The organism is Streptomyces sp. NPDC000410 (assembly GCF_040300305.1).
In the GTDB taxonomy this organism is placed as follows: domain Bacteria; phylum Actinomycetota; class Actinomycetes; order Streptomycetales; family Streptomycetaceae; genus Streptomyces.
Genome location: NZ_JBEPDM010000013.1, coordinates 56,404 through 114,074, shown reverse-complemented (window position 1 = coordinate 114,074; position 57,671 = coordinate 56,404). Strand labels below are relative to the sequence as shown.

General features: G+C 71.9%; 44 protein-coding genes (2 of these 44 only partly in view). 33 read left to right on the top strand and 11 right to left on the bottom strand.

Annotated elements, in window-relative coordinates:
- The 4 genes from ABT342_RS16730 to der form a co-directional block, all read left to right on the top strand.
- A protein-coding gene (locus tag ABT342_RS16730) for a prephenate dehydrogenase (RefSeq protein WP_351573453.1) crosses the window boundary here: on the top strand, nucleotides 1-327 show its 3' end. It extends 759 nt beyond the left edge of the window; 327 of the gene's 1,086 nt are visible here — the last part of the coding sequence; its start codon lies beyond the left edge, outside the window; its stop codon occupies nucleotides 325-327.
- 307 nt (nucleotides 328-634) lie between these two features.
- A complete protein-coding gene (gene cmk / locus ABT342_RS16725) occupies nucleotides 635-1,318 on the top strand; it encodes a (d)CMP kinase (protein ID WP_351573450.1) in 684 nt (227 codons plus the stop codon).
- Nucleotides 1,315-1,968 (top strand): lysophospholipid acyltransferase family protein, encoded by a 654-nt coding sequence (locus ABT342_RS16720; RefSeq protein ID WP_351573447.1) that lies wholly within the window; start codon nucleotides 1,315-1,317, stop codon nucleotides 1,966-1,968. Before cmk ends, ABT342_RS16720 begins: the two co-directional genes overlap by 4 nt.
- A 79-nt stretch (nucleotides 1,969-2,047) precedes the next feature.
- Nucleotides 2,048-3,496, top strand: coding sequence for a ribosome biogenesis GTPase Der (der, locus tag ABT342_RS16715; RefSeq protein WP_351573444.1), 1,449 nt, complete (start codon nucleotides 2,048-2,050; stop codon nucleotides 3,494-3,496).
- An 88-nt stretch (nucleotides 3,497-3,584) separates the two neighbouring features.
- Here the strand turns inward: der and ABT342_RS16710 are convergent, their stop codons facing one another.
- Together ABT342_RS16710 and ABT342_RS16705 are read right to left on the bottom strand one after the other, a co-directional pair.
- The gene (locus ABT342_RS16710) at nucleotides 3,585-3,917 is read right to left on the bottom strand and encodes a hypothetical protein (RefSeq protein ID WP_351573441.1); all 333 of its coding nucleotides are present in this window, start codon (nucleotides 3,915-3,917) and stop codon (nucleotides 3,585-3,587) included.
- 80 nt (nucleotides 3,918-3,997) lie between these two features.
- A complete protein-coding gene (locus tag ABT342_RS16705; RefSeq protein WP_351573438.1) occupies nucleotides 3,998-4,816 on the bottom strand; it encodes a DUF8842 C-terminal domain-containing protein in 819 nt (272 codons plus the stop codon).
- A gap of 230 nt (nucleotides 4,817-5,046) precedes the next feature.
- Between ABT342_RS16705 and ABT342_RS16700 the strand changes: the two genes are divergently transcribed.
- From ABT342_RS16700 to ABT342_RS16690, 3 genes are all read left to right on the top strand, one after another.
- Entirely contained in the window at nucleotides 5,047-6,330 is a 1,284-nt protein-coding gene (locus ABT342_RS16700) for a glycosyltransferase (protein ID WP_351573435.1), read from the top strand.
- Complete coding sequence (locus ABT342_RS16695) at nucleotides 6,327-7,124, top strand: hypothetical protein (RefSeq protein WP_351573432.1); 798 nt, start codon at nucleotides 6,327-6,329, stop codon at nucleotides 7,122-7,124. The genes ABT342_RS16700 and ABT342_RS16695 overlap by 4 nt, the downstream gene beginning before the upstream one ends.
- Before the next feature lie 84 nt (nucleotides 7,125-7,208).
- Nucleotides 7,209-8,168, top strand: a complete 960-nt coding sequence (locus ABT342_RS16690) for a helix-turn-helix transcriptional regulator (protein WP_351573429.1) — start codon at nucleotides 7,209-7,211, stop codon at nucleotides 8,166-8,168.
- On the opposite strand, the gene ctaD is transcribed toward ABT342_RS16690, so the two are convergent.
- Entirely contained in the window at nucleotides 8,125-9,852 is a 1,728-nt protein-coding gene (gene ctaD, locus ABT342_RS16685) for an aa3-type cytochrome oxidase subunit I (protein WP_351573426.1), read from the bottom strand. The genes ABT342_RS16690 and ctaD overlap by 44 nt on opposite strands.
- Nucleotides 9,853-10,293: 441 nt before the next feature.
- Between ctaD and ABT342_RS16680 the strand changes: the two genes are divergently transcribed.
- Nucleotides 10,294-10,509 (top strand): I78 family peptidase inhibitor, encoded by a 216-nt coding sequence (locus ABT342_RS16680; RefSeq protein WP_351573423.1) that lies wholly within the window; start codon nucleotides 10,294-10,296, stop codon nucleotides 10,507-10,509.
- Between the two features lie 76 nt (nucleotides 10,510-10,585).
- Here the strand turns inward: ABT342_RS16680 and ABT342_RS16675 are convergent, their stop codons facing one another.
- Nucleotides 10,586-11,629, bottom strand: a complete 1,044-nt coding sequence (locus ABT342_RS16675) for a phosphatase PAP2 family protein (protein WP_351573420.1) — start codon at nucleotides 11,627-11,629, stop codon at nucleotides 10,586-10,588.
- A gap of 545 nt (nucleotides 11,630-12,174) precedes the next feature.
- Between ABT342_RS16675 and ABT342_RS16670 the strand changes: the two genes are divergently transcribed.
- Both ABT342_RS16670 and ABT342_RS16665 read left to right on the top strand, forming a co-directional pair.
- Complete coding sequence (locus ABT342_RS16670; RefSeq protein ID WP_351573417.1) at nucleotides 12,175-13,878, top strand: MFS transporter; 1,704 nt, start codon at nucleotides 12,175-12,177, stop codon at nucleotides 13,876-13,878.
- Nucleotides 13,879-13,953: 75 nt separating this feature from the next.
- Nucleotides 13,954-15,144 (top strand): acyl-CoA dehydrogenase family protein, encoded by a 1,191-nt coding sequence (locus tag ABT342_RS16665; RefSeq protein ID WP_351573414.1) that lies wholly within the window; start codon nucleotides 13,954-13,956, stop codon nucleotides 15,142-15,144.
- Nucleotides 15,145-15,198: 54 nt separating this feature from the next.
- Here the strand turns inward: ABT342_RS16665 and ABT342_RS16660 are convergent, their stop codons facing one another.
- Complete coding sequence (locus tag ABT342_RS16660; protein WP_351573411.1) at nucleotides 15,199-15,633, bottom strand: cell division protein SepF; 435 nt, start codon at nucleotides 15,631-15,633, stop codon at nucleotides 15,199-15,201.
- Nucleotides 15,634-15,892: 259 nt separating this feature from the next.
- Here ABT342_RS16660 and ABT342_RS16655 point away from each other — a divergent pair, with 259 nt between their 5' ends.
- From ABT342_RS16655 to ABT342_RS16625, 7 genes are all read left to right on the top strand, one after another.
- Nucleotides 15,893-17,143, top strand: a complete 1,251-nt coding sequence (locus ABT342_RS16655) for a DUF5685 family protein (protein ID WP_351573408.1) — start codon at nucleotides 15,893-15,895, stop codon at nucleotides 17,141-17,143.
- Nucleotides 17,144-17,403: 260 nt separating this feature from the next.
- The gene (locus ABT342_RS16650; RefSeq protein WP_351573405.1) at nucleotides 17,404-17,925 is read left to right on the top strand and encodes a CAP domain-containing protein; all 522 of its coding nucleotides are present in this window, start codon (nucleotides 17,404-17,406) and stop codon (nucleotides 17,923-17,925) included.
- Between the two features lie 479 nt (nucleotides 17,926-18,404).
- On the top strand, nucleotides 18,405-19,469 hold the full coding sequence (locus tag ABT342_RS16645; RefSeq protein WP_351573403.1) for an LLM class flavin-dependent oxidoreductase: 1,065 nt from the start codon (nucleotides 18,405-18,407) through the stop codon (nucleotides 19,467-19,469).
- Nucleotides 19,466-20,770 (top strand): NtaA/DmoA family FMN-dependent monooxygenase, encoded by a 1,305-nt coding sequence (locus ABT342_RS16640; protein ID WP_351573400.1) that lies wholly within the window; start codon nucleotides 19,466-19,468, stop codon nucleotides 20,768-20,770. The genes ABT342_RS16645 and ABT342_RS16640 overlap by 4 nt, the downstream gene beginning before the upstream one ends.
- Before the next feature lie 4 nt (nucleotides 20,771-20,774).
- The gene (locus tag ABT342_RS16635) at nucleotides 20,775-21,572 is read left to right on the top strand and encodes a DUF1684 domain-containing protein (protein WP_351573397.1); all 798 of its coding nucleotides are present in this window, start codon (nucleotides 20,775-20,777) and stop codon (nucleotides 21,570-21,572) included.
- A 240-nt stretch (nucleotides 21,573-21,812) separates the two neighbouring features.
- Nucleotides 21,813-22,721 (top strand): S1 family peptidase, encoded by a 909-nt coding sequence (locus tag ABT342_RS16630; RefSeq protein WP_351573394.1) that lies wholly within the window; start codon nucleotides 21,813-21,815, stop codon nucleotides 22,719-22,721.
- A gap of 131 nt (nucleotides 22,722-22,852) precedes the next feature.
- Nucleotides 22,853-23,332: a hypothetical protein gene (locus ABT342_RS16625; RefSeq protein ID WP_351573391.1), complete on the top strand. Its 480-nt coding sequence runs from the start codon at nucleotides 22,853-22,855 to the stop codon at nucleotides 23,330-23,332.
- Between the two features lie 244 nt (nucleotides 23,333-23,576).
- On the opposite strand, the gene ABT342_RS16620 is transcribed toward ABT342_RS16625, so the two are convergent.
- Nucleotides 23,577-24,479: a DUF4231 domain-containing protein gene (locus tag ABT342_RS16620; RefSeq protein ID WP_351573557.1), complete on the bottom strand. Its 903-nt coding sequence runs from the start codon at nucleotides 24,477-24,479 to the stop codon at nucleotides 23,577-23,579.
- Nucleotides 24,480-24,710: 231 nt separating this feature from the next.
- On the opposite strand from ABT342_RS16620, the gene ABT342_RS16615 reads away from it, so the two are divergent.
- From ABT342_RS16615 to fxsT, 5 genes are all read left to right on the top strand, one after another.
- Nucleotides 24,711-24,875: an FxSxx-COOH-like cyclophane-containing RiPP peptide gene (locus ABT342_RS16615; protein ID WP_351573388.1), complete on the top strand. Its 165-nt coding sequence runs from the start codon at nucleotides 24,711-24,713 to the stop codon at nucleotides 24,873-24,875.
- 63 nt (nucleotides 24,876-24,938) lie between these two features.
- Nucleotides 24,939-27,188: a radical SAM/SPASM protein FxsBH, inactivated beta-hydroxylase extension form gene (fxsBH, locus tag ABT342_RS16610; protein WP_351573385.1), complete on the top strand. Its 2,250-nt coding sequence runs from the start codon at nucleotides 24,939-24,941 to the stop codon at nucleotides 27,186-27,188.
- Nucleotides 27,178-27,978 (top strand): AAC(3) family N-acetyltransferase, encoded by an 801-nt coding sequence (locus ABT342_RS16605; RefSeq protein ID WP_351573382.1) that lies wholly within the window; start codon nucleotides 27,178-27,180, stop codon nucleotides 27,976-27,978. The genes fxsBH and ABT342_RS16605 overlap by 11 nt, the downstream gene beginning before the upstream one ends.
- Nucleotides 27,979-28,073: 95 nt before the next feature.
- Nucleotides 28,074-29,426, top strand: a complete 1,353-nt coding sequence (gene fsxC / locus ABT342_RS16600) for an FxsC protein (protein WP_351573379.1) — start codon at nucleotides 28,074-28,076, stop codon at nucleotides 29,424-29,426.
- Complete coding sequence (fxsT, locus tag ABT342_RS16595; RefSeq protein ID WP_351573376.1) at nucleotides 29,410-33,339, top strand: FxSxx-COOH system tetratricopeptide repeat protein; 3,930 nt, start codon at nucleotides 29,410-29,412, stop codon at nucleotides 33,337-33,339. Before fsxC ends, fxsT begins: the two co-directional genes overlap by 17 nt.
- A 200-nt stretch (nucleotides 33,340-33,539) precedes the next feature.
- On the opposite strand, the gene ABT342_RS16590 is transcribed toward fxsT, so the two are convergent.
- Complete coding sequence (locus ABT342_RS16590; protein WP_502965555.1) at nucleotides 33,540-34,415, bottom strand: alpha/beta fold hydrolase; 876 nt, start codon at nucleotides 34,413-34,415, stop codon at nucleotides 33,540-33,542.
- Nucleotides 34,416-34,790: 375 nt separating this feature from the next.
- Here ABT342_RS16590 and ABT342_RS16585 point away from each other — a divergent pair, with 375 nt between their 5' ends.
- Nucleotides 34,791-35,876: a S1 family peptidase gene (locus tag ABT342_RS16585; protein ID WP_351573555.1), complete on the top strand. Its 1,086-nt coding sequence runs from the start codon at nucleotides 34,791-34,793 to the stop codon at nucleotides 35,874-35,876.
- Between the two features lie 67 nt (nucleotides 35,877-35,943).
- Here the strand turns inward: ABT342_RS16585 and ABT342_RS16580 are convergent, their stop codons facing one another.
- Together ABT342_RS16580 and ABT342_RS16575 are read right to left on the bottom strand one after the other, a co-directional pair.
- Complete coding sequence (locus ABT342_RS16580) at nucleotides 35,944-37,059, bottom strand: AI-2E family transporter (protein WP_351573370.1); 1,116 nt, start codon at nucleotides 37,057-37,059, stop codon at nucleotides 35,944-35,946.
- 131 nt (nucleotides 37,060-37,190) lie between these two features.
- Nucleotides 37,191-37,751 (bottom strand): TetR family transcriptional regulator C-terminal domain-containing protein, encoded by a 561-nt coding sequence (locus ABT342_RS16575; protein WP_351573552.1) that lies wholly within the window; start codon nucleotides 37,749-37,751, stop codon nucleotides 37,191-37,193.
- Between the two features lie 143 nt (nucleotides 37,752-37,894).
- Between ABT342_RS16575 and ABT342_RS16570 the strand changes: the two genes are divergently transcribed.
- Both ABT342_RS16570 and ABT342_RS16565 read left to right on the top strand, forming a co-directional pair.
- A complete protein-coding gene (locus ABT342_RS16570) occupies nucleotides 37,895-39,322 on the top strand; it encodes a purine-cytosine permease family protein (RefSeq protein WP_351573367.1) in 1,428 nt (475 codons plus the stop codon).
- Nucleotides 39,323-39,459: 137 nt separating this feature from the next.
- Entirely contained in the window at nucleotides 39,460-41,112 is a 1,653-nt protein-coding gene (locus tag ABT342_RS16565; RefSeq protein ID WP_351573364.1) for an amidohydrolase, read from the top strand.
- A gap of 42 nt (nucleotides 41,113-41,154) precedes the next feature.
- Here ABT342_RS16565 and ABT342_RS16560 read toward each other — a convergent pair whose 3' ends face one another.
- On the bottom strand, nucleotides 41,155-42,048 hold the full coding sequence (locus tag ABT342_RS16560) for a DUF1963 domain-containing protein (RefSeq protein ID WP_351573361.1): 894 nt from the start codon (nucleotides 42,046-42,048) through the stop codon (nucleotides 41,155-41,157).
- An 82-nt stretch (nucleotides 42,049-42,130) separates the two neighbouring features.
- Between ABT342_RS16560 and ABT342_RS16555 the strand changes: the two genes are divergently transcribed.
- The 8 genes from ABT342_RS16555 (at nucleotide 42,131) to ABT342_RS16520 (ending at nucleotide 57,381) form a co-directional block, all read left to right on the top strand.
- Nucleotides 42,131-45,613, top strand: coding sequence for a DNA polymerase III subunit alpha (locus tag ABT342_RS16555; protein WP_351573358.1), 3,483 nt, complete (start codon nucleotides 42,131-42,133; stop codon nucleotides 45,611-45,613).
- A gap of 602 nt (nucleotides 45,614-46,215) precedes the next feature.
- Nucleotides 46,216-47,172: a DNA polymerase Y family protein gene (locus ABT342_RS16550; protein ID WP_351573549.1), complete on the top strand. Its 957-nt coding sequence runs from the start codon at nucleotides 46,216-46,218 to the stop codon at nucleotides 47,170-47,172.
- Nucleotides 47,173-47,289: 117 nt separating this feature from the next.
- Complete coding sequence (locus ABT342_RS16545) at nucleotides 47,290-48,912, top strand: FAD-dependent monooxygenase (RefSeq protein WP_351573355.1); 1,623 nt, start codon at nucleotides 47,290-47,292, stop codon at nucleotides 48,910-48,912.
- A 47-nt stretch (nucleotides 48,913-48,959) separates the two neighbouring features.
- Nucleotides 48,960-50,459 carry a flavin monoamine oxidase family protein gene (locus ABT342_RS16540; RefSeq protein WP_351573352.1) on the top strand — a complete coding sequence of 500 codons (1,500 nt, stop codon included), beginning with the start codon at nucleotides 48,960-48,962 and terminating at the stop codon, nucleotides 50,457-50,459.
- On the top strand, nucleotides 50,456-53,494 hold the full coding sequence (locus ABT342_RS16535) for a ferritin-like domain-containing protein (protein WP_351573349.1): 3,039 nt from the start codon (nucleotides 50,456-50,458) through the stop codon (nucleotides 53,492-53,494). Before ABT342_RS16540 ends, ABT342_RS16535 begins: the two co-directional genes overlap by 4 nt.
- Nucleotides 53,495-53,499: 5 nt before the next feature.
- Entirely contained in the window at nucleotides 53,500-55,110 is a 1,611-nt protein-coding gene (locus ABT342_RS16530) for an FAD-dependent monooxygenase (RefSeq protein ID WP_351573346.1), read from the top strand.
- An 8-nt stretch (nucleotides 55,111-55,118) separates the two neighbouring features.
- Nucleotides 55,119-56,330, top strand: a complete 1,212-nt coding sequence (locus ABT342_RS16525) for a cytochrome P450 (protein ID WP_351573343.1) — start codon at nucleotides 55,119-55,121, stop codon at nucleotides 56,328-56,330.
- Nucleotides 56,331-56,502: 172 nt separating this feature from the next.
- Nucleotides 56,503-57,381 (top strand): esterase/lipase family protein, encoded by an 879-nt coding sequence (locus tag ABT342_RS16520; RefSeq protein ID WP_351573340.1) that lies wholly within the window; start codon nucleotides 56,503-56,505, stop codon nucleotides 57,379-57,381.
- A gap of 62 nt (nucleotides 57,382-57,443) precedes the next feature.
- On the opposite strand, the gene ABT342_RS16515 is transcribed toward ABT342_RS16520, so the two are convergent.
- Nucleotides 57,444-57,671, bottom strand: partial view of a lytic polysaccharide monooxygenase gene (locus ABT342_RS16515; RefSeq protein WP_351573337.1) — the 3' portion only. It continues 771 nt past the right edge of the window; only the last 228 of its 999 coding nucleotides appear in the window; its start codon lies off the right edge, out of view; the stop codon is at nucleotides 57,444-57,446.

Here is a 57,671-nt window from a genome sequence, read left to right as displayed (position 1 = left end):
TCCTCCGACGACGACAAGCGCCGCGAGGGCACCGAGGGCGTGGAGGACGTCCTGCGCCGGGGTAACGCCGGGCGCGAACGCGTGCCCGGCAAGCACGGCGCGGCGCCGACGGCGTACGAGATCGTCGCCGTCCTGATCAGCGACCAGCCCGGCGAGCTCGCCCGGATCTTCGCGGACGCGGGCCGGGCCGGTGTGAACATCGAGGACGTCCGCATCGAGCACGCGACGGGCCAGCAGGCGGGCCTGGTCCAGCTGATGGTGGTCCCCCAGGCGGCGCCCGCCCTCGCGGCATCCCTGCGGGAGCGTGGCTGGGCGCTGCGCCAGTAGTAGCCAGTAGTAAGTGGGGGCCTGCGGGGCTCCAAAGGAGCCCGTCCGGGGGTCCCCCTACGCCCGCCAGGGCGTAGGGGGAGATTGAGGACACGGCCGGAGGCCGTACCGGGGGCTGGGGGCGCAGCCCCCAGTCTTCGGGAAGGGGCGGGTAGAGGAAAAGGGCCCGCCGCAGGCGCCCCACCGCCCCCGCCCCGTGCTGTCCGCGCACGGGTGCGTGGGCTCGACCCCGCACTCGGTAACCTTGTGCGGGGCACCTTGGCATTCCGGCCTGCCCTCACCGCGTACCAGGAAGGTCTCCGACACCGTGGAATCCGTGATCGTCGCCATCGACGGCCCCTCCGGCACGGGCAAGTCGAGCACCTCCAAGGCGGTCGCCGCAGAGCTGGGTCTGAGCTACTTGGACACCGGCGCGCAGTACCGGGCGATCACCTGGTGGATGATCAGCAACGGCATCGACGTCAGCGACGCCGCCGCGATCGCGACCGCCTCCGGCAAGCCGTTCATCGAGTCCGGCACGGACCCCGCCGCCCCGACGATCACCGTCGACGGCGTGGACGCCGCGGGCCCGATCCGCACGCAGGAGGTCACGTCCAAGGTCAGCGCCGTCAGCGCCGTCCCCGAGGTGCGTGCCCGGATCACCGAGCTGCAGCGCTCGATCGCCGCGGCCGCCGAGAAGGGCATCGTCGTCGAGGGCCGGGACATCGGCACCACGGTCCTGCCCGACGCCGACCTGAAGATCTTCCTCACCGCCTCCCCGGAGGCCCGCGCGGCCCGTCGCAGCGGTGAGCTGAAGGGCAAGGAGGCCAGCGATCTGGCCACCACCCGCGAGGCGCTGATCAAGCGGGACCACGCGGACTCGAACAGGAAGACCTCTCCGCTCGCCAAGGCGGACGACGCGGTCGAGGTCGACACCACCGACCTGACCCTCGCCCAGGTCATCGAGTGCGTCGTCACCCTCGTCGAGGAGAAGCGGACGGGCGGGAAGTGACCGACCCCGCCGTTCCGTCCGAGAAGGGCGCCGCCGTCGGCCGGAGGATCGGCATAGGCCTGATGTACGGGTTCTGGCGGCCGCGGGTCCTCGGCGCCTGGCGGGTGCCGACCGCCGGACCGGTCATCCTCGCCGTCAACCACGCGCACAACATCGACGGACCCATGCTCATGGGCACGGCGCCCCGGCCCGTGCACTTCCTGATCAAGAAGGAAGCGTTCATCGGCCCCCTCGACCCGTTCCTCACCGGAATCGGTCAGCTGAAGGTGGACCGGGCGAGCGCCGACCGCACCGCGATCACCCGGGCGCTCTCGGTGCTGGAGCACGGCGGCGTGCTCGGGATCTTCCCCGAGGGCACCCGCGGCGAGGGCGACTTCGCCTCACTGCGCGCCGGGCTCGCCTACTTCGCCGTACGCTCCGGTGCGCCGATCGTCCCGGTCGCCGTACTGGGAAGCAGCGACCGCCCCGGACGGTTGATACGGGCACTGCCCCCGCTGCGCAGCCGGGTCGACGTCGTCTTCGGGGACGCCTTCGAAGCCGGGGACGGCAGCGGGCGGCGCACGCGCAAGGCGCTCGACGAGGCGACCGTGCGCATTCAGGAGCGGTTGACCGCCCACCTGGAAAACGCCAGGCGCCTCACCGGGCGCTGAGCGAGACTCTGAGTAGTGAGTCCGGGGCGTCCTGTCCCGTGCTCACCGATCACCACGAAAGAACAGGGAAACGGACTTCATGAACGACCAGCACGAACACGGGGCACTTGGCGACGCCGAGTACGCGGAGTTCATGGAGCTCGCCGCGGGGGAGGGCTTCGACCTCGAAGACGTCGAGGGCGCGATCGAGGAGGCCGGTCACGGCCCGCTCCCGGTCCTCGCCGTCGTCGGCCGCCCGAACGTCGGCAAGTCGACCCTGGTGAACCGCATCATCGGCCGCCGTGAGGCCGTCGTCGAGGACAAGCCCGGCGTGACCCGCGACCGCGTGACGTACGAGGCCGAATGGGCGGGCCGCCGCTTCAAGGTCGTCGACACCGGCGGCTGGGAGCAGGACGTCCTCGGCATCGACGCCTCCGTCGCCGCCCAGGCCGAGTTCGCGATCGAGGCCGCCGACGCGGTCGTCTTCGTCGTGGACGCCACCGTCGGCGCCACCGACACCGACGAGGCCGTCGTGAAGCTGCTGCGCCGGGCCGGAAAGCCCGTCGTGCTCGCGGCCAACAAGGTCGACGGCCCGTCCGGCGAGGCCGACGCGGCCATGCTGTGGTCGCTCGGGCTCGGCGAGCCGTTCCCGGTCTCCGCGCTGCACGGGCGTGGCACCGGCGACCTGCTCGACGAGGTCCTCAAGGCGCTCCCCGAGGCCCCCGCCCAGACTTTCGGCACCGCCGTAGGCGGCCCGCGCCGTATCGCGCTCATCGGCCGCCCGAACGTCGGCAAGTCGTCCCTGCTGAACAAGGTCGCGGGCGAGGAACGGGTCGTCGTCAACGAGATGGCCGGCACCACCCGCGACCCGGTCGACGAGCTCATCGAACTCGGCGGCAAGACCTGGAAGTTCGTGGACACCGCGGGCATCCGCAAGAAGGTCCACCTCCAGGAGGGCGCGGACTACTACGCCTCGCTGCGCACCGCTGCCGCCGTCGAGAAGGCCGAGGTCGCCGTCGTACTGATCGACACGAGCGAGTCGATCTCCGTCCAGGACCAGCGGATCCTCACGATGGCCGTCGAGGCGGGCCGCGCGCTCGTCATCGCGTACAACAAGTGGGACACCCTCGACGAGGAGCGCCGCTACTACCTGGAGCGCGAGATCGAGACCGAGATGCAGCAGGTCTCCTGGGCGCCCCGGGTGAACGTGTCGGCCACCACCGGCCGGCACATGGACAAGCTGGTCCCGGCGATCGAGACGGCGCTCGCGAGCTGGGAGACCCGCGTCCCGACCGGCCGCCTCAACGCCTTCCTCGGTGAGCTCGTGGCCGCCCACCCGCACCCGGTCCGGGGCGGAAAGCAGCCGCGCATCCTGTTCGGCACGCAGGCGGGCACCAAGCCGCCGCGCTTCGTCCTCTTCTCCTCGGGCTTCCTGGAGCACGGCTACCGGCGCTTCGTCGAGCGTCGGCTGCGCGAGGAGTTCGGCTTCGAGGGCACCCCGATCCACATCTCGGTGCGGGTGCGCGAGAAGCGCGGCAAGAAGAAGTAGTACGGCGACACGGCAGGAAGAAGCAACACGACGAAGCGGCCGGGGCGGTGAACGCCCCGGCCGCTTCGCCGTCGGATCCCGGACCGGATCACAGCCCCCTGCGGGGCGAGGGTGGCAGCGCCGCGGGTACGTGGTACACCCCGGTGTGCTGCCGGACGCCCGCCTGCCAGGCGCTCAGGTGCCCCGCGTGGCCCGCGCGGCCGGTGTGCGGGCCGGAGCCGAAGGCCGTGAAGCCGAGGTGCTCCTCGCCGCTCCGGTCCCCGGGCAGGGCCCGGAAGGACCTGCGGTACTCGGAGTACAGCGCGTCGTAGATCGGGGTGGCCGAGTGGCCCGCCGACGCGTCGTGTGCGTACGAGTGGCGCAGGGAGGGGATGTGGCTCTGACTCGGGGACGGCTGGCGGGTGGGGTCGTATGTGTGCACGTATGAGCCAACGACCTGCACGCCCGTCGGATGCGGGCCCGGCCGGGAGAACGCGGCCGGCGGGCGTGCGTGGGGCCGGCTCAGGTCCCGGCCAGCGGCATCGCCGCGGCCACCAGCCGGCCGTTGGCGGCGGCCTTCTCCAGCGCGTCACGCAGCAGATCCTCGCGCGGCTGCTGGCCGATGGAGCCGACCGGGGCGGCGTAGACCAGAACCGTGCGCGTCTTGTTGACGGCCGTCCGCCAGCCCTCGGTGACCTGGAGCGGCTGGTGGGCCTGCCACCAGGCGACCGGGCGCGCGCCGCCCGTACCCGGCTGCAGCACGGCGTGCAGCTGGCCCATGGCGAGCAGCACGGACCAGCCGGGCAGCGGCGGGGGAACCTGGTCCACCAGGGAGACCGGCCGGAAGCCCTGCTCGATCAGCAGCGGCAGGAAGTCGTCGCCGCCGTCGCCGGTCGTGCCCGGGCGGGCGATGGGGGCGGTCGGCTCGACGACGAGCGCGGGGTGCAGTTCGTCGCGGATCAGGATGAGACCGCTGGTGACGCCCAGCACGGCCTGTCCGGGCGCCGCGTCGGCCGCGGCGGGGTCGAGCGGGGCGCCCGCGGCGGTGGGGGCGACGGCGGGGGTCTCGCCGGTGATCGACCGGACGGCGCCCTTCAGCTGCTCCTCGGAGACCTGGACGACCTGGGAGGGGATACAGCTGGCGTGGGCGAAGGCGAGGACGGCGGTCTCGTCGCCGACGAACAGCACGGTGCTGGTGCGTTCCTGCTCGGAGTCGCCCGGGGTGCGGCAGGAAGTGCAGTCGTAACTGCCCGGGGCGTTCTCGCCCGTGAGCAGCCGGTCGGCTTCTTCGTCGCCGATCTCGGCGCGTACGTCCTCGCTGACATCGAGCATGCGCGGCACGGGTGGCTCCTCGGACTCGGTGCGTGGTGGGGTGCCGGGCGGCGCCCGGCTCGTAACGAACACAACGGGCGAGCCGGGGGAGGGGTCACGCGCGAGTGAGCAGTGAGCGACAGATCGTCAAGTCGACAGATCGATGCGCGACGCTTCCGGCGCCCCTGGACGGCACGTACGCCGGACGGCAAGTACAGTCCCATCCTGACGACCAAGAACCCCGGGGGATGCGGCGGCGCATGCATATCTCTTTCCTGCTCCACAACGCGTACGGAATCGGCGGCACGATCCGGACGACGTTCAACCTCGCCCAGGTCCTGGCCGAGCGGCACGACGTCGAGATCGTCTCCGTCTTCCGGCACCGCGAGGAGCCGATGCTGGGCGCGCCCGCCGGTGTCCTTATGCGCCACCTCGTCGATCTGCGCAAGGACAGCCCGGACTACGACGGCAAGCACCCCGACTACACCCGCCCCGCGAAGGTGTTCCCGCGCGGCGACGGCCGCTGGAAGCAGTACAGCCGCCTCACCGACGCCCGTATCGCCGCCCATCTGAAGTCCCTCCGGGCCGACGTCGTCGTCGGCACCCGCCCCGGACTGAACATCCACATCGCCCGCCAGGCGCCGCGCGGCCTCGTCCGCGTCGGCCAGGAGCACCTGACCCTGGACGGGCACGGGTACCGGCTGCGCCGCGAGATCGGCCACCGGTACGCCCTGCTGGACGCCGTCACCACGGTCACCGAGGCCGACGCGCAGTCCTACCGGACCCGCGTGAAGCTGCCCGGCGTACGGATCGAGTCCGTGCCCAACAGCGTGCCCGCGCCGAGCGTCGCCCCCGCCGATCCCGCCGCCAAGTGGGTGATCGCGGCCGGCCGGCTGACCAAGGTCAAGCGGTACGACCTGCTGGTCAAGGCCTTCTCGAAGGTGGTCGCCGCCCGCCCCGACTGGCGGCTGCGGATCTACGGCACCGGCGACGCGACCGGCAACGAGAAGAACGCCCTGCGGGCCCTGATCGAACAGCGTGGGCTGCACAACCACGTCTTCCTGATGGGGCCCGCGAACCCGCTGGAGCCGGAGTGGGTCAAGGGCTCGATCGCCGCGGTCACCTCCAGCCTCGAGTCCTTCGGGATGACCATCGTGGAGGCGATGCGCTGCGGAGTGCCGGTCGTGTCCACCGACTGCCCGCACGGTCCCGGCGAGATCATCGAGGACGGGGTCGACGGACGGCTCGTGCCCGTCGGCGACGCGGACGCGATCGCCGACGCGCTGCTCGCGCTGATCAGCGACGACGACCTGCGCCGAAGGACCGGACAGGCGGCTCTCCAGGCCGCCGAGCGCTTCGACCCGGCCCGGATCGCGGAGCGCCACGAGGCGCTCTTCACCGAGCTGGTCGCCCGGGGCGCGGGCGGCCGCTCCCGAGGCGCGCTGCGCGACACCATGCACCGCGCGCGCGGGACGGTGCTCGACGGGGCCTACGCGCTGCGTTACAAGGCCGCCGATGTGATCAGAAAGGGCAAGACGGCATGAGCACGTCCACCGAGCGGCGGACGCCGCGTGCCGACTGCATCGCCGACTCCGCTGGCGGCGTCACGTTCGACATAGCGGGAGTCGCGGCCCCGGACGCCGCGCTGGTGCTGCGCCGGCGCGGCGGTACGGCGCCCGAGGACACCGTGCGGCTGCCGCTCACCCCGGCCGGCGCCGGCCACTCGCGTGCCGTGCTGCCCAGCACGGTCGAGCTGGCCGAGGGCCGCTGGGACGCGTACACGGACGACGACGTGCCCATCGAGCCGGGCATCCGCGATCTGCGGGCGCTCGTCGACCGGATCCCGGAAGGCGGCCGGGTCGCGGTGCGTGTGCCGTACCCGACGGTGGAGGGGCGGCTCGCGGTGCGCTCCTGGGTGCGCGAACCGCACGCCGAGGCCGGGGACATCGGCTGTGCGTCGGGCTCCTGCACGGTCGAGGGCGCGCTGTACGGAGCGGAGCTGGGCGAGGGCGCGGTGGCCGAGGCGCGGCTCGGGGACCGGGTCCACGAGGTGCCGGTGAGCGGCGAGGGAAGCACCTTCACCTTCACCCTCCCGTACGCGACGCTCGCCCCGGAACCGGGCGCCGCGCCCGTCGAGGGGCAGCAGCTGTGGACGCTGTGGCTGCGGCTCGCCGCGGACGCGCGGCCGGTACGGATCTCCCGCATCCTCGACGACGTATGGGACCGGAGGAACGTCTTCCTGTACCCGGCCCACCAGGGCGACGGCTACCAGGCCACCCCGCTCTACACGACCGACAACGATCTCTGTGTCCGTCTGACTCCGAAGGACGACGGGTGACCCCTTAGGACGGCGGGGCACCCCGTAGGACCGCGTGGCGATCGAGGACCGTAGCTGTCCTCGATCGCTGGCAGACTCGGCCCCATGCTGGAGACATCGGCACGACTGCTGCGTCTGCTTTCCCTGTTGCAGGCCCACCGCGAATGGTCAGGACCCGAGCTCGCGGAACGCCTAGGCGTCACCCCGCGCACGGTGCGCCGGGACGTCGACCGGCTGCGCGAGCTCGGCTACCCGGTCAACGCCAGCCCCGGCACGGGCGGCGGCTATCAGCTCGGCGCGGGCGCCGAACTGCCGCCGCTGCTGCTCGACGACGACGAGGCCGTCGCGGTCGCGGTCGGTCTGCGCACCGCCGCAGGAAACGGCATCGAGGGCATCGGCGAGACCTCCGTGCGCGCCCTGGCGAAGCTGGAGCAGGTGCTGCCGCACCGGCTGCGCCGCAGGGTAGGCGCCCTCAACGCCTTCACCGTGCCCATGCTGCGCCCGCCCCGCGCCCAGGTCGATCCCTCGGTCCTCACCGAGCTGGCGAACGCCTGCCGGGACAGCGAGCGGCTGCGTTTCGCGTACGAGGACCACGACGGCAGGGCGACCCGGCGCACCGTGGAGCCGCACCGCCTCGTCTGCACCGAACGCCGCTGGTATCTCGTCGCGTGGGACGTGGACCGGGCCGACTGGCGTACGTTCCGGGTCGACCGGATCACGCCCAGGCCGCCGCACGGCCCGCGCTTCGCCCCGCGCACCCCGCCCGCCGAGGATCTCGCCGCCTATGTCTCCAAGGGTGTGTCGACGGGGGTGTACTCCGCGCAGGCGGTGATCAGGCTGCGCGTGCCGCTGGAGCGGGCGGCGCGGGAGGTGTCACCGTCGGCGGGGGTGCTGGAGGCCGAGGGGCCGGACAGCTGTCTGCTGCGCACGGGCGCCGGTAGCCTCGATGTGATGGTCGTTCACGTGGTCCTCATGGGCTTCGACTTCGAGGTCGTCGAGCCCGCCGAACTGACCGGGCACATCAGGACGGTCCGGGACCGGCTGTCCCGGGCTCTGGGGGAATGACCGGCCGCTCGCCGGGCGGCAGTCCGCCGGGCATCGCCGCGAACTCGGGGTGGTGCAGGTCGAAGGCGGGCGACTCGGAGCGGATGCGCGGAATGGCCTTGAAGTTGTGGCGGGGCGGCGGGCAGGAGGTCGCCCACTCCAGGGACCGGCCGAACCCCCAGGGGTCGTCGACCTCCACCTTCTTCGCGTACTTGGCGGTCTTCCAGACGTTGTAGAGGAACGGCAGCGTGGAGATGCCGAGCAGGAAGGAGCCGATGGTGGAGACCGTGTTGAGCACGGTGAAGCCGTCGGCCGCCAGATAGTCCGCGTAGCGCCTGGGCATGCCCTCCGCGCCGAGCCAGTGCTGCACCAGGAAGGTCGTCTGGAAGCCGACGAAGAGCGACCAGAAGTGGATCTTGCCGATCCGCTCGTCCAGCAGCTTGCCGGTGAACTTGGGCCACCAGAAGTAGAAGCCGGCGAACATCGCGAAGACGACCGTGCCGAAGACCGTGTAGTGGAAGTGGGCCACCACGAAGTACGAGTCCGTCACATGGAAGTCCATCGGCGGGGAGGCGAGGATGACGCCGGTCAGGCCGCCCAGGAGGAACGTCACGAGGAAGCCGACCGCCCACAGCATCGGGGTCTCGAAGGACAGCGACCCCTTCAGCATCGTCCCGGTCCAGTTGAAGAACTTCACCCCGGTCGGCACGGCGATCAGGAAGGACAGCAGCGAGAAGAACGGCAGCAGCACCGCACCGGTGACGAACATGTGGTGCGCCCACACCACCACCGACAGCCCGGTGATCGCCATCGTGGCGCCGACGAGCGTGACGTAGCCGAAGATCGGCTTCCGGGAGAAGACCGGCAGGATCTCCGTGATGATGCCGAAGAACGGCAGGGCGATGATGTAGACCTCGGGATGGCCGAAGAACCAGAAGAGGTGCTGCCACAGCAGCGCGCCCCCGTTCTCGGCGTTGAAGACCACCGAGCCGAACTGCCGGTCGGCCTCCAGCACCAGCAGCGCCGCCGCCAGCACGGGGAACGCGGCCAGCACGAGGATCGTGGTGAACAGGACGTTCCATGTGAAGATCGGCATCCGGAACATCGTCATGCCCGGCGCCCGCATGGCGATGATCGTCGCCAGGAAGTTCACCGAGGTCAGAATCGTGCCGAAGCCGGAGAGCGCGAGCCCCATGATCCATAGGTCGATGCCGACGCCGGGGGACCGCTCCAGGCTGTTGAGCGGGGCGTACGCGGTCCAGCCGAAGGCGGCGGGGCCGGTCGGCACCAGCAGCGAGCCGAGCACCATCAGGCCGCCGAAGAGGAACAGCCAGTACGAGAACATGTTGAGCCGGGGGAAGGCCACGTCCGGCGCGCCGATCTGGAGCGGTACGAGCTCGTTGGCGAACCCGGCGAAGGTCGGGGTGGCGAAGAGCAGCAGCATGATCGTGCCGTGCAGCGTGAACGCCTGGTTGAACGACTGGTTCGTCATCAGCTGGAGCCCGGGGCGGGCCAGCTCCGCGCGCATCATGAGCGCCATCAGCCCGGCGGCCAGGAAGAAGCCGAACGAGGTGATCAGGTAGAGATGCCCGATCTTCTTGTGGTCCGTGGTGGTCAGCCAGTCGATGACCGCCCGCCCCCGCCCCCGGCCCCGCCGCCGGACTGCTGCCCCGCTGGTATCGGCCTGGGCGGTGTCCGTCCCCATCGTTGCCCCCCTCGGGGTCCGCGGTCTCGGGCTGGAGCCATGATGCTAGGCACGGGAACCACCCGACAGGGTGCGGACACGAATCCGGACACGACCCGGTACGCGTACGGGTGAGCGGCCGGTTCGTCCTGAAGTAGGGAATGCGTAAGGAACGTTGAATTCCGGACCTCGGCCGGGCGTCGGGGCGCCCTCCGATAATCCCGCGACAGGAGGAATTCCAGGACGGAATGGTGTGGTGCGGCGAAGTTCCGGGAAATCCGTGGATTTTCTGTGCGGGTAACTCCGTTTGTGCGTACGGATGGACGGATCCGCGCCGGACATCCGTCGTGATCTTGTGACACAAGTGTGACCGGTGAGGTACACGGGGATGGTGATAGGCGCATGGATGCCTTACCCCAACAGGCCTTCCGTCACCGTCCGCTGCCGCCTACGGTGAGTCCCATGGCACCTATACCGACCCCCTCCGTACAGCCGGACGACGCCCCCGAGGCATACGTCGGCCTCGACGCCGAGGGCGCCGAGCGCCTCGCCCGCCGCCGGGGCTGGAGCACCGTCAGAGAGGTCCCCCCGGGCTCGTTCATCACCATGGAGTACCTGGAGGGCCGGCTGAACTTCGAGGTCGACGACGGCACCGTCGTCCGCTGCTGGAAGGGCTGAAAAGGGTGAGGGCCCCGGCCGCGTCCTTACGAACGCGGCCGGGGCCCTCACCATGTCTGCCGTCAGCCGTCAGCCGTCAGCCGCCCGCCACCGGCCGCGAACGCGGCGGTCGGCGGCCGTGAACCGGGGTCACGGGGGGATGGCCGTGGGCCGGGGCCACCGGCGGATGGCTGTGACCCGGCGCCACCGGTGGGTGCCCCGAGCGCACCACGGCGTGATGGCGCGCCGGTGTGAGCTGGGCGGTCGCCGTGGAGCCCGCCGCGGTGCCTCGGGCGGCCACCGGCCGGACTGCGGGCTCGCCGCCCTCACCCGACAGCCGCTGCGGGTATATCGCGGGCGTGGTTCGCGGCCCGCCCGCCGCGACCGGCAGCGAGGGCACCGGCAGCCGGCGGCGCGTACGGATCCGGTCGCGCACCGAGAGGATGAAGGCCTCGACCCGGCCGATCAGCGGCTCGCACCAGGGCAGCGCCAGCAGGATCAGCAGGCCCGCCGCCCAGCCGAGCAGGACGTCGCTCAGCCAGTGCGTACCGAGATAGACCGTGGTCAGTCCGACGCCCAGGGAGACCACGGCCGACAGCGCCGACAGATAGCGCCGGGCCCGCGGAGTGGTGGCCAGATAGGCGAGGATTCCCCAGGTCACGACGCCGTTGGCGGTGTGTCCCGAAGGAAATATATCGCCGCCGGCGAAGAGCTCGGCGGAGCCGATCTGGGTCGCGTAGTGCGGCCCGAGCCGGCCGAGGCCCAGCTTGACCGAGCCCACCGTCGCGTTCAGGAGCAGCAGCGCGGCACCCAGCGCCAGCAGCGGCCGCAGGGTGTGCTGCCGCCAGGAGCGCCAGCCCAGCCAGGCCGCGACCATCACCGCGGTGGGGCCGCGCTGGCCGAGCACCACGTAGTAGTCGAGAAAAGCGTGCAGCTCCGGCCACTGCTGATACGGCCGGAAGAGCATGACCTTCCAGTCGAGGGTCACCAGCCAGGACGAGACGAGCACAGCGACGACGATCGCGAGATAGAACGCCGCGGTTCCGCCGAAGAGGGCGAGACGGGTGCGGCTCATCCGCGGGATCTCTATCTTCGGCGGCTCCGGCTCCCGGTCCAGGCGGGCAAAGATGTCGGTACGCACCCAATCGACGTTACAGCGAGTGAGTGTGGGGCCAGGCCGATCCAGGCTCTTCGTGATGACGATGTGATGTGGAGTAGGTCTCAGCCGCACATTCATTCCAGGCCCCTCCGGAAAGGGAAGTGACCTTGTGCCCTATTGCCGGGGCGGCCTTCTCGGTAAGTGTGTTTGTACGCGGCGAATGACGGTTCACGCGATTGGCGCCCGGAATTCCTGGGCCGTTCGGAGCACTCCGGGTACCACCCGGGGAGCGGCTCCGGCGTGGCGTATGCCACACCCCGAGGCCGCTCCAGGTGAGAGGTGCACCACGCGCCACCGGCCCGGACTCGCGTACGCTGGCTGATCACTCGCCCGTCGATGCCGGGCCGCCCCCGGGCTCCGCCCCCAAAGGGGCGCGCCGCTGCCGAAAGGGAGAACGCGCGGAGGTCCCGAGGAACGAGGGACCGAGCACGATCGACCGTCGGCAGGGGCTTCAGCGCCCCGGAGGGAAAAGTCGAGCACGGCCCGGTCCACCGAGCGCGAGGTTCGCAGTACTGGGAGGTACGTACATGTCACGGACGGCCATGGCCGGAGCACGCCCGCGTGTCCCCGGCGGCGGTGCCAACCGCTGGGTCGTCCTTCTCGTCCTGTGCGTCAGCCTGTTGCTGGTCGCGCTCGACGCGACCGTGCTCCACGTCGCCGTACCGGCCGTCACCGAGGACCTCCGCCCGAGCGGAGCGGCGCTGCTCTGGATCGTCGACGCGTACCCCCTGGTGTGCGCCTCGCTGCTGATCCTCTTCGGCACCCTCGGCGACCGTGTCGGACGCCGCCGGATCCTGCTGCTCGGCTACGGCCTCTTCGGCGTGGCATCGGCGGTGGCGGCGCTCGCCACCACTCCCGAAGTGCTGATCGCGGCCCGCGCCCTGCTCGGCGTCGGCGGCGCGATGATCATGCCCGCGACGCTCTCCATCCTCCGCGCGGTCTTCCCCGACCGGCGGGAGCGGGCGACGGCCATCGGCATCTGGACCGCGGTCGCCGCCGTCGGGGCCGCCACCGGACCGGTGCTCGGCGGCTTCCTCGTGCAGCACTTCTGGTGGGGCTCGGTCTTCCTCGTCAACATCCCGCTGATGGCCCTGATCCTCCCCGTCGGCCGCCTTCTGCTGCCCGAGTCCAAGGGCAGCGGCGACGGCCCCTGGGACGTGCTCGGCGCGCTCATGGCTGCGGCCGGTGTGCTCGGCGTCGTCCTCGGCGTGAAGCGGCTCGGCACGGGCAGTGCGCTGACCGAGCCGCGTACGGTCGTCCCGCTGGCCGTCGGGGCCCTGCTGCTGGCTCTGTTCGTACGCCGTCAGAGGCGCCGCGAGCATCCCCTCATCGACATGCGGATGTTCGCCAGGGCGAGCTTCTCCACCTCGGTCGGCTGCATCGTCCTCGCCATGCTGGCGCTGGTCGGCCTGGAGCTGATCGCCGTCCAGTACCTCCAGCTGGTGCTCGGACTGAGCCCGCTGGAGACCGGGCTGCGGCTGCTGCCGCTCACCTTCGCCGCGATGGCCGCCGGCGCCACCGGCTCCTACACCCTGAACCGCGTCGGCCCGCGCCGGATGGTCGGCTGGGGCTTCGTGCTCACCGCCGGGGCCGTCCTGCTGCTGACGCTGATGGGGCAGCACGACCGGCCGCTGCTGCTGACGGCAGGGTTCGTGCTGCTCGGCTTCGGGCTGCAGACCACGCTCTTCGGTGCCTACGAGTCGATGCTCAGTGAGGCCCCCGCCGAACACGCGGGCGGCGCGGCCGCGATCGGCGAGACCTCGTACCAGCTCGGCGCCGGGATGGGGATCGCGCTGCTCGGCAGCGTCATGAACGCCGCGTACGCCCCGGGGCTGGCGGCGGCGACCGGAGTCCCGGCCGCGGCCCGCTCCGCCGCGGCGAACTCGCTGGGCGAGGCGTACCAGGTGGCCGCGCAGCTGGGCGGGCCCGCGGGCAAGGCGCTGCACGTCGCGGCTCGCCACTCCTTCGTGCACGGTCTGCACGTCACGCTCGTGGTCAGCGCGGGCCTGCTGCTGCTCGGGGCGCTGGCGGCGCTGCGGCTGCCGAAGATGATGGAGTGCGCCGCGCAGACCACCGAGCAGTCCACCGCAACAGCCACCGAGCAGTCCACCGCAACAGCCACCGAGCAGTCCGCCAAGCTGCCCGAGCAGACCTCGCACGACGCGGCGGTCCCGGTCTGCGCGGCCGCCGAGGCGACGGCCGCGGCCCGCTCTGGACGCGCGGCACACTGAGCCGTAACGTCAGCGCCGAGCGTTTAACTATCGCTGCTAGGTTTCAGCGCTGTGCGAGCCGCCGGAGGCACCCCCATGTCCGCAACCTCGAAGCTGCCGCCCTTCGACCCCGCCGACCCCCTCGGCATCGACGATCTCCTCTCCCCCGAGGACCTCGCGATCCGCGACACCGTCCGCTCCTGGGCCGCCGACCGCGTCCTGCCCCACGTCGCCGACTGGTACGAGCGCGGCGAGCTGCCCGGCATCCGTGAACTGGCCCGGGAGCTCGGCTCCATCGGCGCCCTCGGCATGTCGCTCACCGGCTACGGCTGCGCGGGTGCGAGCGCCGTCCAGTACGGGCTGGCCTGTCTGGAGCTGGAGGCCGCCGACTCCGGGATCCGTTCGCTCGTCTCCGTGCAGGGCTCGCTGGCCATGTACGCGATCTGGAAGTACGGCTCCGAGGAGCAGAAGCAGCGCTGGCTGCCGTCCATGGCGGACGGCACGGCCATCGGCTGCTTCGGGCTCACCGAGCCCGACCACGGCTCGGACCCGGCCGGAATGCGTACGTACGCCAAGCGCGACGGCACCGACTGGGTGCTGACCGGCCGCAAGATGTGGATCACCAACGGTTCGGTGGCGGCGGTCGCCGTCGTCTGGGCCCAGACCGACGACGGCATCCGCGGCTTCGTCGTGCCGGCCGACGTCCCCGGCTTCTCGGCACCCGAGATCAAGCACAAGTGGTCCCTGCGGGCCTCGGTCACCAGCGAGCTCGTCCTCGACGAGGTACGGCTGCCCGCCGACGCCGTGCTTCCCGAGGTCACCGGACTGCGCGGACCGCTCAGCTGCCTGAGCCACGCGCGGTATGGAATCGTCTGGGGCGCGATGGGCGCGGCGCGCTCCAGCTTCGAGGCGGCACTTCAGTACGCGAAGACCCGCGAACAGTTCGGCAGGCCCATCGGCGGCTTCCAGCTCACCCAGGCCAAGCTCGCCGACATGGCGCTCGAACTGCACAAGGGAATCCTGCTCGCCCACCACCTGGGACGCCGGATGGACGCGGGGACGCTCCGCCCGGAGCAGGTCAGCTTCGGAAAGCTCAACAACGTACGGGAAGCGATCGAGATCTGCCGCACCTCGCGCACGATCCTCGGCGCCAACGGGATCTCGCTCGAATACCCCGTGATGCGGCACGCGACCAATCTCGAGTCGGTGCTCACCTACGAGGGCACCGTCGAGATGCACCAGCTCGTGCTGGGCAAGGCGCTCACCGGCCTGGACGCCTTCCGGTAGACCGGATCGACCGGCGAGCTCCCCCAGCCACCGCCGGGAGGGTGCATCCCACGATCAGCTCTGGTTGAAGAAACCGTCCTGCAGATGCCCGTTGGACTCCCCGCTGACGATCTCCGTGTCGGCGGGGGTCAGCAGGAAGACACGGGTCGCCACGCGCTCGATCGAGCCGCGCAGCCCGAAGGTCAGTCCGGCGGCGAAGTCGACGACCCGCTTGGCGTCCGAGGGCTCCATGGACGTGAGGTTCACGATGACCGGGATGCCGTCCCGGAAGAGCTCCCCGATGCCTCGTGCGTCGCGGAAGCTGTCCGGCGAGATCGTGGCGATCCGGCGGCCGTGCTCCTCGGCCGACTCGGAGGCCACCCGGACCCGCGGGTCCGTCACCCACTGGTCGGCGCTCGCCGACCCCTCGGCGTACTCGTCGTCGTAGTACCGCTCGTCGTTGTCCTCCACGAGTCCCAGCCATGCACTCGCCTTGCGCACCGATGCCATGGACGCCTCCTCTCACAGCGGTCACTTGTGGTTCCGCATCCCTATGGTCGTCCATGATGCGGATCGCGCGCCAAGTGGATAGTCGGCGCGCAGGGGATTCGTGACGTACCTGGTGCAGAACATGTGGCGATTCGTCAAGGTTCTTCCTGCGTACGGGGCCTGAGAGGGCGTGAAAAGGCTCATATCGAAGCAAAATATGAATGTCGGTCTGGATGGGTGACGCGGGGGGCGTACGGGTGAACGGATCGGGATCGATACGATGCGGGCCGCGCACTCGAAAGACTCACGGGGGAACGTCGTGTTCGGAATCGTCAGGCCGTGTACCCATCGGCTCACCGACGGGCTCAAGACGGAGTGGATGGCCCATCTTTGCGGTCTGTGTCTGGCACTTCGCTCGGACCACGGCCAGTTCGCCAGGATCGTCACCAACTACGACGGGCTCATCGTCTCGGTTCTGACGGAGGCTCAGACCGAGCGCACCGAGGACCAGCGACGCACGGCGGGCCCCTGTCCGCTGCGCGCCATGCGGACCGCGCCCGTCGCCATGGGGGAGGGCGCGCGGCTGGCCGCCGCCGTCTCACTGGTGCTGGCGTCGGCGAAGGTCCGGGACCACGTGGCCGACCGGGACGGGGTGTTGGCGCGCAGGCCGCTGGCCGCGGCCGCCCGCAGGGTCGCCGCCGGCTGGGACCGGGCGGGCGCGCGGGCCGGCGCGGAGCTCGGCTTCGACACGGCGGTCCTCCTCGACGCCGTCGACCGCCAGACCGGTATCGAGTCACTCGCCGGGCACGGCACCCCGCTGCTGCGGATCACCGAACCCACGGAGACGGCGACCGCTGCCGCCTTCGCCCACACCGCCGTCCTGGCCGGCCGCCCCGAGAACGCGCAGCCGCTCGCCGAGGCCGGCCGGCTCTTCGGCAGGCTGGCGCATCTGCTGGATGCCGTGGAGGACAGGGAAGCTGACGCGGCGTCGGGCGCCTGGAACCCGCTCACCGCCACCGGCACCTCCACTGCGGAGGCCCGGCGGCTCGCCGACGACGCGCTGCACGGCATCAGGCTCGCACTGCGCGACGCGCGGTTCGTGGACGACAAGCTGTTGCACGTGCTGCTCGCGCACGAGTTGAGGCAGTCGGTGGACCGGGCGTTCGGCACGACGACGTGCGCGCACCAGGGTTACGGCCAGCAGCCCCCCCAGGGCACCCCGGGCGGCCCCGGCGCGTACGGCGCGTACGGCCCGTACGGATCCCACAACCCCTACGGCGGTGGCGCGGGCGTCCCGGGCGGCCCCGGCGGTCTGCCGCCCATGCCCGGCGGCGGTGACGCGCACAAGCCGAAGCCGCGCGGCTTCTGGGCGGGCTGCGCGGTCTTCATCGGCCTGTGCTGCACGTGCCGGCTCTGCTGCGCCTCGGAGTACGAGGGCCCGTGGTCCCGCAAGAAGCGCGAGGGCTGCTGCCACAACTGCAACTGCGACTGCCCGAACTGCGACTGCTGCTGCCCCTGCGACGGCTGCTGACCCCACGCGACGTGCCCGCTCGTCCCGCACGTGCCCGGCCCCCGGCCGGGCACGTCGGCCCACGATGCACAGATGCCTCCGGGCGCGGAGAATGAGAACGAGAGACCGCCGGCCGGTCCGCCCCGCACAAGACCTCGCCGTCTTGTCGCCGCTGTGGGCGTGAATCGTCTCCGAGGCGCCGTGGAACGGATCAGGGACCGGCCCCCGAGCGGTCCGGCGCCGCGTCGATGTGTCCTCCGTGGGATGAGGAAGGGAAAGTCATGCACGCCAAGGCCCACCGAATACGTCGTATCTGCGTGGCCACGTGCGCGGCCCCGCTGCTGGTGCTCACCGGCGCGGCCGCCGCGGGCGCGGGCACGGCGACGCAGCCCGTCGCCTCGCAGCCCACCGCCTCCGAAGCCGTACAGCAGGCCTCCGCGAGCGAGATCCTGGCCCTGGTCAACGCGGAGCGGCAGAAGGCCGACTGCCCGGCCCTGACGGTGAACGCCAAGCTCACCCAGGCCGCCGAGACCCACGCCGCGGACATGGCCAAGAACAACCTGACCAGCCACACCGGTTCCGACGGCTCCAACGAGGAAACCCGGCTCGAACGCGTCGGCTACAACTGGCGCAGCTGGTCCGAGAACGTCTCCGGACCCGGATACGCCACGTCCCAGGACCACGTCAACGGCTGGCTCGGCAGCGCGGCCCACAAGAAGGCCATGCTGAACTGCAGCTTCACGGAGACCGGAGTCGGCGTCTCCGGCGACCGCGCGGTCCAGCTGTTCGCCATTCCTGCCTGACCTCGCGAGCGAGGAACCCGACAGCGGATGAGGTGAGGGGGTACAGCTACGCGTGTGAAGGCAGTGCGGGGAAACGGAACGCAGGGGGCCGGCTCAACAGGACGCGGACCACACGCGACCGAAGTCAATGTGGGAGCGCGTGACCAGCCACTGCTGCGGATTCATGGCCCAAGTTGAACAGGCATCCGTTTCCCCGTCAACTGCCGTGAGACGTACGGCTCACAGTACGGACAAGCTTGACAACGTGACGCGTGCAGCACATAGCCTCAAGGGGTGCGCACCGTGCTGAGGGGCTCGGTCGCATGGCCCGCCCGGCCCGTGTGAGGGCATTTTTCCGTGTTCGATCCGCGCATCCACGGAGCCTTCGTATCTCCCTCACTCCCACGTCGCCTGCCCTGTACCAGGATCTGGAACCGGACGTCCACTTAGTGGACTCTATCGGGCACCCCTGACGAACTGACCACTCGGAGAGGCCCCGCATGCCCGCAACCCGTCCACCGCACCTGGCCGTCGCCCTCGACGGCCCGGCGCACTGCGACGCGTCCCACTACGTCACGCTCGCCCGCCTCGCCGAGCAGGGCGTGCTCGACTTCGTCACGCTCGGCGACTCCTTCGCCCGGCCGGGGCTTGACGCCCTTGCCGTGCTGTCGCGCGTCGCGCCCGTCACCGAACGGATCGGTCTGGTGCCGACCGTGACCACCACCCACACCGAGCCGTTCCACGTGTCCACGGCCGTGGCCACCCTCGACTGGGTGAGCCGCGGCCGGGCCGGCTGGGCGGCCTCGGTCTCGGGCACCGAGGCCGAGGCCAGGCTCTTCGGCCGGCGCCCGGCCGCGCCGCCCGACGCGCTGTGGCGGGAGGCGGGCGAGGTCGCCGAGGTCGTCGCCCGGCTGTGCGACAGCTGGGAGGACGGCGCGGAGATCCGCGACACATCGACAGGGCGCTTCATCGACCGGGACAAGCTGCACCATGTCGACTTCCGGGGAAGTACGTTCAGCGTCCGCGGCCCGTCGACCGTCCCGAGGCCGCCGCAGGGCCGCCCCGTGACCGTCCTCGACGGGACGGCCGAGCACAGCCGCGCGGCCGCCGCCCGGCACGCCGACGTCGTCCTCGTACGGGCGAAGACGCCGCAGCAGGCGGCCGCCCTGCGCGCGGACGTCCGTCGCAGGGCGCGGGAGCACGGGCGCGACCCCGACACGTGCAAGGTCCTGGTCTCGCTCGTCGTCGACCTCGGCGGGCGCGAGTCCGCACCCGAACCGGGGCTGCTCGGCGGCCCGCCCCCCGCCGCCGGGCCGCACTTCAGCGGCGGCCCTGTCGAACTCGCCGAGCTGATCGCGCGGTGGCACGAGCAGGGTGCGGTGGACGGCTTCCACCTCGCGCCGATCGCCCCCCACCGCGACCTGGAGCGGATCGTGAACGGCACGGTCGCCCTGCTCCAGCACCGCGGTCTCTTCCGCACCTTCTACCCGGGGGGCACGCTCCGCGAGCACCTGGGCCTGGCCCGTCCGGCCAACCGGTACGTGCGGACCGGGGCGGCCTCATGACCCCGCCCGTGCGGATCCATCTCGCCGCACACTTCCCCGGAGCCGACGACTCCACCGTCTGGGCCGGCTCCCGCTCGCGCAGCCACATCGACTTCTCGTCCTTCGAGCACCTCGCCCGCACCGCCGAGCGCGGCCTGTTCGACTTCTTCTTCCTCTCCGAAGGGCTGCGGCTGCGCGAGCACAAGGGCCGCATCCACGACCTCGACGTCGTCGGCCGCCCCGAGCCGGTCACCGTGCTGAACGCGCTCGCCGCCGTCACCGACCGCCTCGGCCTCGCCGCCGCGGTCGACGTCACCTTCAACGAGCCGTACGAACTGGCCCGCCGGCTCGCCTCGCTGGATCACCTCAGCGGGGGCCGGGCCGCCTGGAACGTCGTCACCACCTCCGACGCCCGCACCGGGGAGAACTTCCGCCGGGGCGGCCGTCACGACCGGGCCGACGCCGCCGCCAGGGCCGAGGAGTTCCTGCGGACGGCCCGCGCGCTGTGGGACTCGTGGACCCCGTCCGGTGAGGCGCGCCCGCTGGTCCACCACGGACAGCACTTCACCGTCGAGGGCGAGTTCACGGTCCCCCGCTCCCCGCAGGGACACCCGGTCGTCATCCAGGAGGCCGACTCGGCACGGGAGCGGGAGTTCGCGGCCGCCTCCGCCGACGTGGTCCTCACGCGGCACGGCACGCCGGAAGCCGGTCGCGCCTTCTACGCCGACGTCAAAGGCCGCCTCGCGCACCACGGCCGCGACCCCGGCGACCTCAGGATCATGCCTGGAGTCACCTGCGTACTCGGCGACACCGACGCCGAGGCGCGGGAGAAGGCCGCCGAGATCCGCGGACAGCAGGTCTCCCCGCGGCACGCGATCGTCGCCCTGGAGCAGATCTGGGGCCGCGACCTCTCCTCGTACGACGCCGACGGACCGCTTCCCGGCATCGACCCCGACCCCGACCCGGACCCCGCGCTCGTCCAGGGGCGAGTCCGGGGCGCCGACCGCTTGGCCGTGGCCTCCGCATGGCGGGCGCTCTCGCAGGCCAAGGGGCTGTCCATCCGGCAGACGGTGATCGAGACCACCGGCCGGCAGTCCTTCATCGGCACCCCGCGCACGGTGGCCGCCGCGCTGGAGGAGTCCGTCGCGACGGGCGCGGCCGACGGCTTCGTTCTCTTACCGCAGCCGGCCCCCGGCGGACTCGACGACTTCGTCGACCGGGTCGTGCCGCTCCTCCAGGAGCGCGGTGTCTTCCGTTCGCGGTACACGGGGACGACCCTGCGGTCGCACCTCGGGCTCGCGGAGCCCGTATGGAAGGGTTGACCGTATGAGCACCGACGCACGGCAGGACTGGATGCACTGGCACGAGCACCGGATCGCTTCGGTCTCGGCGCCGCACGGACCGCTGTCCCTCACCGGCACCCACTGGCTCTCGGACTACCCGGAAGGTCGAATTCCGGCCGTCCCGGGCGAGTGGCGCGAGGACGGCGACGAGGTGGTGCTGAGCGCCACCGCCGCCGACGGGCTCACGGTCGACGGACAGCCTCTGACCGGCGGGATCAGGCTCACCGCGGACCACTCCCCGGTGCACGAGTCGCGGGTCGCGCACGGAGAGCGCCGACTGGTCGTCATGCGTCGTGAAGGGCTCTGGGCGGTACGGGACTTCGACCCGCGGTCCGCCGCCCGGCGGGCGTTCCGGGGCATCGAGGCGACGCCGTACGACCCGCACTGGGCGCTGCCGGGGCGCTTTCGTCCGTACGCCGAGCACCGCACCGTGCGGGTACGGAACGCCGATGGGCAGGAGCGCGGGCTCGGCCTCTCCGGCGAGATCGTCTTCGAGGCCGGCGGCGCCGAGCGCACCCTGCATGCCGCCGTGGAGGCCGACGGTTCCCTCTGGGCCGTCTTCGCCGACGCGACCAGCGGAAAGAGCAGCTACCACTTCCGCTTCCTGCGGCCCGCCGCGCCGGACGCCGACGGCGGAGTCATCGTCGATCTCAACCGGGCGCTGCTGCCGCCGTGCGCGTTCGCCGATCACTTCATCTGTCCCTTCCCGCCCCCCGGCAACACGCTCCCCATCGACATTCCGGTCGGCGAACGGAACCTGATCGCGCGCGGATCCGTCTGACGTACGAAGCACCGCCGCAGCCCCGGGTGACGAGCAGCTCCCGGGGCCATCCGGCGTGCACGGCGCCGCACGGCCGAAAGGCGCCCTTGCGCGGGAAGTTGACGGCCCGAATACTCCCGAACAGCGCTTGTCAGGGGCACGGCGAATCCGGAAACCGGGCACTCGCCACCCGCTGACTGCGCCTCACGGGCCCGTCACCCCACAGTCGGGCCCCCGGATTCCCCTCGGGAGGAACGAAAAGTGAGGATCAAGCGCACCACCCCCCGCAGCGGCGTCGCGAGACGAACCCGTCTCCTCGCCGTCACCACCGGCCTCGTCGCCGCCGCCGCGCTGGCCGTCCCCACCGCCGGTGCCGCGGAAGCACCCGTCACCACCTTCAGCGCGACGCAGCTCTCCGCCGCGAGCGACGCCGTCCTGAACGCGGATGTGGCCGGTACCGCCTGGCACATCGACAAAGCGACCAACGCCCTGGTCGTCACGGCCGACTCCACCGTCTCCAAGGCCGAGATCGCGCAGATCAAGCGAGAGGCCGGCGCCAACGCCGGTGCCCTCCGTATCGAGCGCACCCCCGGCACGTTCACCAAGCTCATCTCCGGCGGCGACGCCACCTACGCCACCAGCTGGCGCTGCTCGCTCGGCTTCAACGTCCGCAACAGCGCCGGTACTTCGTACTTCCTGACCGCCGGTCACTGCACCGACGGCGCGGGCACCTGGTACGCGAACTCCGGCCGTACGACCGTCCTCGGGCCGACCGCGGGCTCCAGCTTCCCGACGAACGACTACGGCATCGTCCGCTACAGCAACACGTCCATCGCCAAGCCGGGCACCGTCGGCAGCGTCGACATCACCTCCATCGGGGACGCCTTCGTCAACCAGTCCGTCACCCGCCGCGGTTCCACCACCGGCACCCACAGCGGCCGGGTCACGGGTCTCAACGCCACCGTCAACTACGGCGGAGGGGACATCGTCTACGGAATGATCCGTACCAACGTCTGCGCCGAACCGGGTGATTCGGGCGGTCCGCTCTACTCCGGCAGCCAGGCCATCGGGCTGACCTCCGGCGGCAGCGGCAACTGCTCCTCCGGCGGTACGACGTTCTTCCAGCCGGTCAGGGAGGCCGCGAACGCCTACGGCGTCAACGTCTACTGACCCGGAACCGACAGCGACGGACCCGAGGTCGACAAGGAGAGCCCCCGCCCGGTCCACGGGCGGGGGCTCGACGTATTGCACACGTTTGAGAGGATGGACGAGCGGTCGGCCACGGAATGAACGGGGGGCGGATGAAGCGCATCGGAGTGACCGGCCACAGAGACATCCCTCCCGAGGCCCTCGCCCACGTGCAGGCCGTCATGAAGGCGGCGCTGTGCGGCCATGAAGGGGCCATGGAGGCGCTCTCCAGCCTCGCCGAGGGCGCGGACCAGCTCTTCGCCGGCATCGCGCTGGACTGCGGCGCCGAGCTGACCGTGGTGATCCCGAGCGGGGACTACGAGGAGGGGTTCGCCGACCCCGAGGCGCTGGCCTGCTACCGGCGGCTCAAGGGCCGGGCCAGCCAGGAGGTCCGGATGGGGTATCCGCACTCCACGGACGAGGCCTACTACGCGGCCGGCGCGTACATCGCGGACCACTGCGACCGGCTGATCGCCGTCTGGGACGGCCGTCCCGCCCGCGGGCTCGGCGGCACCGGCGACATCGTCCGGTACGCGCGCGAGCGGGGCACACCCGTCACGGTGATCTGGCGCCACGGCGTCGAACGGTCCTAGGCCGTGTCTGACAAATACCGCCTGGCGCGCGACGCCCGGCACGCGCTCCCCCGTAGCCCTTCGGGCACGGGAGGTGCCCCCACGCTGCGTTGTCGGAGTCATCCAAGTACGTCCAGTACGAGGATGATCCTCCGCCTTGCGATTGCACGCACCGGACGCCGCGCGCCACGCCCTGCGGGCGGACGGCGGTATTTGTCAGACACGGCCTAGGTTCACGACCGTCCGCGGCACATGCGATTTCCCGTCAACTCCTGTGCCGCACCAGCCAGTCCGTGTGCTGCGGCGAGACGATCCGCTCGGTCTCGTACACGGCGGAGGGCCACTGCTGCTCGGTCACCGACGTCTCCATCGCGATGTGCATCGCCGCCAGGTCCTCCTCCACCAGCGAGTGGGCGGCGATCAGCGGCTGATGCCGGCGGATCTCGCTCCACGCCAGACACGCGGCGGCGGCGGCCGACAGCAGCCCCGCCGGCTCGGCCGAATCGGTGACCGAGAAGGTGCGCAGCACCCCGAAGAGCACGGCGAGCAGGGTGAACAGGCCGATCGTCACCGTCCACAGGGTGGTGGCGCGCCGGGAGACCTCGGTGCGGCGGTGATACCAGTTGCGCTGCTCGATCAGCCGGTCCCTGACGTACGTCTCCTTGCGTACGTTGAAGCCCTTCTCCCGCAGCAGTCGCATGGGTGTGGTGATGAGCTCCGCGGCGGCCGCCTTGTCGCCGTTCTCGCGCGGATCGATCCAGCCCACCTTCCGCAGCTCCCGCAGTCCGTCCTCCAGGCGCGCGGTGAACAGCCGGTCGGCGTCGGGGGAGTTGGAGTCGAAGGGGGCGCCGTGGACGGCGTACCGCCAGCACAAGGAGCGGATGAACTCGGCTGCGGAGCGGTTCAGTTGCCAATGCGACTTTGCTCGATGGCGCGAGCCGCGGAAACCCACCACCAGGACCCCGGCGTACGCCAACGTGCCGAGGGCGCCCACGAGTTGGAACGAATCCCCGATCGTGCCCCGCCAGGGCAGCGCGGCCAGCGCCGCACCCAGCACCAGGAGCAGCAACTGCAGCCGGGTGCCGTTGACCGCCTCGCGCTGGCGGGTGATGGCCGTCTCGTCGGTCCGGTGAAAGAGAATCGGCAGATCAGCGTTTCGGAAGACCATGCTTTGCAGATGGCCATCTTTACCGGCCATGTGCACCCCCCTCTGCGGATTTGGCTTCACTCGATCGATGGAATGGCTTGTTCCGTACGGAGTGGGGAATACTCGCGCAACGCTTGTGTTTCAGCGCTACGTGCCGAGTTGCTGTGGGTGGCCATGAGAGTAAAGTCGTGCCGCCGACACTGCAACGGTGCGGTTCCCCTCGTACGCACAACATCACCTAGGACGGCCGCCGTGAGCTTCCAGACCTCTGTCACCTTCGCCACCGCGAAGAAGAATCGTGTCCTCGTCACCGAGATCGACGTGCGCGGTGCGGATGCCGCCAAGAAGCTGGGTCGCGTGCGCCCCGCCGCCGTCGACCGGACCGTTCGCGCGTCGACTTTCAACTCGGCGCTCTGACAACCGCTCAATTAGGTGAGCAGTACGGCCTCAAGGCGTCCGTTCTGACCCTAGACTGGTGGAATGACAGGACCCGTGGTCCCATTCCGCGAGATCGTACTGAAGGTCCACAGCAGATGTGATCTTGCTTGCGACCACTGCTATATCTATGAACACGCAGATCAGAGCTGGCGTACCCGCCCGAAGGCAATCTCTGACGAGGCGATTTTCTGGACAGCTCTGCGACTGGCCGAGCATGCGAAGAAACATGCCCTGCCCTCCGTGTCAGTGATCCTGCACGGAGGGGAGCCTCTACTGGCGGGCCCCGACCGACTGCGCCGGATCTGCGAGGAGCTGACGAAAGCACTCGACGGCGTATCCGCCCTCGATCTGCGGATCCACACCAACGGCCTCCAGCTGAGCCCCCGCCATCTCGACCTCTTCGACGAGTTCGACGTCAAGGTGGGCATCTCCCTCGACGGTGACAAGGCGGCCAACGACCGCCACCGCCGGTTCGCGGACGGCCGCAGCAGCCACCCCCTGGTCCTCAGGGCCGTCGAGCTGCTGAAGCAGGACCGCTACCGCCACCTCGATCTCGGTCTGCTGTGCACGATCGACGTGGCGAACGACCCGGTCGCCGTTCTTGACGCGCTCATGGAGCTCGACCCCCCGAGGATCGACTTCCTGCTGCCGCACGCCACCTGGGACGAGCCGCCCGCGCGGCCCGACGGCTCACCCACCGCCTACGCGGACTGGATCCTCACCGTCTTCGACCGCTGGGACCGCCAGGGCCGCCGGGTGCCGGTCCGGCTCTTCGAGTCCGTCCTGTCCACCCTCTCCGGCGGCCCGAGCCTCACCGAGTCGCTCGGCCTCGCCCCCACCGACCTCGTCGTCGTCGAGACCGACGGCACGCTGGAGCAGGTCGACTCGCTCAAGAGCGCCTACGAGGGCGCCGCCGCCACCGGCTTCGACGTGTACGACCACTCCTTCGACGAGGTCGCGGCCCACCCCGGAGTCCGCGCCCGCCAGCTCGGCCTGGCCGGCGTCAGCGAGACCTGCCGCCGGTGCCCTGTCGTACGTTCGTGCGGCGGCGGGCTCTACACCCACCGGTACCGGTCCGGCTCGGAGTTCGACAACACGTCGGTGTACTGCACCGACCTCGAAGCACTCGTGCGCGGCATCGAGCGGCGCACCGCCGCCGCGTCGGTGTCCCCGGCGGTGACGGACGACGCCGCGCTCGCGGACGAACAGCACGAGCTGACCCGGCTGCTGCTCGCCGAGCTCAACGGGGAGCTGGCCGGGCGGGGCGGCGAGGAGTGGGCCCGCGCCTGGGAGCTGGCCGCCGCCGTCGAGCGGCGCTGCGACGGGCTGGATGACGTCCTCGCCCATCCGTACACACGCGGCTGGCTCCTCGGCGCGCTGGACGCCTTGCACGAGGAGCGGCCCGGCGCCACCACGGCCCCGGCCGCCCGGCTGTCCGCGTCCGTCGCCGCCGCCGTCGTCCGCGCGGGCATCGACCGGCCCGTGCCCGTGCCGTACGAGGACGGCGTCCTGCTGCTGCCGACGGTCGGCGAACTACGGCTGACCGGCGCGGCGGAGCGCGGCACGGCCTCGGTGCGGCCCGTCGAGAAGGGCTTCCTGGTGCGGGCCGGTGACCAGGAGCTGCGGATCGGCCGCCCCGGCGATCCGGGCGACGGCTGGCGGCCGGTACGCAGGCTGGGTGGCGACACGGCAGGGGCCGTCCGGCAAGGTCTGGCGCGTGACGGGGCGCCCGATCTGGCGATCGACGACCTCGACCCGTACCGGGACTGCTTCGCGTCGCCCGCCCTCCCACCGCTCGCGCTCGCGGCTGCCGCCGACTGGGCCGGGCGCCTGGCCGGCGCCTGGGGCGTGCTGCGCGAGCGGGCCCCGGAGCAGGCGGCGGCAGCCGCCCTGTCGCTGACCACCCTGACCCCGCTGGCCGGTCCCGGGCCCTCGGTGGGCCGGCACGGCCTCGGGGCGCTCGGGCTGCCCCTGCACGGCGACGCGGGCGAGCTGGCGCTCGCGCTGCTGCGCGGCCACCGGCGGGCGCGCTTCCAGGGGCTGCTGGAGGTCACCGACCTCTATGCCGAGGACGGCTGCTGGAGCCACCCCGCTCCCTGGCAGGAGGCGCCCGTTGCGGCGTCACAGCTGCTGGCGGGGGCGTACGAACGGGCAGGGCTCGGCGCCTTCGAGCCGCACAGCGCGGAGCAGGTCCGCCGGGCGCTCGAGACCCTGGAGGGCGCGGCGGAGCTGACCGTCGGTGGCAAGCGGCTGCTGGCGCTCCTGGGGGAAGAGGCAGACGGTGGCCGATGAACGGTACGGACGGGCCTTCGGGCAGGACCTCGCAGGGCAGCTGGCGAGGCTGGGGTTGTCGCGCGGCGACACGGTGCTCGTCCACGCCCGGCTCAGCGGCACCGGACTGGACGCCGAGCCGCTGCGTGACGCGCTGCTGACGGCGCTGGGCGCGGACGGCACGCTGGTGGTGCCCGCCTTCACCCCGGAGAACTCGGACACCTCGCACGCGTATCTGCGCCGGGTGGACGGCATGACACCCACACAGGCGGCCGCCTTCCGGGCCACTATGCCCGCCTTCGATCCCGCCACCACATCCTGCGCGGGCATAGGCCGGTTGGCCGAGTGTGTGCGGACCACCGAGGGCGCGGTGCGCAGCGCGCATCCGCAGACCTCCTTCGCCGCGCTGGGACGCCGGGCCGCGGAGCTGCTCGCCGAGCATCCGCTGGAATCCCATCTCGGCGAGGACTCGCCACTCGGGGCGCTGTACCGGGCGGGGGCGCGGGTATTGATGATCAATGTGGGATTCGGCGTCTGTACCGCCTTTCACCTCGCGGAATACCGGACCGGTGCACCCCTGCGGAAGTATCGCTGTGTGGTGCGTGGTGCGGATGGTCCCGAGTGGACGGAATACAAGGACGTGGAGCTGGACGACAGCGATTTCGATGCGGTCGGTAACACGTTCCGCTGGGATCCGGGGCAGAAGGGACAACTGGGAGGAACAACCGCAAGGTTGTTTGCGATCAGGGACGCCGTGGACCACGCCGTGGAGTGGATGACTGAAAAGAGGCGTTGTTTGACTGAACGATGAGGGGATGGAGTGCGGTCTGCTCCGGAATGATTAATTCGCTCGCACATCATCAGTTGTGAGTGTGAGTGTTCACGCAGGACCAGGACGGGGGTCGTGTGCAAGCGTCATCGCAACAGCGGGCGGCGGACCAGCGGCCGTACTTCTTCTTGAGCTACGCGCACACGCCGAGGTACGGAGCAGGTGGCCCCGACCCCGATATGTGGGTCGAGCGGCTCTTCCGCGATTTGTGTGGCCATGTGATGGCCCTGACCGATCTTCCGGCCGGCGCTCCGGCCGGATTCATGGACCGGGAGATACGTTCGGGCGAGGGCTGGTCGGAGCGGCTCGGCGAAGTGCTCGCCACCTGCCGCGTCTTCGTACCGCTGTTCTCGCCCCGGTATTTCGCCAGCGAGATGTGCGGCAAGGAGTGGTACGCGTTCGCCCAGCGGGCCATCTACCACCAGGCCAAGAACAACCGGCCCGCCGATGCCATCGTGCCCGCCCTGTGGGTGCCGGTGCCGCCCGAGCGGCTCCCCGGACCCGCCGAACGGCTGCAGTTCAACCACCAGGACTTCGGCGACCGTTACGTCACCGACGGCCTCTACGGGCTCATCAAGCTCACGGTCTTCAAGGAGGAGTACGAGCGCGCGGTCTACGAACTCGCCCGGCGCATCGTCAACGTGGCCGACACCGCAGGCGTCGGCCCCAGCAGGCCCCTCGACTACCGGCAGGCCCCGAGCGCCTTCGGCTCGCACGCCGCGACCGGATCGCCCGGCGGCGGCCCCCGCCCCATCCAGGTCACGGTCGCCGCGCCGACCCGGCACGACATACCCGAGGGACGCGATCCCGCGTACTACGGCGATACGTCGCAGGACTGGAATCCGTACCACCCCGATTCCGCCAGGCCGCTCGGCTACGTCGCCCAGGACCTCGTGCGGTCCCTCAACTACCAGGCCACCGTCGCGTCCTTCGACCACGACTCGACACCCCTCGACGCCAAACAGCCCCCGACCAGACCGGAGTTGCTGATCATCGACCGCTGGGCGCTCGAGGACGAGGAGAGACGGGAGAGGCTTGCGGCGTTCGACGCCGAGCACCGGCCCTGGGTGAGCGTCATCGTCCCCTGGAACCGCGACGACCGGCAGAGCCGCGCCGCCGACAGCGAGCTCACCGCCAAACTGGAGGCGACCCTGCCCACCAAGCTCAGTCAGGGCCGCGCCGCCTGCCGCGCCGCCGCCCGGGGCGTCCCGAGCATGGAGGCGTTCGGCCAGATCCTGCCGCAGGTGGTCGAGGCGGCCGCCCAGCAGTACCTGAGACACGCCCAGGTCTATCCACCCGCCGGCGGCAGCCACACCGAACGCCCCCGGCTGCGGGGCCCGATGGCCCCCGAGTACTCCACCACGTACTTCATCCACGACAAGCTCGATCAGGCACCCGATGCGGAGGACACGGATGACAGCCAGTCGTGACGGACGCATCGTCACCTTCTACTCGTACAAGGGAGGCACCGGCCGGACGATGGCCATGGCCAACACGGCCTGGATCCTCGCGGCGAACGGCAAGCGGGTCCTCGCCGTGGACTGGGACCTGGAGGCCCCCGGCCTGCACCGGTTCTTCCACCCCTTTCTCGACCCGTCCACGCTCGGCGCCACCACCGGTGTCATCGACCTGATCACCGAGTACGCCTGGGCCGCCACCAGCCCCGTGCAGCGGCCCGACGACTGGCACCGCGACTACGCCCGCATCCAGCCGCACGCCGTCTCCCTCACCCCGGAGACCCTCGGCTGGGAGTTCCCCGAGGGCGGCACCCTCGACTTCGTCTCGGCGGGCAAGCAGAACCGCGAGTACTCGGCGACCGTCTCCACGTTCGACTGGGACAACTTCTACGACCGCCTCGGCGGCGGGCACTTCTTCGACGCCCTGCGCGACGACATGAAGGCCAACTACGACTACGTCCTCATCGACAGCCGCACCGGCCTCAGCGACATCGCCGACATCTGCACCGTCCACCTGCCCGACGTCCTCGTCGACTGCTTCACGCTCAGCGACCAGTCCATCGACGGCGCATCCGCCGTCGCCCGCCAGATCGACGAGCGCTACAGCGGCCGCGGCATCCGGATCTTCCCCGTGCCGATGCGGATCGACGAGGGCGAGAAGGAGAAGGCCGACGCCGGACGGGCGCTCGCCCGGCTGAAGTTCGACCGCTTCCCGACGGGGCTCGCCGGCGACGAACTCACCTCCTACTGGGGCGCGGTGGAGATCCCGTACCGGCCCTACTACGCCTACGAGGAGACCCTGGCCACCTTCGGCGACGAGACCGGACTCACCAACTCCCTTCTCTCCGCCTTCGAACGGCTCACCGCCGTCATCACCGACCAGGAGATCACCGCCATGCCCGCGGTCGGGGAGGAGGTCAGGCTGCGGATCAGGGACGCCTTCACCCGCCGCCGTCCAGCTCTGCCCGCCGATCTCTTCCTCAGCTACGTCGCCGAGAACCGGATGTGGGCCGACTGGATCGAGTCCGTCCTCACCCGCGCCGGCTTCCGGGTCGTTCCGCGCGACGTCTCCGCCGAACCGTCGCAGGACGGCACGGCAGCGCACGCCGCCGAGACCGCCGCCCGCACCGTCGTCCTGCTCTCCAGCGCGTATCTGAAGTCCTCGCGGGCCGTCGAGGTGTGGGAGCGGGCGGCGAACGAGGACCCCGGCGGCGGCCGGCGCCATTTACTGGCCCTGCGCGTCGGCGACGTACGCCTCACCACGCCCTACATCGACCGCAACCCCGTCGACCTCTTCCGCCTCGACGAGGTGCACGCGACCGGCGCGCTGCTGCGGGCGCTCGACCGCCCCGTGCAGCTCACCGACGGCGTCTCGCCCGGTCCGCGCTTCCCCGGCACCGTCCCCAAGATCTGGAACGCGCCGCCCCGCAACCCCGGCTTCACCGGCCGCTCCGTCGTCCTGGAGCGGATGCGCGACCAGCTCGGCGGCGGCATGGCCGTGGTCCTGCCGCAGCCGCAGACCATCTACGGACTCGGCGGCGTCGGCAAGACACAGGTGGCACTGGAGTACGTCCACCGCTTCATGGCCGACTACGACCTGGTCTGGTGGATCTCCTCCGAACAGCTGGACGACGTCATCGCCGGGCTCGCCGAACTCGCCATCCGGATCGGCGCCCAGGGCGGCGAGGACATGGCGGCCGCCTCCCAGGAGGCCATAGACCTGCTGCGGCGCGGCGTGCCCACCTCGCGCTGGCTGCTGGTCTTCGACAACGCCGACGACCCCGAGCAGCTGAAGAGGTTCTTCCCGACCGGCGGCCACATCCTGGTGACCTCCCGGAATCAGACCTGGTCCCAGTACGGCGACGCGCTGCCCGTCGACGTCTTCCTGCGCGAGGAGTCCATCGAGCACCTCCAGCGCCGCGCCCCGGGCCTGACCCTGGACGACGCCGACCAGGTCGCGAGCGCCGTCGGTGACCTGCCGCTCGCCGTCGAACAGGCGGCGGCGTGGATCGCCGAGACCGCCACGCCCGTCGCCGCGTATCTGGAACAGCTCAGCCACCAGGCGTCGAGCGTCCTCGCGCTCAACCAGCCCGCCGGCTACCCCGAACCGGTCGCCGCGACCTGGAACGTGTCGATCGAGCGGCTCAAGGAGCGCTCACCCGCGGCGGTGCGGCTGCTCCAGCTGTGCGCCTTCTTCGCCCCCGAGCCGATCTCCTCGAACCTCCTCTACAGCAAGGAGATGATCGAGGCCCTCAAGCCCTACGACGCCTCCCTCCAGGAGAAGCTGGTCCTCGGCCGGGTCATCCGCGAGATCGGCCGGTTCGCCCTCGCCAAGGTGGACCAGGTGTCCAACTCCATCCAGGTGCACCGGCTGGTGCAGGCGGTCATCCGGTCCCAGCTCAGCGAGGAGGAGCAGAAGGACGCCCGGCACGCCGTCCACCGGATCCTGGCCGGCGCCCGGCCCGACGACGACGAGCCGATCGACAACCCCGGGAACTGGCCCCGGTTCAACACCATCTGGCCGCACCTCGGCCCGTCCGACGCCCGGCACTGCCGGGAGCCGGAGACCCGCAGGCTGCTCATCGACCGGGTGCGCTACCTGTGGAAGCGAGGTGACTGGCAGACGGCGGGCGAGCTCGCCCAGGACCTGCGCGACGCCTGGCGCGACATGCTCGGCAACAACGACGTGCAGTACCTGTACCTGCGCTTCCACCTCTCCAACATCTATCGATCGCAGGGGCGTTACGTGGAGGCGCGGGAACTGGGCGAGGTCACTCTGGAGCGGCAGCGGACCGTGCTCGGCGCCTCCCATCCGCACACCTACATGACCACGTCCGGGCTCGCGATGGACCTCGGCGCGCTCGGCCAGTACGGCAAGGCGATGGAACTGGCCACCGAGGCCCACGACGGCTTCAGCCAGATCTTCCACGAGTCCCACCCGCGTACGCTGGCCGCGGCCAACAACCTGGCGCTGAACCTGCGCATGGTCGGCCAGTACGCGCGGGCCCGGGAGAAGGACCAGGACGTTTTCGACCGGCGCACCGAGGTGCTCGGCCCGGAGCACCCGTACACCCTCTCGTCGGCCACCTCGCTCGCCCGCGACCTGCGGGAGGTCGGCCGGTACGAGGACTCCGTGTCGCTGCTCTCGCGGACCTACGACACCTACAAGGAGACCCTCGGCCGGGCCTTCCCCGGCACCTTGTCCGCGGGCAAGAGCCTCGCCGTCTCCCTGCGCAGGGCGGGCAGGCTGGAGGACGCGCGCCGGCTGACCACCGCCACCCGCAACCGCTACCGGGCCAAGTACACCTACGCCCACCCGGACTCGCTGGCCTGCGACCTGAACCTGGCGGCGGACCTGTTCGCGGCCGGGGAGCCGGTCGCGGCCAGGGACCTGGCGCAGGAGGTCGTCGACCAGTACCGGGAGGTGCCGGGTGAGAAGCACCCGTACACCCTCGCCGCGATGAACAACCTCGGCATCTACCACTGGGGCTGCGGTGCCCCCGAGCTCGCGGAACAGCTGCTCCAGCCCACCATCCGAAGGATGACGGACATCCTCGGCAGCTCCCACCCGCACACCCTGTTCTGCACGATCAACCTGGCCAACGCCCGTGCGGATCTGGGGGAGCTGGAGGCGGCACTGGACATCGAGCGCCGCGCGGTCCTGAAGCTCCGCGAGGTCCTGGGCGCACACCACCCGGAGACGCTCGCCATCGCCTCCAACATGGCCGTCACGCTGGGGGCGCTCGGGCGGAAGGACGAGGCGGCGATACTCAGGGCGGACACCGTGGACGAGCTGGGGCGGCTGCTCGGGGAGGAGCACGCGATGACGCGGATCGCCCGGGACGAGCGCAGGATCCACCGGGATCTGGAGCCGCTGGCGGTTTGATCTGCGGCTCGGTTCTCCCCCTGGCCTCGGCCGGGGGGACCCCCACCGGGGCGCTTGGGGGTCCCCCAGGACGAAGTCCTAGGGGGAGGATGTCGACGGTCGATCGTGCTCGGTCCCTCGTTCCTCGGGACCTCCGCGCTCCCCCAGCTACCGCTGGGAGGTGCCCCCACTCCCTTTCGACGCCCGCGCGCCCCTTCGGCTCACTCGCCGGGCCCCCCGGGGTGGTCGTCGAGCAGCCAGGTCAGGATGCGGGGCAGCACGTGGAACGCGTCGAAGTGGGCCGCTGCCGGTTCGAGGACCGTCGTCGCGCCCGGAATGCGCTCCGCGAGCCAGCGCGAGTGGCCGACCGGTGAGAAGACGTCCTTCTCGCCGTGCCACAGCAGCACCGGCGTGGTGATACCGGCGGGATCGAACCCCCAGGGACTGCTGAACGCGAGGGCGTCGTCGATCCAGCCGTACGCGGACGTGCGCAGCGCCTCCTGGTAGTTGCGCAGCAGCATGTTCCGTAAGCCGAGGTCGGCGACGACCATCCGGTCGGAGTCGGTCAGCTCCCGGCGCAGATCGTCGAGGAGCTTGACCGGATCGCGCCGGATCTCGGCCGATCGCATGATGAACCGGGCGGTGAGCCCGGCCGGGTCGACCGATGCCCTCGTGTACTCCACGACGTTGTGCGTGGTCATGCCCTCGAACCAGTCGAGGCCGTCCGCGTCCCAGGGCGCGAGCGTGACCAGCGCGGCCGCGCGGGTGACCCGGTCGGGCATCAGGGCGGCGCAGGCCAGGGCGTGCGGTGCCCCGCCGGAGCGGCCCACCACGGCGAACCGGTCGAGCCCCAGGGCGTCGGCGATCGCCCGTACGTCCTCGGCGACATCGGCCACGCTGCGGCCCTCCTGCCGGTCCGAGTCGCCGTAGCCGGGGCGGTCGTGCGCGATCAGCTGCATCCCGCGCTGGTAGAGCACCATGCCGCGCGGGGCCGGGCCCAGCCTGCTGCCCGGGGTGCCGTGCAGCAGGAAGACGGGCCTGCCGCGCGGATCCCCGAGGCGCTCCACCATCACATGCCGCCCGTCCGCCACGCGCATCCGACGTCGCACCCCCCGGCCTCCTTCGTGCTCCTCATATGTTTCGTGCACGTATCGCAATACTGACGTGGCATTCCCCGCCCCTTAGATGATTACCCATCAAGGGCCTTCAAGCGCAGAGCTCCGGTGCGGCGAATTCCGGACAGGACTAGTCCTCACACCCTGCGGATGGCCGGACAGCACGTGGTGTTCGCAATCGGAACCGACCAGTGAGGAGCAGGGGTTGTGAATGAACAGGGGGCGCATTCGTCCGGTCGTGTGCGCGTCCTGAAGTCGACCTTGTGTGCTACCGGCGGGCATCGGAATAGTGGGCGCCCCATCCTCCGTGTACGAGCACCCCACTTGCCCGTGCGCGGCCCCCACAGGAGGTTGATGTTGAAGCACCGACGCATATCCAAAAAGCGAGCGGCGATGGCTACCGGAGCCGTCGTCGCACTCATTGGCGCGGGAGTCACCTTCCAGACTGCGAACGCCAGTGAGGAAAGCGCGAAGGTCACGGTCAAGGTCCTGGACGCCACGGCGGCCGGAAACCTTGCCTCCACCCTGAGCCAGGACCTGGGCGGCGACACGGCGGGCGCGTACTACGACGCCAAGGCCAAGGCCCTCGTGGTCAATGTGGTCGACGAGGACGCGGCCCGGACCGTCCGTGAGGCGGGCGGCAAGGCCAGAATCGTGCAGAACACCCTGGCCGAGCTGACGTCCGCCCGGCAGACCCTGACCGACCGGGCCACCATCCCCGGCACCTCCTGGGCCACCGACCCGGTGACCAACAAGCTGATCGTCACGGCCGACCGCACGGTCAAGGGCGCACAGCTGGCGAAGCTCCAGGGCGTGGTCGAGGGGCTCGGCGAGAAGGCGGAACTGCGGAAGAGCGCCGGGGAGTTCAAGCCGTTCATCGCCGGTGGTGACGCCATCCACAGCGGCGGCGGCCGGTGCTCGCTCGGCTTCAACGTCGTCAAGGGCGGCGAACCGCACTTCATCACGGCCGGCCACTGCGGTGACGCGGGCAGCAAGTGGGCCGAGTCGGGGGGCGGCCCCGAGATCGGCACGATGGTCGACTCGCAGTTCCCCGAGAACGACTTCGCCCTCGTCAAGTACGACGGCGACACCGAGCACCCGAGCGCCGTGAACCTCTACGACGGCGGCTCCCAGGACATCACCAAGGCGGGCGAGGCCACCGTCGGGATGCAGGTGACCCGCAGCGGCTCCACCACGCAGGTGCACGACGGCGAGGTCACCGGCCTCGACGCCACCGTGAACTACGGCAACGGCCAGATCGTGAACGGCCTCATCCAGACGAACGTCTGCGCCGAGCCCGGCGACAGCGGCGGCTCGCTCTTCTCGGGCGACACCGCGATCGGCCTCACCTCGGGCGGCAGCGGCGACTGCTCCTCGGGCGGCGAGACGTTCTTCCAGCCGGTCACCGAGGCGCTGGAGGTCTTCGGCGCGGAGATCGGCTGACACCCGGCGCGCGCGGGGGTACGGGGCGACCGGCGGTCACTGCGTACCCCCGCTTCCGCCGTGCCCGTCACGCCGGCGTGCGGCGCACCGCCTGGCGCGCCGACCAGAGCGCCGATACGAGCGGTACGGCGACGACCGCGCCGATCACCCCGGCGGCGATGGCCCCGCCGATCACCGAGAGCGCCACGATCACCGGGTGCAGCTGGACGGCCCAGCTCATCACGAGCGGGTGCAGCACATGGCCCTCGATCTGGCCGATGATCACGATCAGGGCCACGACGACGGCCGCGATGACCGGCCCCTTGGCCGCCAGGGCCACCACGGCCGCCACCGCGAGGGCGATGGGTGAGCCGATCAGCGGGACGAACGCGGCGAAGAACTCGAGCAGCGCCAGGGGCATCGCGAGCGGGACGCCGAGGGCGTAGAGCGCCACGCCGACCAGGATCGCGTTGGTCGCCGCCACCAGCACGATGCCGTGGGTGTATCCGGTGAACGTCCGCCAGGCCGCGCGGCCGGCGACCGCCACCCTGCCCCGTACCGCCACCGGAAGCTGCGCGCAGAACCAGCCCCACTGCCGGTCGCCCGAATGCAGGAAGAAGACCGAGCAGAACAGCGCGAGCGCGCACACGGTCACCACCTCCACCAGCCGCCCGGCGCCGCTGAGCGCCGTGCTGATGAGGGTGGAGCGGTGGCTGGAGAGGAACCGCCCGATCCGGGCCTGGATGTCGGTGAGGGCCTCGGGGTTCAGCCGGAACGGCGGCTGCTCCAGCCAGCGTTCGATCCTTTCGATCCCGGCGCCGAACTCCCGCTGCAGCCCGGCCCGCTCGCCGGCGACCGTTTCGCCGATCAGCGCCAGGATCCCGAACACGATCACGATGCTGCCGAGCAGCGTCAGGGTGACGGCGAGCGCCCGGGGGAGCCGGCGGGCCAGCAGATCGGCGACCGGTCGCAGCAGCGCGGTGCCGACCAGGCCGAGGAAGACGGCCACGGCGATCTCGTGGAACCGCCCGAGCACGACGAACAGGGCGTAGACGAGGGCCCCGACGACGAGCAGCCGCCAGGCGTACGCGGCGGCCGTACGCAGGGCGGGCGCCACCGGACGCAGCCCGGTGTCCGGCTCGCGGGAGCGGGGTGCCGCTCGCGCGCGGAGCCGGTGCCGTCGCTGTACGGGGCGCCTGGGCATCGCCGGACTCGTACCACGGGGCCGGGCGTGTCCCACGCGCGGGGACGGAGACTCCCTCCGATGGCCTCAGGCGCGGGGACGGATCCCCCCGATGGCCTCAGGCGCCGGAACGGAGACTCCCTCTGATGGCCTCAGGAGCGGGTGATCAGCAGCTCGGCCGCCGAGTGCGCCGAGGCCAGGGCCTCGGTGCGGGCCGCGCCGCGCTGGGCCAGGACCACCCGTGTGCTCAGACCGTCGAGGAGGGCGAGCAGCTGGGCGGCGCGGTCGGCGATCCCGGGCTCCGGGACGGTGAAGCGCGACTGGGCGACGCCCTTGCCGATCAGCGTCTCCAGGTCCTGCTGCCAGCCCAGGTCGATCTCCTCCTGGGCCTGCCGCAGCGGTTCGTTGGACGCCGTACGCGCCCACAGCTCGATCCACAGCATCCACCGAGGATCGCGCGCCCCGCGCGGCAGGTACATCTCGATGAAGAGGGCGAGCTTGCGCTCCGCCGTCGTACGGCTGGCCAGCAGCGTCCGCCGTTCCTCCGCGAGCGCCGCCTCGCTCCAGCGCAGCGCCTCCAGCAGCAGCCGGTCCTTGCTGCCGAAGTAGTACAGGATGTGGCCGCCGCTGGTGCCGAGCCGCTCCGCGAGGGCGGACATGGTGAGCGAGGCCAGTCCGTTCTCGGCGATGGCCGTCATGGCCTCTTCGAGCATCCGCTCCTGGGCGATCTGTCCGTCCCGCCGCCGCCGTGCCGCCACGTCTGGTTCCCCTCCAGGTCTTGACGTATCCGGGATGAGCGTACATCTTGAATGTCGTTCTAACTTCTTGAATGACATTCAAGGTAAGGAGGTGCCGGATGGTGTCTCAGCAGACCGACGTGCAGACCGACGTGCGGCCCGAGCAGCAAGCCCCTGGGGGAATCCGTACCGGAGTCGCCGGCGACGAGGTCTTCCATGTGGAGACCCACGGCATCGACCCCATTCCCGACGAGGAGCGCCACGGCAGCGCCAAGGACCTCTTCTGGCTCTGGTTCGGCTCGAACCTGACCTTCACGTACGTCATCAACGGCGCACTCGCCGTCGCCTTCGGCCTCACGTTCTGGCAGGCCACCGCGGTCGTCGTCATCGGCGGACTGTCCTTCTTCGCGATCAGCGCGGCCGGGCTGAGCGGTATCCGCACCGGCACCGCGACCCTCGTCATCTCCCGCGCGGCCTTCGGCGTCCTCGGCAACGTCCCCGCCGGGGTGCTCAACTGGATCGTCGGCATCGGCTACACCATCGTGAACACGGTGGTCGGCACCCTCGCCCTGGAGACCTTCTTCGCCGACTTCGGCTGGTCCGGCGACGCCCCCCGCGCGATCGCGCTGCTGGTCACCCTCGCCCTGACCTTCGCGGTCGCCATGTGGGGCCACGCCACAGTCCAGCTCGCCGAGCGCTGGCTCGCGTACGGCCTGGCCGCGGGCTTCGGCGTGCTGCTGGTGTTCCTGCTGCCCGGCGCCGACCTGTCGGCCGCCCCGGAGGCCGCGCCCGGCGCCTCCGGCTGGAGCCTGGCCTTCGTCGTCATGCTGGCCGCGCCGTTCTCGTACCTCCCGATGCCTGCCGACTACACCCGCTATCTGCCCCGGGACACCTCGCTGCGCTCCATCACCTGGAGCGGCGCGCTCGGCGGATTCATCTCCTCCGTCGCCCTCGGCATCGCGGGCGTCGCCGCCGCCACCCAGACCGACATGACGGACGCGGTCGCGGGCACCGAGGCGCTGCTGCCCGGCTGGTTCCAGCCGCTCTTCCTGCTCCTCGTCCTCCTCGGCTCGGTCACCAACTCGATCATCACGCTCTACTCGTCGAGCCTGAACCTCCAGGTCCTCGGCATCCCGTGGAGCCGCGCCAAGGCCATCGTCATCAGCGTCGCCGTCACCGCGCTCGGCTCGCTCGGCGCGCTCTTCCTGGTCGACTTCACCGAGTCGCTGCTCGGCTTCCTCTCCCTCCTGATCATCGTCTTCGCGCCGTGGGGCGGGGTCTTCCTCGCCGACATGCTGCTGCGCCGCTGTCAGTACGACGCCGACGCGCTGCACGCAGGCCGGGACGGGGCGTACTGGTACCGCACCGGCTTCCACACGCCGGGCCTCACCGCGCTGGCCGCGGGCATCGTCTTCGCCGCGCTGACCTGCGACTCCGAGCTGTGGACCGGCCCGCTGGTCGCCCCGCTCGGCGGCGCCGACCTCACCCTGCTCGGCGCGGTCGTCTCCGCCCTCGTCTACTGGCCGCTGGCCCGCCGCACCGTCTGACGAAGCCGCCACAGGGCCCTTCGAACGCCGAAGGGCCCTTGGGGGCCTGATCCACCGGACACCCCCTGGGGCCTGTCCTTCGGATCAGGCCCCAGGGCGAAGCCCTCCGAAGAAACCCGCTGAAGGAGCTCCACCTCGTGTCCCGCACCACCCCCGCCGCCGACCTGGTCCTGCGCGGCGCCCGCATCCACACCGTCGACCCCGCCCTGCCCGAGGCCGAGGCGCTCGCCGTGCGCGACGGACGCATCGTCTGGCTCGGCGCCGACGCCGACGCCGACCGGTGGACCGGCCCGGACACCGAGGTCGTCGACGCGGCCGGACGGCTCGTCCTGCCCGGCTTCATCGACGCCCACAACCACGTCCGGCTCGGCTCCGACGACGCCTGCGTCCAGCTCGCGGGCGTCCGCACCCTCGACGGGATCCACGACCGCATCCGCGCCTGGCACGCCGAGAACCCGGACGCCGAATGGATCGAGGCCGAGGCCTTCGACTACTCGGCGATCCCCGACGGCCGGATGCCGTGCGCGGCCGACCTCGACCCGGCGACCGGCGACACCCCCGCCTTCGTCCTCTCGTACGACGTGCACACCGCCTGGCTGAACACCGCCGCCCTGCGCCGTCTCGGCATCACCCGGGAGCGGACGAGCCTGCCGTTCGGCGAGGCCGCGACCGACCCGGCCACCGGTGAGCCCACCGGATTCATCAAGGACTTCGCCGTCAAGGGCCTCTCGCGCGACGGCCACCGCGCGCTGCGCGAGCTGGGCGTGCCCTGGGCGTCCCCCGACCGGCAGTACGGGCGGCTCGCCAAGAGCCTCGACGACGCGATCCGCTACGGCATCACCACCGTCGTCGAGCCGCAGAACTCCCTCGACGACCTGGAGCTCTTCGAGCGGGCCCGGTCCGAGGGACGGCTGCGCTCCCGGATCGTCGCCGCGCTCTTCCACCCGCGCGGCACGAGCGACGCCGATCTGGACGACTTCGCGGCCGCCGCCGGGCGCTTCGACGGCGACCGGCTGCGCGTCGGGCCGCTCAAGCTCTACATCGACGACGTCGTCGAGCCGCGCACGGCCGCGCTCCTCCAGCCGTACGCCGGCTGCGGCCACCACCGGGGCGAGACGTTCTACCCGCCGGAGGAGTTCGAGGGGCTGCTCGCCAAGCTCGACGCCCGCGGCTTCCAGTGCTTCGTGCACGCGACCGGCGACCGGGGCATCCGTACCGTCCTCGACGCCGTCGAGCACGCCCGCGCGGTCAACGGCCCGAGTGACGCCCGCCACCAGGTGGTCCACGTCGAATGCCTCGACCCGGCCGATGTGCCGCGCTTCGCCGAGCTGGGCGTGGTCGCCTGTATGCAGCCGAGGCACTGCGCCCCGGAGATCGCCGGACCGGGCAAGGACTGGGCCGAGAACGTGGGCCCCGAGCGCTGGCACAAGGCCTGGCCGATGCGCAGCCTGCACGAGGCCGGGGCCGTCCTCGCCTTCTCCAGCGACTGGAACGTCGCCGAGATGGACCCCATGATCGGCATCTACACCGCCATCACCCGGCGCCCGCTCGGCGGCGGTGAGCCCTGGCAGCCGGGCGAGACGGTGGACGTGGAGACGGCGGTGCACGGCTACACGATGGGCTCCGCGTACGCCAACTTCCTGGAGGAGGAGCGCGGCTCGCTGACCGTGGGCAAGGCGGCGGACTTCGTCGTCCTCGACCGGGACATCCTGCGGGTGGCGCCCGAGGAGATCCCCGGGACGGTGGCGCAGGTGGTGGTCGTGGCCGGGGAGGTCGTCCACACGGCCTGAGCCTTTCAGCACCCTTTTTCGATTCGCCTGCCGCGCCGGCTGCTACGAGCAGTCGGCGCGGTATGCGTATGGCATGCCGGGGCACCGCCGGCACACGAACAGATAGACCCCTCCCATGTCGCCGAGCATCAGCCCCGGCGCCCGCTGGATCTCCTGGCGTTCCTCGTACGGGAGGTCGAGGACCACGCCCGAGCGCGGCTCGTCCTCCGCCGGCAGCCACGTACGCCACGATGCTCCGTCGAACTCGGCGCTCTTCACCGTGAGCAGATGCTCCATGCGCTCGCCGCACCCCGCGCAGTCGGGCCACGCGGGGTCCTGCGTCCAGCCCGGATAGCCGCCGATCTTGATTCCGGGGGCCTGTGAGAGATGGGACCAGTACGACCAGCCCGTGTCCTCCTCGAACTGGTCGAACCGCTCCTCCAGCTCCTCGTGGAGCTCCTCGGGCAGATCCCAGCTGGGGTACTCCACGACCCGTTCGGGATGCAGTACGCAGGGGTCCGGAAGGTAGTCGTCATCGGCGTCCTCCGGCCAGGGCGGCCTCGCGACCTCGCCCGCGCTCCGCACCGTGCTGCGCCAGTGGAGCTCCGGCCGGGGCACGTAGTACTGCGCGTGGTCGAAGGGGCACCACAGGACCTGCATGACGTCCATGCCCTCCGGGAAGGGCAGCTCGGGCACATCGGACGCGTACAGCTGGACCACCGGCACCAGCGGGTGCGGGCCCGGCCCGGTGGGAGAGAGGGCGGTGGCCGGATGCTCGTCGTCGCAGTGCGGCCAGGGCTCCGACGCGGGCCACAGCAGGGGGCCGCCCACCGAGCTGTCCAGGATGCCGGGGCGACCGGCGCGCGGATGCAGTCGTACCGCGTTCTTCCGGTAGGCGGCGACCTCGGGGAAGTGCGCTTCCACGTCGACGGGGCGCGGCGGGGTGGTTCGGATCATGGGCGGCAGATTAGCCATCAGCGCGTGTCGTACGCATGTTCGAAATTTGGTCTATGGTGGAGGCGGGGGAGGTGAGAGCGGATTGATCCAGGAGGTGCGGGTGCCGGGGTTCACGCATCTGCACACCGTGTCCGGCTTCTCCGTACGGTACGGAGCCTCGCACCCGGAGCGGCTGGCCGAGCGCGCCGCCGAACGGGGCATGGACGCGCTCGCCCTGACCGACCGCGACACCCTCGCGGGCGCGGTCCGCTTCGCCAAGGCCTGCGCGAAGGCGGGGGTGCGCCCGCTGTTCGGGACGGAGCTGGCGGTACGGGAGCACACGCCCACGACCGTGCCCACGGCCGTCGCGCGGCGGCGCAGTCCGGTGCGCGGCGGGGCCTTTGTCGATGAATCCACCCCCCGGGTCACCTTCCTCGCCCGTGACGGCGCGGCCGGCTGGGCGGAGCTCTGCCGGCTGATCACCGTCGCGCACACGGCGGCGGACCGGCCCGTCGTCGGGTGGGACGCCCTCCAGGGCCCCGGGCCGGGCGGGGAGGGGCTCACCGTGCTGCTCGGGCCGGCCTCCGAGGTGGGCAGGGCGCTGGCCGCCGGCCGCCCCGACCGGGCCGCCCGGCTGCTCGCCCCCTGGCGGGAGCGGTACGGCGACGCCCTGCGCCTCGAAGCCGTGCACCACGGTCTCGCGGGCGTCGGCCCCGGCTCGCTGAGGCTGGCCGCCCGTACCGTCGGGTTCGCCGCCGAGCAGGGTGTACGGGCCGTGCTGAGCAACGCCGTACGGTACGCCGACCCGGGTCAGGGCCCGGTAGCGGACGTCCTGGACGCGGCCCGCAGACTCGTCCCCGTCGACCCGGCCAAGGGGCTCGACAGCGGGGAGCGCTGGCTCAAGGACGCGGACGGGATGTACCGCGCGGCCGAGCGGATCGCCGAGGCGGCGGGCTGGCGGCGCGACGCCGCGCACCGGCTGCTCGCCGTGACCGAGGAGACCGCGGCCGCGTGCCGGGTCGACCCCGAGGACGACCTGGGCATGGGGTCCGTCTACTTCCCGGAGCCGTATCTCGTCGGCGCGGGGCGGCGCACCACCCAGCGCGTGCTGGCCTCCCGCGCCGCCGCCGGCATGGTGCTGCGCGGCTACGACCGCGGGCCCGGCGCCCGCGCCTACTGGGAGCGGATGCACTCCGAGCTGGACATCATCGCCTTCCACGGCAACGCCTCGTACTTCCTGACGGTCGCTCAAGTCGTCGACGACATCCGGAAGATGGGCATCAGGGTCGCCGCGCGAGGATCCGGCGCCGGATCCCTCGTGAACCATCTGCTCGGCATCGCCCACGCCGACCCGGTCGAGCAGCGACTGCTGATGGAGCGCTTCCTGTCCAAGCGCCGGTTCGTCCTGCCCGACATCGACATCGACGTCGAGTCCGCGCGGCGGCTGGAGGTCTACCGCGCGATCATCGACCGCTTCGGCGAGGAGCGGGTCGCGACCGTCGCCATGCCCGAGACCTATCGGGTGCGGCACGCGATCAGGGACGTGGGCGCGGCGCTGAGCATGGACCCGGCCGAGATCGACCGGCTGGCCAAGGCGTTCCCGCACATCCGGGCGCGTGACGCCCGCGCGGCGATGGAGGAGCTGCCCGAGCTGCGCGAGGTGGCGCGGGAGAAGGGTGGCCACCGCAGGCTCTGGGAGCTGGTCGAGGGGCTGGACGCGCTGCCGCGCGGGGTCGCCATGCACCCGTGCGGGGTGCTCATCTCGGATGCCTCGCTGCTGCGGCGCACGCCCGTGATGCCGACCAGCGGCGAAGGGTTCCCGATGTCGCAGTTCGACAAGGAGGACGTCGAGGACCTCGGGCTGCTCAAACTCGATGTGCTGGGGGTGCGGATGCAGTCCGCGATGGCGCACGCCGTCGCCGAGATCGCACGGGCGACGGGGCACCGGCTGGACCTGGACGACCCGAAGCAGGTGCCGCCGGGCGACCCGGCGACGTACGGGCTGATCCGTTCCGCCGAGACGCTGGGCTGCTTCCAGATCGAGTCGCCGGGCCAGCGCGATCTGGTCGGCAGGCTGCAGCCCGCGGACTTCCACGATCTCGTCGTCGACATCTCGCTGTTCCGGCCGGGGCCGGTGGCGGCGGACATGGTGCGGCCGTTCATCGAGGCCCGGCACGGGCGGGCGCCGGTCCGCTTCCCGCACCCCGATCTGGCCGAGTCCCTGGGGGAGACGTACGGGGTCGTGGTCTTCCACGAGCAGATCATCGAGATGGTGAACGTCCTGACGGGGTGCGGCCGTGACGAGGCGGACCGGGTGCGGCGCGGGCTCTCGGACCCGGAGTCGCAGGGCCGGATCAAGGTGTGGTTCGCGCGGCAGGCGGAGGGGCGCGGCTACTCGGCCGAAGTGACAGCCCGCGCCTGGGAGATCATCGAGGCGTTCGGCTCGTACGGCTTCTGCAAGGCGCACGCGGTGGCCTTCGCCGTGCCGACGTACCAGTCGGCGTGGCTCAAGGCGCACCATCCGGCGGCCTTCTACGCCGGGCTGCTCACGCACGATCCCGGGATGTATCCGAAGCGGCTGCTGCTGGCGGACGCGCGGCGGCGGGGTGTGCCGGTGCTGCCGCTGGATGTGAACCGGTCCGCGGTCGCCCACCGTATCGAACTGGTGTCTGATAGCTCTGGGGGGAAGTGGGGCATACGGCTCGCGTTCGCCGACGTCCACGGCATCAGCGGGGCGGAGGCCGCGCGTATCGAGGAGGGGCAGCCGTACGCGTCGCTGCTGGACTTCTGGGAGCGGGCGCGTCCGGGGAGGCCGGTCGCGGAACGGCTCGCGCAGGTCGGCGCGCTGGACGAGTTCGGCGCCAACCGCCGCGATCTGCTGCTGCATCTCGCGGAACTCCACCGCACGCGGAGCGGCCCGGCCTCGCGCGGCGGCCAGCTCCCGCTGGACGGTGGCCGCCGCACCGCGTCCGTCGGCCTGCCCGACCTCAACGAGGCCGAGCGGCTCAGCGCGGAGCTCGGCGTCCTCGGCATGGACACGTCCCGCCACCTGATGGCGGACCACCACGTCTTCCTCGACGAACTCGGCGCCATCCCCGCGCGGCGGCTGCGCGATGCCGAGCACGGCGCGACGGTGCTGGTCGCGGGCGCCAAGGCGGCCACCCAGACGCCGCCGGTCCGCTCCGGCCGCCGGGTCATCTTCACCACCCTGGACGACGGCACGGGCCTGGTCGACCTGGCCTTCTTCGACGACAGCCACGAGGCGTGCGCGCACACGGTCTTCCACTCCTGGCTGCTGCTCGTACGCGGCGTGGTCCAGCGCCGCGGCCCCCGCAGCCTCAGCGTGGTCGGCTCGGCGGCCTGGAACCTCGCGGAACTGATCGAGATCCGCCGCGACGGGGGCCTGGACGCGGTGGCCCAGCGCCTGTCCGCCGCACCGGACGCGGCCACGGCTCCGGCCACCGCCCGCAGCATCCGCATGCCCACCGGCTACGAGATGAACGCCTGGGCGGACCTTCGCCCGGCGGGTGAAGGGGCGGCCACGGTAAGGAAGTTGTGGCACCAGAGCCCGGGGAGCGCGGGATGACGACACACCGGACACCGAAGCGCGCCGCCGCCGGCGCACCCCGGTCCGCCGAGTCTGCGCCCGGGTCCGCCGAGTCTGCGTCCGGGTCCGCCGCGCCTGCGCCTGCGTCCGGGGCCGGGTCCGGGTTTGCCGCGTCTGTGCCTATGCCTGCGTCCGGGTCCGCCGCGCCTGCGCCTGCGTCCGGGGCCGGGTCCGGGTTCGTCGCGTCTGTGCCTATGCCTGCGTCCGGGGCCGCGTTCGGGTCCGGGTCCGGGTCCGGGTTCGTCGCGTCTGTGCCTGTGGCTGCGTCAGGGTCCGCGCCCGGGTCCGCCGTGCCCGGGTCCACCGAGCCTGCATCCGGGTCCGGGTTCGCGCCTGCGCCTGCGCCCGCGCCCGCGCCTGCGCCCGCGCCTGCGCCTGCGCCCGCGCCCGCGCCTGCGCCCGCGCCTGCGCCCGCGCCTGCGTCCGCGTCCGCGTCCGCGGCGACGCGGCGTGGCCGGGCGGCCGTTGCCGCCCGTGCGCCCGGAGCGGCCGAGGCCGGGACGGGTGCGGCTCACGCTTCGGCGGGCAGGCCGCGGGGCGGTTCGTCCAGGGACGGCGGGCCGGAGGCGGCCGTGTTGTACCTGCGGTTCCGGCGCGCCGATGGCGGGGGGCCGGACGGGGCCGCGTACGCGGGGCTGCTCGCGTTGCTCGGGGCGTTCACCCCGGTGGTCGAGGCGGTGGCGCCGGACGCCGCGCTCGTCGATGTGCGGGGGGCGCTGCGGTACTTCGGGCGGGACGCCGCCGGGATCGCCGCGCTGGTGCGGGTCAGGGCGCTCGCCCTGTACGGGGTGGACTGCGTGATCGGGGCCGGGCCCAATCCGCTGCTGGCCAGGATGGCGGCGCGGGAGGCCGGGCCGGGGACGACCCTGGTGGTGGGGGACGCGGCGGAGTTCCTCGCCGGGCGGCCGGTCGCCGCGCTGCACGGGGTCGGGCCCGCCACCGCCCGGACGCTGTGCGGGTACGGGCTCGACACCGTCGACCGGGTCGCCGCCGCGCCCCTCGCCGTACTCCAGCGGATCCTCGGCGCGCGCGCCGGGCGCGAGGTGTACGAGAAGGCCCACGGCATCGACCGCACCCACGTCGTCCCGAACGCCGCCGCCCGCTCCGTCGCGGCCGAACGCACCTTCCCCCGCGACGAACTCGACCGCGACCGGCACCGCCGTGCCCTGCTCTCGCTCGGCGAGGAACTGGGCGCCCGGATGCGCGCGGAGAGCCAGGTGTGCCGCTCCCTCACCCTCACCGTGCGGTACGCCGACCGGACCACGACCACCACGTCGCGCGCCCTGCCCGAGCCGACCGCCCACTCCGCGGCCCTCACCGCCACCGCGTACCGGCTCCTCGACGGACTCGGGCTGCAACGGGCCCGGGTCCGCTCCCTCGCCCTGCGTGCCGAGGGCCTGATCCCCGCCGAGCGGGCCGCGCACCAGCTCACCTTCGACCCGGCCGACGAGAAGGCCCGCCGGATCGAGGCGGTGGCCGACCGGGCCCGCGCCAGGTTCGGCCCGCGGGCGATCATCCCGGGCTCGCTCGCCGCGTAAGCGCCCGCGTAAGCCGCACGCGGCACCGGCCCATCTGCTTCTCGCGCCCCGTCCCACGCCCTGGTTCCAGGTGATCATCAGAACCCAAGCTGGAGATCGTCAGCGAATGGAGGGCGCATGTCCGCAGAGGCCGAAGCAGACCCATACCCCGACGCACCCGCAGACGTCTGCGTGATCGGTGCCGGGCCGGTCGGCCTGACCCTCGCGATCGCCCTGCGCCGCCTGTCCCTGCGCGTACGGATCGTCGACAAGGCCCCCGCGACCAAGCGCGAGCCCCGCGCGCTCGTCATCTGGCCGAGGGCCGTCGAGGCGCTCGCCGCGATCGGCGTCGGCGAGACGCTCTGGCGCAACGGACACCCCCTGAGCACGGTGAACATCTACGGGGAGGGCCGCCACCTCGGCGAACTCAGGACCGGCGCCATCGAATCGTCCTACCCCCGCCCCACCAACATCGAGCAGCACGAGACCGAGCGGCACCTCGCCGAAGAGCTGGCCCGCCTCGGCGTCACCGTCGAGCGGAGCACCGAGGCCACCGACGTCAAGGTCCACGACGACAGGGCCGAGATCACCCTCCGGCTGCCGGACGGCGGCACGGAGCTGGTCACGGCCGCCTGGGTCGTGGGCTGCGAAGGCACCCGCAGTCTGGTCCGCGACCGGCTGGACATCCCCTTCGAGGGCAGGCGCCGCCCCGGGCTCCAGGTCGTCCAGGGAAACGCCCACGCGTCCTGGCGCTTCGGCGAACAGCCCGGCCACGGCTTCTTCTTCCTCGCCCCGCACCGCTCGCTCCTCGCCTTTCCCCTGCCCGGCGGCGGCTACCGCTTCTTCTGCTTCCGCGACGACCCCGACCCCGCCCGCACCGAGCCGCCCACGCTCGACGAGCTGCGCGATCTGATCGCCGACACGGCGCGCACCCCCGAGCTCCGGCTCGAACCGAGCGACCCCGTCTGGCTCAACCGCGCCCGCTTCTCCGACCGCGTCGCCGCCCGGCTCCGCCACGGCCGCGGGCTGATCGCCGGTGACGCCGCCCACGCCTGGGCCCCGGTCGGTGGCCACGGAATGAACATGGGCATCCTCGGCGCCTGCAACCTCGCCTGGAAGCTCGCCGCCGTGCACCACGGGCACGCCGACGAGCGTCTCCTCGACACGTACAGCACCGAGCAGCACGCCATGGCCTGGCGCATGATCCGCGACATGCGGCTCAACTTCATGGAGCTGCCGCTGCCACCGCTCGGCTACCGCGCCTTCACCACCGCGCTCCCGGCCACCCTCGCCTCCCCGCTCTTCCAGCGGCGCCTCGAATGGGGCCTGAGCGACCTCGGCCGCAACCACCGCGGCAGCCCGCTGTCCTGGCACCGGCCCGGCAGGCGCCCGCGGTACGGGCCCCGCGCCGGCGACCGCGTCCCGGACGTCACCGTCATCCGCCCGAACCCGGGCAACGGGGCGCCCGTACGGCTCCACCGCCTCCTCGGATACGACCACTGGACGCTGCTGCTGCCCGCCGCGCGCGCCGACGCCGCCACCCTGTCCGCTCTGCGGGCGGCCTGCGAGATCTTCCCGGCCCCCGTGGAGCTCCTCCCCGTCGCGGTGCGGGACCGGGCCGCCGCCCGACGACTCGGCCACGCCGGGGACTTCAGACTGATCAGGCCCGACGGACACATCGGGCTGGTCGCCCCGCTCGACCGCGCGGACCTGCTCCGCGACTACCTCGCCGCGCTGCTGTCCCCCGACCCGTCCTCGTGACACCGCCGCGCGGCCGCTTCGCGTTCACGTCGAGGGGAGTCAGCAAGTTGTCGCACGCCCACCGGACACCACGCCGGTGCCGGACCACCGCCACCACCAGCCTGGTCGGCGTCATCGGCGCGGGCATCGCCGGCCTCGTGGCCGCGTACGAACTGGAGCGGATCGGGTACCGCGTCGAGGTGCTCGAAGGCAGCTCCCGGCTCGGCGGCCGCATCCGCACCCACCGCTTCGGCGCCCACGAGGGCGCGCCGTTCGCGGAACTCGGCGCGATGCGCGTGCCCACCGCGCACCGTCGCACCATGCACTACATCGACCATCTCGGGCTGCGCGCACACGTACGGCCCTTCACCACACTCCTGTCCGAGGAGAACGCCTACCTCGCCACCAGCACCGGCCACGTACGCCTGCGGGACGCCCCCCGCGCGCTGATGGAGGACGTACGCGCCTCCCTCGCCCACGCCCGCCATCGGCACCGTCACGAGACCGTCGTCTTCGGTGCCTGGCTGACGGCGGTCGTCGACGCGACCGCCCCGCCCGCGCTGCGCGCCGAACTCCGCGCCGACCTGGGCGGGAAGCTGCTCGACCTCGTCGAGGGCATCGACCTCACGCCCCATCTGCACGGCGACTCCAAGGACCGGCTCGACGTGCACGGCCTGTTCACCGCCCATCCGGCGGTCCGCGCGGGCTGCGGCCCCCGGCTGAGGAGCTTCCTCGACGACATCCTCACCGAGACCAGCCCCGAACTGATCCGGCTCGACTGCGGCATGGACCAGCTGATCCAGCGGCTCGCCGCCAGGATCCGGGGGCCGGTCCACCTCGGCCAGAAGGTGGCGGGTCTCGACGTGGGCGACGACCACGTCCTCGTACGCCTCGGCCGCGGGCCCGGCGCCGGTGTCCGGCGCTACGACTACGTCCTGTGCACCGTCCCGTTCCCCGTACTGCGCGGCCTCGAGCTGACCGGGTTCGACGAGGACAAGCTCGCCGTCGTCCGCGAGGTGGACTACTGCGCGGCCACGAAGGTCGCCGTGCACTGCCGGGAGCCTTTCTGGGAACGCGAAGGCATCCGTGGCGGCGCCTCGTTCAGCGGTGGCCGCATCCGCCAGACCTACTACCCCGCAGCAGGGGGCGACCGGGCCCACGGCGCCGCCCTGCTCGCCAGCTACACCATCGGCGACGACGCCGAACTGCTCGGCCGGATGCCGGAGCCGCTGCGCCACCAGGTCGTCATCGAGGAGCTGGCCCGGATGCACCCGCAACTGCTGCGCCCCGGAATGGTCCTGGACGTGGCGAGCATCGCCTGGGCCGAGCACCCGTGGACGGCCGGTGGCTGCGCCATCCGGTGGGGGAAGGACGCGGCCGCCTGCGAGGAGCAACGGGCCAGGGCGGCCCGCCCGCAAAAACGCCTGTTCTTCGCGGGGGAGCACTGTTCGTCCGAGCCCGCGTGGATCGAGGGGGCGGTGGAATCGGCGCTGGAGTCGGTCGGCCGCATCGCCCGGTACGAGCCGCGGCACCGTTCCCGTACGCCCGTGAACCTGGAGGCGGTGTGAGCGTCTTCGACACCCCCCGGCTGCACTTCCGGGGCACCGCCGTGACCAGACCGCCCACCGGGCCGGGAGTCTCCACGGGCAACGGCCACTTCTGGATCGACGCCCACGTCGTCGCGGTCCAAGGCGCGTACGCGGACGGCGTCATGGCCGGCGGCGTGGACGTGGCCGACCCGGTCGTCGGGCGCGCCGTCGATCTGTGGGGCCACTACAACCCGTATCTGGGCACCACCGTCAACCGCGCCCGGGTCTTCGATCTCGATCCGGCCTCCCGCTGGACCACGACCCTGATGGCGGGCCAGTTCTGCTTCGGCCGCGCCGGGCGCTCGCACGACACCGGCTACATGCTGGTGGCCGACATGGACGGCTTCCTGCCGCCGCGCTGGCACCATCTCGCCCAGGGCCGCACGCTCTACCAGTTCGCCCTCCGGGCCGACGACGGGCTCGACTGGCTCGCGGAGGCGGACGTCTCCCCGGCCGTGACCCGACTGCGCGAGACGGCGGCGCGCGAAGGCGGCCTGGTCGTCCAGTTCGCGCTGGACCGGCAGGGCGTACGGGGCACGATCGCGCCCTGGAGGCCCGCCGTCGAGCCGCGCACGCATCCGGCGGGCCGGCTGCTCGTCCCGCAGGGGCCGCCCGGGGACGGCCCACGGGCCCTGACCGTCCGGGTCACCCCCGACGAGGTCACCTTCAACCTCCTCGCCGCGCTCCCGGCGCTGGCCGGCACCGACGGCGCTCGCGGCCTTGAGCTGCGTACCGCCCATTCCGACAGCCTGGTCGCCGAGCTGCCCGCGCACGCGTACGCGTCCGAGGAAGCCGCACTGACCTGCGGCATCGTCACCGTCCCCACCGGTGGCGGCTTGCCCAAGGCGGAGGACGAGCCCCTGCTCCTCGCGGCGGCCGGCGCCGGCGGCCCGGTGCTGCTGGGGGAGCGCGAGACCGTCGTCGTCGCCGACGACGCGTGCGTCGTCCTGGAGCACCCGGATCGCGAGCGGGGCCACGACCACGCCGTCGACATCGCCGTACGGTCCTACCTGCGCGGCCGGCCGGCCGCGATGGAGGCGGTGCACGTCCGGCAGTTCCCCAACCCCCATGCGCCGGGCCGCGGCGACGGCCGGGTCGTGGACCTGCGGCGCGGCCGGGCAGCGGGCCCGGCGCGGGACTACGGACCCGAGTGCGTCCTGAGCACCGACGAGGAGGGACGCGGCTCGTTCACCCTGCGCGGCGCGCGCGAGGGCGCCGCCCGTATCCTGCTGACGGCCGGCTCCGACGGCCTTCCCGACGCTCTTTCCGACGGCGTTGCCGACGCCCTTCCCTCCGACCTCCGCTCCGACGGCCTTCCCTCCGGATCTCCTCCCGGCCCCGACGCGAGGGGATCCGCGGCAGCCGCGTACGACAACGACGACCTCCTCGGCTACTGGGCGGGCGCCGGTCCCGTCTCCGTACGTGTCCTGCCCGACGACTGGCACCTCGCCGCGATCCGCCCGCAGGACGTCACCTTCGACCTGATCCACCGGGAGGTCTTCGCCCCGTACGAGGAGGCGAACTCCTTCATGAGGGACGAGGTGTTCAGCCTCGCGGACCGGTGCAAGGTCGAGACGTACGCCCGCCTCATCTGGCAGATGTGCGATCCGAGCAACAAGGACAAGACGTACTACATGCCACCGACGCGCGACCTGACCGAGCCCAAGGCGCGGCTGCTGCTGACCTTTCTGCGCGCGCAGAACGCCACGGCGCCGGTTCCGCTCGCCATGCCGTCGGCCGCCCGCAGTCACCCCGAGATCACCACACGGGCGCAGCTGCGCGCGGCGCTGTGGCAGGCCGTCGGCATCGAGCTGGCGTCCGCGCTCCAGTACCTCTACGCGGGCTATTCCCTTCCCGTCCACGGCGCCGGGTTCGAGTACGTACGCCGCGGGCTGTGGACACCGAGGCAGCTGCGGCTGGCCTGCGGCGACGGCGGCGAGACGCTGGACACCGGGATCAGGGGCAGCCTGTTCGACGTGGCGCGCGAGGAGATGACGCACTTCCTCGTCGTCAACAACATCCTGATGGCGATGGGGGAGCCGTTCCACGTCCCGGCCCTCGACTTCGCGTCCCCGGGCGGTCCCGTCCCCGGCCCGTTGCCGATGCCGCTGGACTTCGCGCTGGAACCGCTGCACCTGGGCAGCCTGCACCGCTTCATCGCCCTGGAACGGCCCGAACGGCTGGTGGGCGGCTCGGGCAGGGAACCGGGCGCGGCGGCGGTCTCGTACGGCTCACCCAGCGAGCTGTACGCGAGCATCCGCGAGGGACTCCGCCGCGTCCCCGATCTGTTCCTGGTGGAACGCGGACGCGGAGGCGGCGAACACCACCTCTTCCTGCGCGAGTCCGTCAACGCCGTCCACCCCGACTACCAGCTGGAGGTCGACGACCTGTCCGGCGCGCTGTTCGCGATCGACTTCGTCACCGAGCAGGGGGAGGGCGGCGTCCTCGACTCGGTGAAGCCCGCGGGGGAGTCCCACCACGACACCTTCCTGCGCGTCAGGGACCTGATGATGACCGAGCGCACGGACGGATCGCACGGCCAGGGGGCGCCGTGGAACCCCGCGTACCCCGTCCTGCGCAACCCCACCCTCCGCGTGGGCGGACCGGGCGCGGCCGCCGTCGGCGATCCCCATGCCCGGGACGTCATGCGGCTGTTCAACCGCTCGTACTTCATGATGCTCCAGCTGATGGTCCAGCACTTCGGGGAGAGCCCGGACGCGAGCCTGCGCCGCTCGCCGCTGATGAACGCCGCGATCGATGTGATGACCGGGATGATGCGCCCGCTCGCCGAGCTCCTGGTGACGCTGCCCTCGGGCTGGCGCGGGCGGACGGCAGGACCGTCGTTCGAGCTGGAGGAGCCACCCGTGCACCTTGCCCGCCCCGATGTGGCGCGGCGCGCCTTCGCGATGCGCTTCCGGCATCTCGCGGCGATGGCTCGCGATGCTGACGGCGTTCCGGAGCGCGTGGCCGAGCTGATGGCCTTCTACGCGGACCGCTTCGGGGGAACGGAGTGAACGTCGTGAACGTGTACGACACCGATGTGCTCGTCGTCGGCGGTGGTCCGGTAGGGCTCGCTCTCGCCCTCGACCTCGCCCTGCGCGGGGTGGACTTCGTCCTCGTGGAGTCGGGCGACGGCACGGTCCACCACCCCAAGGTCTCGACCGTCGGCCCGCGCGCCATGGAGCTGTTCCGGCGCTGGGGGGTGGCCGAGCGGATCCGGGGCGCGGGCTGGCCCGGCGATCACACCCTGGACGTCGCCTGGGTGACCGCTGTGGGCGGGCACGAGCTCCACCGGCTGGACTTCGGGACGATGGCGACCCGCCCGCAGCCGGACCACAGCCCCGAGACCGAGGCGATCTGCCCGCAGCACTGGCTGGCGCCGCTGCTCACCGGGCACGTGGGAGTCCATCCGCGAGGGCCGGTCCGGCTGCACACCCGGCTCACCGCCTTCACCCAGGACGATGCCGGAGTGCACGCCACCCTCGCCGACGAGCGGAGCGGTACGACGACGCTCCTGAGGGCCCGCTACCTCGCCGCCTGCGACGGCGCCTCGTCCACCGTGCGCAAGCACTGCCGTGTCGACGCGCCGGAACGCCACCCCACCCGTGTCCTGCGCAACATCCTCTTCAGCGCCCCCAAGCTGCACGACCAGCTCGGGCCCCGCGCGGCGCTCGTGTACTTCGTCACCCGGTCGGCATCGCTGCGCTACCCGCTGCGGGCGATCGACGGCCGCGGGCTGTACCGCCTGACCGCCGCCCCCACCTGCGACGATCCGCTCTCCGTCGTACGGGAGGCGATCGGCGTCGACACCCCGCTGGAGATGCTCTCCACCTCGACCTGGCACCTCACCCACCGGGTCGCCACGTCCTTCCGCGCCGGACGTGTCTTCCTCGTCGGGGACGCGGCCCACACCTTGTCGCCCTCCGGTGGTTTCGGGCTCGGCACCGGCATCGGCGACGCGGCGGACCTGGGCTGGAAGCTGGCCGCCGAGCTGGCGGGCTGGGCCGGTCCCGGGCTGCTGGACACGTACGACACCGAGCGCCGCCCCGTCGCCGTCGCCGGGCTGGAGGAGGCGAACCGCAATCTGCGCCGCACCCAGGACCGCCGGCTGTCTTTTGCGCTGGCGCTGGACTCGGCGGAGGGCGAGCGGGCCCGCGCCGAGCTGTCGGCGCTGCTGGAACGCTCCGGCGTGCGCCGCGAGTTCGACGCGCCCGACGTGCACTTCGCCCAGCGCTACGTCTCGCCGGTGATCGTCCCGGACGGGACCGACGGGACCGACGGGACCGACGCGACCGGGGCCGCGTCCGCATGGGACAGGACCGCGGCCCCCGGCGGCCGCGCCCCGCACGTGTGGCTCGGCCCGGGACGGTCCACGATCGACCTGTTCGGACGGGACTTCGTGCTGATGTGCGCCGCCGGACCGGGCGAAGGACCCGACCCCATGGCGCGGGCATTCGCCGACCGCGGCGTACCGCTGCGGATCGAGCGGTACGACGACCCCGAGGTGGCGCGCCGCTACGAGCGGCGCTTCGTCCTCGTAAGGCCGGACGGGCATGTGGCGTGGCGCGGCGATACGGCACCCGGCGCGCCGGACCGGCTGGTGGAGACGGTACGGGGGGCCGCGCGGTGAAGGCGGCCGTGCCGGCGCCGTTCGATCCGGCGAAGCTGCCGGACCTCGCCGATCCGTACCCCGACTACCGCCGCTACCGCGACGCCGGACCGGTGCACCCGGGCGCCGAGCCCGCCACCTGGTACGTGTTCGCCCACGCCGAGGTCGGCCGGGTCCTGACCGGCCGGGGCTTCGGGCGGGTGCGGCCCGGGGGCGGGCCGTCCGGACCCGTACCGGCCGACCGGCCGGTGCTGCGGCGGATCGTCGAGAACTGGCTGGTCTTCCTCGACCCGCCCCGCCACACCCGGCTGCGCGCCCTGGTCGCCCCGGCCGTCACCGGCCACGCGGTCACGGCCCTGCGCCCCCGTATCCGGCAGATCGCGGACGACCTCGTCGCCCGGCTCGCGGAGCGTAAGACAGTCGACCTGGTCACCGACTTCGCCGCCCCGTTCCCGCTCCTCGTGATCTCCGAGCTGCTGGGCGTGGACCGTGCGCACCACGCGTGGTTCCGCGCCCGAGCCCTGGACCTGCAAGAGGCCGGCAGCGCCCGCGCGGGGCGGACGCCGGACGGCCACGCGCGGGCCGAGCGGGCGGCGCGCGAACTCTCCCGCTATTTCGAGGAGGAGGCGGCGGTCCGCCGCGCCGGCGACCGGGGGGATCTGATCTCGGCGCTCGTCCGGGCGGCGGACGACGACGGCGCGCTGACGGGACACGAACTGGCCGCCACCTGCGTCCATCTGCTGACGGCGGGCCATGAGACGACAACGAGCCTGCTGGCCAAGGCGGTTCTCTCGCTGCACGCCCATCCGGGGGTGCGCGAAGAGCTGTCGGCCCGGCACGCGCTGCTGCCCGCCGCCGTGGACGAGTTCGTACGCCATGACGCGCCCGTGCAGATGGTCACGCGCTGGGTGTACGAGGACACGGAGCTCGGCGGGCACGGCATCCGGGCGGGCGACAAGCTCGTGCTCGTCCTGGGTGCGGCCAACCGCGACCCGGCCCGTTTCGACCGCCCGGACGTGCTGGACATCCACCGTGACACCGTCCGGCAGCACTGTGGCTTCGGCATGGGCATCCACTACTGCGTGGGCGCGTCGCTGGCACGGGCCGAGGCCGAGATCGGGCTGGCCGTCCTGCTGGAGGGGCTACCGGCGCTGCGGGCCGGTGCCCGGCCGGTCGTGGCGGCCGAGTACGCGCCGGACTGGGTCTTCCACGGCCCGTCGCGGCTGATGCTGTGCCTGTGAGTAACCACACAGTAACCCGAATTGACGATCCTTCAGTTTTTACCGACGCGTAACTTCCCAGATTTGGTTACTGGTGCGTACGTTGGCGTGAGTACAGCCATCCCCCATGTGGTCCGGGCCGCAGGCATCCCCACTCATCGCCATTTCCCTTGAGCCGCAAGGAGATCGCCCGATGCTGCCCCGGAAGCCCTGGAACCCCTGGAAACGCGCCCTCAGACCCCTCGCCGCCCTGCTGCTCGCAGCGGCCATCGGCCTCACCCCCGCCGCCACCGCGACCGCCGCCGAGGCACCCTCCAGTGGCTGGAACAACTACTCCTGCAAGCCCTCCGCCGCCCACCCCCGCCCCGTGATCCTCGTCCACGGCACCTTCGGCAACTCCGTCGACAACTGGCTCGCCCTCGCCCCCTATCTGGTGAAGCGCGGCTACTGCGTCTTCTCGCTCGACTACGGCCAGCTGCCCGGCGTCCCGTTCTTCCACGGTCTCGGCCCCCTCGACAAGTCGGCCGAGCAGCTCGACGCGTACGTCGACAAGGTCCTCGACGCGACCGGCGCCCGCGAGGCCGACCTCGTCGGCCACTCCCAGGGCGGCATGATGCCGCGCCACTACCTCAAGTTCCTGGGCGGAGCCGACAAGGTGAACGCCCTGATCGGCCTCGCGCCCGACAACCACGGCACCACGCTGAACGGCCTCACCGGACTGCTGAAGTACTTCCCCGGCGCGGCGCACCTGCTCAGCGAGAAGACCCCCGGCCTCGCCGACCAGATGGCCGGCTCCGCGTTCCTCACCAAGCTCAACGCGGGCGGCGACACGGTCCCGGGCGTGCGGTACACCGTCATCGCCACCAAGTACGACGAGGTCGTCACCCCGTACCGCTCCGGGTTCCTCGACGGACCGGACGTGCGGAACGTGACGATCCAGGACCTGTGCTCCGTCGACCTCTCGGAGCACGTGGCCATCGGCCTGTTCGACCGGATCGCGTACCACGAGGTGGCCAACGCCCTCGACCCGGCGCACGCCACCCCGACGACCTGCAAGTCCGTCTTCGAATAGACGCGAACGCCCGGGAGGGGTGCCGCCCCCCGGCGGCACCCCTCCCGTGACACCCGCGTGACTCAGCGCGTGGCCCTGCGACGGACCGCGGCGAACAGGATCGCGGCACCGATCGCGAGCACGCCGGCCCCGCCGATGGCGAGGTACGTGGTGCTGCTGTCGCCGCCGGTCGCGGCGAGGTTCTCACCGGCGCTGTTGGTCCTCGGTGCGTTGGCGGCGGCCTCGGGAGCCGTCGGAGCCGCCGGCGACGGCTGCTCCGAGTGCTCGTCACCGCCGTGCCCGCCGTGCTC

Bases quoted from the DNA above. Each gene is read 5' to 3' on its own strand.
- ABT342_RS16575 (WP_351573552.1), bottom strand. From the start codon at position 37,751: ATGCTCGAAGAGGCCATGACGGCCATCGCCGAGAACGGACTGGCCTCG.
- ABT342_RS16590 (WP_502965555.1), bottom strand. From the start codon at position 34,415: ATGCGCGTGGCGGACGGGCGGCATGTGATGGTGGAGCGCCTCGGGGAT.
- ABT342_RS16570 (WP_351573367.1), top strand. From the start codon at position 37,895: ATGGTGTCTCAGCAGACCGACGTGCAGACCGACGTGCGGCCCGAGCAG.
- ABT342_RS16695 (WP_351573432.1), top strand. From the start codon at position 6,327: ATGAGCACGTCCACCGAGCGGCGGACGCCGCGTGCCGACTGCATCGCC.
- ABT342_RS16645 (WP_351573403.1), top strand. From the start codon at position 18,405: ATGCCCGCAACCCGTCCACCGCACCTGGCCGTCGCCCTCGACGGCCCG.
- ABT342_RS16580 (WP_351573370.1), bottom strand. From the start codon at position 37,059: ATGCCCAGGCGCCCCGTACAGCGACGGCACCGGCTCCGCGCGCGAGCG.
- ABT342_RS16520 (WP_351573340.1), top strand. From the start codon at position 56,503: ATGCTGCCCCGGAAGCCCTGGAACCCCTGGAAACGCGCCCTCAGACCC.
- ABT342_RS16665 (WP_351573414.1), top strand. From the start codon at position 13,954: ATGTCCGCAACCTCGAAGCTGCCGCCCTTCGACCCCGCCGACCCCCTC.
- ABT342_RS16680 (WP_351573423.1), top strand. From the start codon at position 10,294: ATGGCACCTATACCGACCCCCTCCGTACAGCCGGACGACGCCCCCGAG.
- ABT342_RS16700 (WP_351573435.1), top strand. From the start codon at position 5,047: ATGCATATCTCTTTCCTGCTCCACAACGCGTACGGAATCGGCGGCACG.
- ABT342_RS16650 (WP_351573405.1), top strand. From the start codon at position 17,404: ATGCACGCCAAGGCCCACCGAATACGTCGTATCTGCGTGGCCACGTGC.
- ABT342_RS16640 (WP_351573400.1), top strand. From the start codon at position 19,466: ATGACCCCGCCCGTGCGGATCCATCTCGCCGCACACTTCCCCGGAGCC.
- ABT342_RS16635 (WP_351573397.1), top strand. From the start codon at position 20,775: ATGAGCACCGACGCACGGCAGGACTGGATGCACTGGCACGAGCACCGG.
- ABT342_RS16560 (WP_351573361.1), bottom strand. From the start codon at position 42,048: ATGATCCGAACCACCCCGCCGCGCCCCGTCGACGTGGAAGCGCACTTC.
- fxsT (WP_351573376.1), top strand. From the start codon at position 29,410: ATGACAGCCAGTCGTGACGGACGCATCGTCACCTTCTACTCGTACAAG.
- ABT342_RS16545 (WP_351573355.1), top strand. From the start codon at position 47,290: ATGTCCGCAGAGGCCGAAGCAGACCCATACCCCGACGCACCCGCAGAC.
- ABT342_RS16655 (WP_351573408.1), top strand. From the start codon at position 15,893: ATGCGGGCCGCGCACTCGAAAGACTCACGGGGGAACGTCGTGTTCGGA.
- ctaD (WP_351573426.1), bottom strand. From the start codon at position 9,852: ATGGGGACGGACACCGCCCAGGCCGATACCAGCGGGGCAGCAGTCCGG.
- ABT342_RS16690 (WP_351573429.1), top strand. From the start codon at position 7,209: ATGCTGGAGACATCGGCACGACTGCTGCGTCTGCTTTCCCTGTTGCAG.
- ABT342_RS16625 (WP_351573391.1), top strand. From the start codon at position 22,853: ATGAAGCGCATCGGAGTGACCGGCCACAGAGACATCCCTCCCGAGGCC.
- ABT342_RS16670 (WP_351573417.1), top strand. From the start codon at position 12,175: ATGTCACGGACGGCCATGGCCGGAGCACGCCCGCGTGTCCCCGGCGGC.
- ABT342_RS16660 (WP_351573411.1), bottom strand. From the start codon at position 15,633: ATGGCATCGGTGCGCAAGGCGAGTGCATGGCTGGGACTCGTGGAGGAC.
- ABT342_RS16620 (WP_351573557.1), bottom strand. From the start codon at position 24,479: ATGGTCTTCCGAAACGCTGATCTGCCGATTCTCTTTCACCGGACCGAC.
- der (WP_351573444.1), top strand. From the start codon at position 2,048: ATGAACGACCAGCACGAACACGGGGCACTTGGCGACGCCGAGTACGCG.
- fxsBH (WP_351573385.1), top strand. From the start codon at position 24,939: ATGACAGGACCCGTGGTCCCATTCCGCGAGATCGTACTGAAGGTCCAC.